At 70.7% G+C, this 57,385-nt stretch carries 52 protein-coding genes and 3 pseudogenes (1 of these 55 cut by a window edge); 30 read left to right on the top strand and 25 right to left on the bottom strand.

Translation table 11 applies throughout. The annotated features are described in order from the left end of the window. Positions 1–184, bottom strand: a 184-nt coding sequence (locus ACX28W_RS35620; RefSeq protein WP_459004143.1) for a hypothetical protein, incomplete at its 3' end; no start/stop codon positions are given. A gap of 525 nt (positions 185–709) precedes the next feature. Here ACX28W_RS35620 and ACX28W_RS35625 point away from each other — a divergent pair. Then, a pseudogene (locus ACX28W_RS35625) lies at positions 710–901 on the top strand (transposase family protein); the annotation flags it as partial. 282 nt (positions 902–1,183) lie between these two features. Beyond that, positions 1,184–1,864, top strand: a complete 681-nt coding sequence (locus ACX28W_RS35630; RefSeq protein ID WP_459004187.1) for a hypothetical protein — start codon at positions 1,184–1,186, stop codon at positions 1,862–1,864. Here the strand turns inward: ACX28W_RS35630 and ACX28W_RS35635 are convergent. Further along, positions 1,832–2,134, bottom strand: a pseudogene (locus ACX28W_RS35635) (IS5/IS1182 family transposase); the annotation flags it as partial. The gene ACX28W_RS35630 and the pseudogene ACX28W_RS35635 overlap by 33 nt on opposite strands. A gap of 174 nt (positions 2,135–2,308) precedes the next feature. On the opposite strand from ACX28W_RS35635, the gene ACX28W_RS35640 reads away from it, so the two are divergent. The 4 genes from ACX28W_RS35640 (at position 2,309) to ACX28W_RS35655 (ending at position 5,600) form a co-directional block, all read left to right on the top strand. Next, a complete protein-coding gene (locus tag ACX28W_RS35640) occupies positions 2,309–2,704 on the top strand; it encodes a VOC family protein (protein WP_351152949.1) in 396 nt (131 codons plus the stop codon). A 771-nt stretch (positions 2,705–3,475) separates the two neighbouring features. Then, the gene (dhaK, locus tag ACX28W_RS35645; protein WP_459004144.1) at positions 3,476–4,468 is read left to right on the top strand and encodes a dihydroxyacetone kinase subunit DhaK; all 993 of its coding nucleotides are present in this window, start codon (positions 3,476–3,478) and stop codon (positions 4,466–4,468) included. Between the two features lie 99 nt (positions 4,469–4,567). After that, positions 4,568–5,167, top strand: coding sequence for a dihydroxyacetone kinase subunit DhaL (gene dhaL / locus ACX28W_RS35650; RefSeq protein ID WP_459004145.1), 600 nt, complete (start codon positions 4,568–4,570; stop codon positions 5,165–5,167). 1 nt (position 5,168) lies between these two features. Continuing rightward, the gene (locus tag ACX28W_RS35655; protein WP_459004188.1) at positions 5,169–5,600 is read left to right on the top strand and encodes a PTS-dependent dihydroxyacetone kinase phosphotransferase subunit DhaM; all 432 of its coding nucleotides are present in this window, start codon (positions 5,169–5,171) and stop codon (positions 5,598–5,600) included. Positions 5,601–5,652: 52 nt separating this feature from the next. Here the strand turns inward: ACX28W_RS35655 and ACX28W_RS35660 are convergent, their stop codons facing one another. Beyond that, on the bottom strand, positions 5,653–6,318 hold the full coding sequence (locus tag ACX28W_RS35660; RefSeq protein ID WP_459004146.1) for a TetR/AcrR family transcriptional regulator: 666 nt from the start codon (positions 6,316–6,318) through the stop codon (positions 5,653–5,655). Between the two features lie 159 nt (positions 6,319–6,477). On the opposite strand from ACX28W_RS35660, the gene ACX28W_RS35665 reads away from it, so the two are divergent. Continuing rightward, positions 6,478–7,242 (top strand): SDR family NAD(P)-dependent oxidoreductase, encoded by a 765-nt coding sequence (locus tag ACX28W_RS35665; protein WP_459004147.1) that lies wholly within the window; start codon positions 6,478–6,480, stop codon positions 7,240–7,242. An 84-nt stretch (positions 7,243–7,326) separates the two neighbouring features. On the opposite strand, the gene ACX28W_RS35670 is transcribed toward ACX28W_RS35665, so the two are convergent. After that, complete coding sequence (locus ACX28W_RS35670) at positions 7,327–8,085, bottom strand: glycoside hydrolase family 75 protein (RefSeq protein ID WP_459004189.1); 759 nt, start codon at positions 8,083–8,085, stop codon at positions 7,327–7,329. A gap of 391 nt (positions 8,086–8,476) precedes the next feature. On the opposite strand from ACX28W_RS35670, the gene ACX28W_RS35675 reads away from it, so the two are divergent. From ACX28W_RS35675 to ACX28W_RS35685, 3 genes are all read left to right on the top strand, one after another. Beyond that, positions 8,477–9,430 (top strand): fibronectin type III domain-containing protein, encoded by a 954-nt coding sequence (locus ACX28W_RS35675; protein ID WP_459004190.1) that lies wholly within the window; start codon positions 8,477–8,479, stop codon positions 9,428–9,430. A 21-nt stretch (positions 9,431–9,451) separates the two neighbouring features. Then, the gene (locus tag ACX28W_RS35680; protein ID WP_459004148.1) at positions 9,452–10,381 is read left to right on the top strand and encodes a LysR family transcriptional regulator; all 930 of its coding nucleotides are present in this window, start codon (positions 9,452–9,454) and stop codon (positions 10,379–10,381) included. Positions 10,382–10,558: 177 nt separating this feature from the next. After that, complete coding sequence (locus ACX28W_RS35685; RefSeq protein ID WP_459004149.1) at positions 10,559–11,098, top strand: hypothetical protein; 540 nt, start codon at positions 10,559–10,561, stop codon at positions 11,096–11,098. A 65-nt stretch (positions 11,099–11,163) separates the two neighbouring features. On the opposite strand, the gene ACX28W_RS35690 is transcribed toward ACX28W_RS35685, so the two are convergent. The 3 genes from ACX28W_RS35690 to ACX28W_RS35700 all read right to left on the bottom strand — a co-directional run bounded on the left by ACX28W_RS35690 (position 11,164) and on the right by ACX28W_RS35700 (position 15,079). Next, a complete protein-coding gene (locus ACX28W_RS35690) occupies positions 11,164–11,715 on the bottom strand; it encodes a PadR family transcriptional regulator (protein ID WP_459004150.1) in 552 nt (183 codons plus the stop codon). A gap of 355 nt (positions 11,716–12,070) precedes the next feature. Beyond that, on the bottom strand, positions 12,071–14,086 hold the full coding sequence (locus ACX28W_RS35695; protein ID WP_459004151.1) for an NADPH-dependent 2,4-dienoyl-CoA reductase: 2,016 nt from the start codon (positions 14,084–14,086) through the stop codon (positions 12,071–12,073). 213 nt (positions 14,087–14,299) lie between these two features. Then, positions 14,300–15,079 carry a putative protein N(5)-glutamine methyltransferase gene (locus ACX28W_RS35700; protein ID WP_459004152.1) on the bottom strand — a complete coding sequence of 260 codons (780 nt, stop codon included), beginning with the start codon at positions 15,077–15,079 and terminating at the stop codon, positions 14,300–14,302. A gap of 273 nt (positions 15,080–15,352) precedes the next feature. Between ACX28W_RS35700 and ACX28W_RS35705 the strand changes: the two genes are divergently transcribed. Then, entirely contained in the window at positions 15,353–15,820 is a 468-nt protein-coding gene (locus ACX28W_RS35705; RefSeq protein WP_459004191.1) for a MarR family winged helix-turn-helix transcriptional regulator, read from the top strand. 12 nt (positions 15,821–15,832) lie between these two features. On the opposite strand, the gene ACX28W_RS35710 is transcribed toward ACX28W_RS35705, so the two are convergent. Then, positions 15,833–16,594 carry a GNAT family N-acetyltransferase gene (locus tag ACX28W_RS35710; RefSeq protein WP_459004153.1) on the bottom strand — a complete coding sequence of 254 codons (762 nt, stop codon included), beginning with the start codon at positions 16,592–16,594 and terminating at the stop codon, positions 15,833–15,835. Then, on the bottom strand, positions 16,591–17,511 hold the full coding sequence (locus ACX28W_RS35715; RefSeq protein ID WP_459004154.1) for an NADP-dependent oxidoreductase: 921 nt from the start codon (positions 17,509–17,511) through the stop codon (positions 16,591–16,593). The genes ACX28W_RS35710 and ACX28W_RS35715 overlap by 4 nt, the downstream gene beginning before the upstream one ends. Positions 17,512–17,703: 192 nt before the next feature. Here ACX28W_RS35715 and ACX28W_RS35720 point away from each other — a divergent pair, with 192 nt between their 5' ends. From ACX28W_RS35720 to ACX28W_RS35745, 6 genes are all read left to right on the top strand, one after another. Next, on the top strand, positions 17,704–18,309 hold the full coding sequence (locus tag ACX28W_RS35720) for a sulfite oxidase-like oxidoreductase (protein ID WP_459004155.1): 606 nt from the start codon (positions 17,704–17,706) through the stop codon (positions 18,307–18,309). After that, a complete protein-coding gene (locus ACX28W_RS35725) occupies positions 18,302–19,081 on the top strand; it encodes a ferredoxin reductase (protein WP_459004156.1) in 780 nt (259 codons plus the stop codon). The genes ACX28W_RS35720 and ACX28W_RS35725 overlap by 8 nt, the downstream gene beginning before the upstream one ends. A 285-nt stretch (positions 19,082–19,366) precedes the next feature. Further along, entirely contained in the window at positions 19,367–19,945 is a 579-nt protein-coding gene (locus ACX28W_RS35730; protein WP_459004157.1) for an Rv1733c family protein, read from the top strand. 145 nt (positions 19,946–20,090) lie between these two features. Next, a complete protein-coding gene (locus ACX28W_RS35735; RefSeq protein ID WP_459004158.1) occupies positions 20,091–21,962 on the top strand; it encodes a helix-turn-helix domain-containing protein in 1,872 nt (623 codons plus the stop codon). 356 nt (positions 21,963–22,318) lie between these two features. Next, positions 22,319–23,284, top strand: a complete 966-nt coding sequence (locus ACX28W_RS35740) for an acetylxylan esterase (protein WP_459004159.1) — start codon at positions 22,319–22,321, stop codon at positions 23,282–23,284. A gap of 118 nt (positions 23,285–23,402) precedes the next feature. Continuing rightward, a complete protein-coding gene (locus ACX28W_RS35745) occupies positions 23,403–24,569 on the top strand; it encodes a serine hydrolase domain-containing protein (protein ID WP_459004160.1) in 1,167 nt (388 codons plus the stop codon). A gap of 148 nt (positions 24,570–24,717) precedes the next feature. Here ACX28W_RS35745 and ACX28W_RS35750 read toward each other — a convergent pair whose 3' ends face one another. Both ACX28W_RS35750 and ACX28W_RS35755 read right to left on the bottom strand, forming a co-directional pair. Next, the gene (locus ACX28W_RS35750) at positions 24,718–25,779 is read right to left on the bottom strand and encodes a hypothetical protein (protein ID WP_459004161.1); all 1,062 of its coding nucleotides are present in this window, start codon (positions 25,777–25,779) and stop codon (positions 24,718–24,720) included. Beyond that, positions 25,776–26,546: a class I SAM-dependent methyltransferase gene (locus tag ACX28W_RS35755; protein WP_459004162.1), complete on the bottom strand. Its 771-nt coding sequence runs from the start codon at positions 26,544–26,546 to the stop codon at positions 25,776–25,778. The genes ACX28W_RS35750 and ACX28W_RS35755 overlap by 4 nt, the downstream gene beginning before the upstream one ends. 948 nt (positions 26,547–27,494) lie before the next feature. Here ACX28W_RS35755 and ACX28W_RS35760 point away from each other — a divergent pair. From ACX28W_RS35760 to ACX28W_RS35770, 3 genes are all read left to right on the top strand, one after another. Continuing rightward, the gene (locus ACX28W_RS35760; RefSeq protein ID WP_459004163.1) at positions 27,495–28,379 is read left to right on the top strand and encodes an AbfB domain-containing protein; all 885 of its coding nucleotides are present in this window, start codon (positions 27,495–27,497) and stop codon (positions 28,377–28,379) included. Positions 28,380–28,501: 122 nt separating this feature from the next. Beyond that, positions 28,502–29,683, top strand: a complete 1,182-nt coding sequence (locus tag ACX28W_RS35765) for a M4 family metallopeptidase (RefSeq protein WP_459004164.1) — start codon at positions 28,502–28,504, stop codon at positions 29,681–29,683. A gap of 3 nt (positions 29,684–29,686) precedes the next feature. Then, positions 29,687–30,721, top strand: coding sequence for a hypothetical protein (locus tag ACX28W_RS35770; RefSeq protein WP_459004165.1), 1,035 nt, complete (start codon positions 29,687–29,689; stop codon positions 30,719–30,721). A 398-nt stretch (positions 30,722–31,119) separates the two neighbouring features. Here ACX28W_RS35770 and ACX28W_RS35775 read toward each other — a convergent pair whose 3' ends face one another. Continuing rightward, on the bottom strand, positions 31,120–31,512 hold the full coding sequence (locus ACX28W_RS35775; protein WP_459004166.1) for a hypothetical protein: 393 nt from the start codon (positions 31,510–31,512) through the stop codon (positions 31,120–31,122). Positions 31,513–31,591: 79 nt separating this feature from the next. Here ACX28W_RS35775 and ACX28W_RS35780 point away from each other — a divergent pair, with 79 nt between their 5' ends. Together ACX28W_RS35780 and ACX28W_RS35785 are read left to right on the top strand one after the other, a co-directional pair. Then, complete coding sequence (locus ACX28W_RS35780; protein ID WP_459004167.1) at positions 31,592–32,812, top strand: AAA family ATPase; 1,221 nt, start codon at positions 31,592–31,594, stop codon at positions 32,810–32,812. Continuing rightward, the gene (locus tag ACX28W_RS35785; protein WP_459004168.1) at positions 32,809–36,432 is read left to right on the top strand and encodes a hypothetical protein; all 3,624 of its coding nucleotides are present in this window, start codon (positions 32,809–32,811) and stop codon (positions 36,430–36,432) included. Before ACX28W_RS35780 ends, ACX28W_RS35785 begins: the two co-directional genes overlap by 4 nt. Before the next feature lie 57 nt (positions 36,433–36,489). Here ACX28W_RS35785 and ACX28W_RS35790 read toward each other — a convergent pair whose 3' ends face one another. The 6 genes from ACX28W_RS35790 to ACX28W_RS35815 all read right to left on the bottom strand — a co-directional run bounded on the left by ACX28W_RS35790 (position 36,490) and on the right by ACX28W_RS35815 (position 41,887). After that, on the bottom strand, positions 36,490–37,062 hold the full coding sequence (locus ACX28W_RS35790) for a hypothetical protein (protein ID WP_459004169.1): 573 nt from the start codon (positions 37,060–37,062) through the stop codon (positions 36,490–36,492). A gap of 161 nt (positions 37,063–37,223) precedes the next feature. Continuing rightward, the gene (locus ACX28W_RS35795; RefSeq protein WP_459004170.1) at positions 37,224–37,580 is read right to left on the bottom strand and encodes a hypothetical protein; all 357 of its coding nucleotides are present in this window, start codon (positions 37,578–37,580) and stop codon (positions 37,224–37,226) included. Between the two features lie 310 nt (positions 37,581–37,890). Beyond that, positions 37,891–38,661: an SDR family NAD(P)-dependent oxidoreductase gene (locus ACX28W_RS35800; protein ID WP_459004171.1), complete on the bottom strand. Its 771-nt coding sequence runs from the start codon at positions 38,659–38,661 to the stop codon at positions 37,891–37,893. Beyond that, positions 38,658–39,959 carry a histidinol dehydrogenase gene (gene hisD / locus ACX28W_RS35805; RefSeq protein ID WP_459004172.1) on the bottom strand — a complete coding sequence of 434 codons (1,302 nt, stop codon included), beginning with the start codon at positions 39,957–39,959 and terminating at the stop codon, positions 38,658–38,660. The genes ACX28W_RS35800 and hisD overlap by 4 nt, the downstream gene beginning before the upstream one ends. Before the next feature lie 30 nt (positions 39,960–39,989). Next, complete coding sequence (locus ACX28W_RS35810) at positions 39,990–40,928, bottom strand: VOC family protein (RefSeq protein WP_459004173.1); 939 nt, start codon at positions 40,926–40,928, stop codon at positions 39,990–39,992. Further along, positions 40,925–41,887, bottom strand: coding sequence for a fumarylacetoacetate hydrolase family protein (locus tag ACX28W_RS35815; protein WP_459004174.1), 963 nt, complete (start codon positions 41,885–41,887; stop codon positions 40,925–40,927). The genes ACX28W_RS35810 and ACX28W_RS35815 overlap by 4 nt, the downstream gene beginning before the upstream one ends. A gap of 229 nt (positions 41,888–42,116) precedes the next feature. On the opposite strand from ACX28W_RS35815, the gene ACX28W_RS35820 reads away from it, so the two are divergent. The 8 genes from ACX28W_RS35820 (at position 42,117) to ACX28W_RS35855 (ending at position 49,896) form a co-directional block, all read left to right on the top strand. Continuing rightward, the gene (locus ACX28W_RS35820; RefSeq protein ID WP_459004175.1) at positions 42,117–42,422 is read left to right on the top strand and encodes an antibiotic biosynthesis monooxygenase family protein; all 306 of its coding nucleotides are present in this window, start codon (positions 42,117–42,119) and stop codon (positions 42,420–42,422) included. A 50-nt stretch (positions 42,423–42,472) separates the two neighbouring features. After that, complete coding sequence (locus ACX28W_RS35825) at positions 42,473–43,597, top strand: FAD-dependent monooxygenase (protein WP_459004176.1); 1,125 nt, start codon at positions 42,473–42,475, stop codon at positions 43,595–43,597. Then, positions 43,594–44,607 (top strand): amidohydrolase family protein, encoded by a 1,014-nt coding sequence (locus ACX28W_RS35830; protein ID WP_459004177.1) that lies wholly within the window; start codon positions 43,594–43,596, stop codon positions 44,605–44,607. The genes ACX28W_RS35825 and ACX28W_RS35830 overlap by 4 nt, the downstream gene beginning before the upstream one ends. Then, complete coding sequence (locus ACX28W_RS35835) at positions 44,604–45,572, top strand: cyclase family protein (RefSeq protein WP_459004192.1); 969 nt, start codon at positions 44,604–44,606, stop codon at positions 45,570–45,572. Before ACX28W_RS35830 ends, ACX28W_RS35835 begins: the two co-directional genes overlap by 4 nt. A gap of 11 nt (positions 45,573–45,583) precedes the next feature. Further along, positions 45,584–46,954, top strand: coding sequence for an FAD-binding oxidoreductase (locus ACX28W_RS35840; RefSeq protein WP_459004178.1), 1,371 nt, complete (start codon positions 45,584–45,586; stop codon positions 46,952–46,954). Between the two features lie 3 nt (positions 46,955–46,957). Beyond that, positions 46,958–47,914 carry a fumarylacetoacetate hydrolase family protein gene (locus tag ACX28W_RS35845; RefSeq protein ID WP_459004179.1) on the top strand — a complete coding sequence of 319 codons (957 nt, stop codon included), beginning with the start codon at positions 46,958–46,960 and terminating at the stop codon, positions 47,912–47,914. 191 nt (positions 47,915–48,105) lie between these two features. Further along, positions 48,106–49,089, top strand: a complete 984-nt coding sequence (locus ACX28W_RS35850; RefSeq protein WP_459004180.1) for a LysR family transcriptional regulator — start codon at positions 48,106–48,108, stop codon at positions 49,087–49,089. Between the two features lie 36 nt (positions 49,090–49,125). Further along, entirely contained in the window at positions 49,126–49,896 is a 771-nt protein-coding gene (locus ACX28W_RS35855; protein ID WP_459004181.1) for an SDR family oxidoreductase, read from the top strand. A gap of 15 nt (positions 49,897–49,911) precedes the next feature. Here the strand turns inward: ACX28W_RS35855 and ACX28W_RS35860 are convergent, their stop codons facing one another. From ACX28W_RS35860 to katG, 7 genes and pseudogenes are all read right to left on the bottom strand, one after another. After that, the gene (locus ACX28W_RS35860; protein ID WP_459004182.1) at positions 49,912–52,716 is read right to left on the bottom strand and encodes a SpoIIE family protein phosphatase; all 2,805 of its coding nucleotides are present in this window, start codon (positions 52,714–52,716) and stop codon (positions 49,912–49,914) included. 138 nt (positions 52,717–52,854) lie between these two features. Next, complete coding sequence (locus ACX28W_RS35865) at positions 52,855–53,232, bottom strand: YciI family protein (protein WP_459004183.1); 378 nt, start codon at positions 53,230–53,232, stop codon at positions 52,855–52,857. Between the two features lie 83 nt (positions 53,233–53,315). Next, positions 53,316–54,860, bottom strand: a complete 1,545-nt coding sequence (locus ACX28W_RS35870) for an MFS transporter (RefSeq protein WP_459004184.1) — start codon at positions 54,858–54,860, stop codon at positions 53,316–53,318. 11 nt (positions 54,861–54,871) lie between these two features. Further along, positions 54,872–55,285: a VOC family protein gene (locus tag ACX28W_RS35875; protein WP_459004185.1), complete on the bottom strand. Its 414-nt coding sequence runs from the start codon at positions 55,283–55,285 to the stop codon at positions 54,872–54,874. Positions 55,286–55,291: 6 nt separating this feature from the next. After that, positions 55,292–56,062, bottom strand: a complete 771-nt coding sequence (locus ACX28W_RS35880) for an SDR family NAD(P)-dependent oxidoreductase (protein WP_362078104.1) — start codon at positions 56,060–56,062, stop codon at positions 55,292–55,294. A 127-nt stretch (positions 56,063–56,189) separates the two neighbouring features. Continuing rightward, positions 56,190–56,495: pseudogene (locus tag ACX28W_RS35885) on the bottom strand (cytochrome P450); the annotation flags it as partial. A 293-nt stretch (positions 56,496–56,788) separates the two neighbouring features. Beyond that, positions 56,789–57,385 carry the final stretch of a catalase/peroxidase HPI gene (gene katG, locus ACX28W_RS35890; protein WP_459004186.1) on the bottom strand. Its footprint extends 1,617 nt past the window's final position, so 597 of the gene's 2,214 nt are visible here — the last part of the coding sequence; the start codon falls outside the window, past its right edge; the stop codon is at positions 56,789–56,791.

The following is a 57,385-nucleotide window of genomic DNA, read 5'->3' on the forward strand; positions in this document are numbered from 1 at the left end:
CACGAAGTTCCGCATCGGCGGTACGCCCAACCGCCAAGAGTTGAGCCATCAGATCCGCGCCCACCTGGACACTTCCCCGGCCCGACTCGGTACCGACCATGTGGAGCTGTACTACCTGCACCGCGTACCCGACTCGGTCCCCGTCGAGGATGTCGCCGCCGTCATGGGACCTTGCCGCGTCCATGATCCGTCTGCTGGCCGCCTGCCACCATGCCCGGCGCCTCCACGTCGTCGCGGACGCCGCCTACCACGGCAGGGCGCTCCGCAGCCTGCCCGCGACCTGTGCGATCACAACCCGGCCGGCCTGTCTCGGCGGTGCTGTACGACCTCGCCCAGCCGCCCACCGGGCGCCGCGGCCGACTCGCCCTGAAGGGCGAGCGGCTGGGCACGGCGAAGGACCTGGCAGCCGGGCTCGTCTTCACATCGTTCGAGGTCACGCGCTACCGGCGCACCGACACCGTCCACCTGGCCGAGGTCACCTGCCTGTGGTACGGCTCGTTCCACACCCGTACCGTCCGCGTGATCCTCCTGCACGATGAGGACACCGTCAGCGGCTACGACCTGGCCCTGGTCACCACCGATCTGGACACGCCGCTTGCGGAGTTGGTCACCCGGTACGCGTGGCGCTGGTCGATCGAGGTCACCTTCGCCGAGGCCCGCGACCTGCTCGGGGCCGGCCAGGCTCAAAGCCACACCCGCCACGCGGTGGAGCCAGATCGCAGCGGGCTTCGGTATCTCGGTGGGCACCGCCCACTCCTACACCACCGCGGTGATCAGCCTGCTCGCAGAGCGTGCACCGGGCCTGCTCAGGGTGCTGCGCGAGACCGATCCCGGCTACGTCCTGCTCGACGGCACTCTCGCGGAGTGCGACCAGGTCGGCGACAGCCGGGCCGGCTACTCCCACGCTACGAGGCACTCCCCGGCCTCGCCCCCGCCCCATCATCCATGCCCACGTCCACCCGGGGTTCCCGCTACCCGACCAAAGCCATCTAGAACGCACGCGTGTGACGGAGAGTCGTTGTTTGCGAGTGATCGCACAGAAGGCGCAGGTCCAGGGTCTGGCGGTGCGCGTCTCTGAGCCAGGACACGGTAGTTGGAACCTGGCCACGCATGTGGGAACTGGGTGGCTCACGACGCCCCTGGCGGGGCCCTGGGTGTCGGTGGCGTCGGGTTGGATGAGCATGTGACTGTCTATGACGTAGCCCGCCAGCTTCCCGCCATTGCCGACCTGCGGGACCTGTGCCGTTCACTGGCGATGCTCGATGCGATCCTGAGCCCGGACCGGGAAGGTCGGTACTACTCCTTCAACGCCGGTTGGGCCGACGGCGAGGAGATGGCCTCGATGCGCAACGGGTCGGGAGACGAGTACTCGATCGTGTTCTCGGCGGCCGGGGCCTATGTGCGGGGCTTCGACCACGAATCGCCGATGAGCCCCTTTGGCAACGATGGCGAGCCCTGGCCAGGAGTAGTCGACGAGGTCCCCGAGCTCTTCAGGTCCTTCGTCGAGGAGCCGGCGTTCACCGATCAGGAGGGCGTGCCCGTCGTGACGGCCTGCTTGTGGCGGGGACCGACGGACGAGCGGTGGCACCACGGGACGATCGATTTCCCCGAGGGCGCTGTCGATCCTGACGGGGCGACGAGCCTGTTCGGCCTTCTGGTCGACCGTTCTCCGGAAGCGTTCCAGCGTTTCGCCGAGGACTACTACGAGGTCTCGATCGACCTGGGGGCGGTGAGCCAGGTTCATGCCTTGCGGCCGCTGAACCAGGAACTCGTATCGTTGCTGAACCCTGAGGTCAGCTTGGTGGACCTGGCCCAGGACATCTCCGAGATCGGCTATCCGCAGCCGGACCAGGAGTCGGTCTGAACGCTGTCGATCTTCGGCGAGCACGGTCAGCCCTTCATGGAGGTAGCGGTAGGCCGTCGGGACGGAGATCCGGTTGTCGCGGGCGAGTTGAGTCAGCCGGGCACCGTCCAGGAACCAGCGCAGGATCAACACGCTCTGTTTGAACGGCCCCAGGGCGCGGGTGCCCTTGCGGGTCCCGAGACGCTCGCGGTGTTCGAGCAGCAGCTTCGCGAGGGCCTCAGCAGTGGCCCGGCTGACATCGAGCACGCCGGTGTAGGTGATACTGGTCAACGCGTGAAGCCTCTCGGTACCCGGAACCAGTTCTTCGCAGACCTGTTCCTACCAGGGGCTTCTCGCGTATCTGATGCCGGGTCAAGCCCGTCTGATGTCACCTAATCAGGAAGATCTCGGATCCGTCGGACGGGCGGCATACCCTGAGCCCCGTCCACACTATCTGGGAGAGTCATGACAAGTAGGTTCACCGAGTTGGCCGTTGACTGCCACGATCCGGAGAGGCTCGCGGCCTTCTGGTGCGAGGTCCTGGACTTCAAGGTGATCGACCGGAGCGAGGGCAAGGTCGAGATCGGCTCCTGGGTGCCGACCGTCGAGGATGTTCGGGCCCGCCAGATGCCGCCCACCCTGCTGTTCATCCAGGTGCCCGAGGGCAAGACCGTGAAGAACCGGCTTCACCTCGACGTCAGCCCGATCGACGGCAGCACCGAGGACGAGGTGACCAGATTGCTTGGCCTCGGCGCCACCAAGACGGATGTGGGCCAGGGCTCAGACCGAAACTGGGTGGTCATGGCAGACCCCGAGGGCAACGAGTTCTGTGTCCTGCGCACCCTGGCACCGCAGAACTAGGGGGTGTCGTTTGGATCACCTCGGATCAGGCCGCGGCGCCTGGTGCGGCGCATCGCAAGGCGGAGCATTACCCGCGTACTGGGCGTACTCGGGTGATGCGACAACGCGGCGAGGTGCCGTGCCAGGCGTCGCGGACCCGGGGTGATCCAAACGACACCCCCTAGGCCGCGAGCGGGCACCCGCACCCCGTCACACTCCGCAACTATCACGTTGCCGAGAAGACCTCACTGAATGCAACCCCGCCAAGGCTGCGGCGTCCTGCCCTCCGAACCCCTTAACGACATCTGGCAACCAGCCAGAATTTCAGGGATGCTCGGTTCAGCGGGCCGCAACAGTTCTCCACCACCAGGCCTGCAGGGATGGGAAACACGCCCGAGTTTGGGATCGAGACACGAAGTGCTTACTACGCTCACACCGGAGCCCTCCGCGCCTTCGATGAACCCTCGGTCAGACAGATTCTCTACAGTCCGCCCTGAGGCCAGGCTTCGCCCTGCAGCCGGACAGTCGCAGACGTTCCTGTTCGCATCCGCACAGATGATCACCGCATCCCCGGCGTCGGCACCTCCCGGAGCGGGCTTCTCGGGCCGATCCGTATGCACGCCAGCCATATCTGACAACCTGTCACCAAAGTCAGCAACGGGTCAGCATCGGTACCACCAGAACCCGCTTCCGACCGGCACGAACCGCCAAGATCATTTGCTGGCCCAACATGGTCTGACCTGCAAAGATAGAGGTCAGAGGCTCATCTGCTAGTCTCATCAGGAGGTACCCATGAAGATGCTCATCAACGTGGCGGAGACGGTGGTCGCGGACGCGCTGAGGGGTATGGCGGCCGCGCATCCGGACCTCACGGTGGATGTGGAGAACCGGGTGATCGTGCGGCGGGACGCCCCGGTGGCCGGAAAGGTGGGCCTCGTCTCCGGCGGCGGGTCCGGGCACGAGCCGCTGCACGGCGGGTTCGTGGGTCCCGGGATGCTGTCGGCGGCCTGTCCCGGCGAGGTCTTCACGTCTCCGGTACCGGACCAGATGGTGCGGGCCGCGGCCGCCGTGGACAGCGGCGCGGGCGTGCTGTTCATCGTGAAGAACTACACGGGTGACGTGCTGAACTTCGACATGGCGGCGGAGCTCGCCGAGGACGAGGGCATCCGGATCGCGAAGGTCATCGTCAATGACGACGTCGCCGTCACCGACAGTCTCTACACGGCAGGGCGGCGCGGCACGGGCGCGACGCTCTTCGTGGAGAAGATCGCGGGCGCCGCCGCCGAGGAGGGTGCTCCGCTGGAGCGGGTCGAGTCGCTGGCCCGCCAGGTCAACGAGAGCTCCCGCAGTTTCGGTGTCGCCCTGAGTGCCTGCACCACTCCGGCCAAGGGCAGCCCGACCTTCGACCTGCCGCCCGGGGAGCTGGAGCTGGGCGTCGGTATCCACGGCGAGCCGGGCCGGGAGCGGCGCGCGATGATGACCTCGCGCGAGATCGCCGACTTCTCGGTGCACGCGATCCTGGAGGATCTCCATCCGCGCGATCCCGTCCTTGTCCTGGTGAACGGCATGGGCGCGACGCCACTCCTGGAGCTGTACGGGTTCAACGCGGAGGTGCAGCGGGTGCTCGGCGAGCGCGGGGTCCCGGTGGCCCGCACGCTGGTCGGGAACTACGTCACCTCGCTGGACATGGCCGGTGCCTCGGTGACGCTGTGCCGGGTGGACGAGGAGCTGCTGCGACTGTGGGACGCGCCGGTGAAGACGCCAGGGCTGCGCTGGGGTGTGTGAACCCGGTCAGCACTTGGTCGCCGCCCGGTCGTCAGCCACCGATCGACAGCCACCGATCGTCGACCACCGGTCAACGTCCGTACCACGCAAGGAGATTCTGTGCTCGACACCGGCTTCTTCCGCCGTTGGATGACGGCGACCGCCGCGTCCGTGGACCGCGAGGCGCAGCGGCTCACCGACCTTGACTCGCCCATCGGCGACGCCGACCACGGCACCAATATGCAGCGCGGCTTCACCGCCGTGGTGGCCACGCTGGAGAAGGAGGCGCCGGACACCCCCGGCGCCGTCCTCACGCTCGCCGGGCGCCGGCTGATCTCCACGGTCGGCGGCGCGTCGGGACCGTTGTACGGCACCTTGCTGCGCCGTACGGGCAAGGCGCTCGGGGACGCCGCCGAGGTCACCGAGGAACAGCTCGCGGACGCGCTGCACACGGGCGTCGACGCGGTGATGACGCTGGGCGGTGCCGCACCCGGCGACAAGACCATGATCGACGCGTTGGTTCCCGCGGTGGCCGCGCTCTCCGACTCCTTCGCCGCGGCGAAGGCGGCCGCCGAGGAGGGCGCCGTCGCGACAACGCCGTTGCAGGCCCGCAAGGGCCGGGCGAGCTATCTGGGCGAGCGCAGCATCGGGCACCAGGATCCCGGCGCCACGTCGTCGTCGCTGCTGATCGGGGCGCTCGTGGAGGCGTCCGGTGAGTGACATCGGGAACAACGCGCCCAGCGACGCCAAGGACGAACTCGTCGGCATCGTGCTCGTCTCGCACAGTGCCGCCGTCGCCGCCTCGGTGGCCGAGTTGGCGACAGGACTCGCGGGCGGCGGCACGACCGCTCCTGTCGCCCCGGCCGGCGGCACGGTGGACGGAGGCCTTGGCACCAGCGCGGAACTGATCTCCGCCGCGGCCGCCTCCGTGGACCGCGGCGCGGGGGTCGCCGTCCTCACCGACCTGGGCAGCGCGGTCCTCACCGTGAAGGCCCTCCTCGCGGAGGGCGACGAACTCCCCGACAACACCCGGCTGGTGGACGCGCCCTTCGTCGAGGGCGCGGTGGCCGCGGTCGTCACGGCCTCGGCGGGAGCCGACCTCGCGGCGGTCGAGGCGGCGGCCGTGGAGGCGTACACCTACCGGAAGGTGTGACACCAGAGCCGGCACCCCCGGGACCCAGTAGCCCAGCGGCCGCTGCGTCTCCTCAGGCGAGTCCTTCCGCCGCGACGACGAGGGCCGAGCGCATGGTCGCCATCAGTTCGGCCTGCGCCGTCGCGGCGTCCCCCGCCGCCTCGGGAGCACGCCAGGCATCGTGCTCGACCGCCGTACGCAGGGCCGCGTTGAGCATGGCGGCCTGGATCTCCGACCGCAGGTCGACGGCGGGAAGGCCGGCGCGGTCGGCGAGGGCGCGGGCGAAGACGGGCTCGGCCTCGTCGTGCGCCTGGAGCCAGACCGCGCGCAGACCCGGCTCGGTACGGGTCAGCCTCAACAGCGCCCGCACCTGGGGGAGCTGCGATCGCGCCATCGGCCGTTCGCCGGTCATGACCGCCCGTCCCAGGGCCTCGTCCAGAGGCCGGCCGGGGCGCCACGCGCGCAGAGCGGCGGCGATCGCGTCGATCCCGGCCGCGAACAGCGGGCTCACGCAGCTTTCCTTGCTCGGGAAGTAGCGCCACACGGTGCGCGCGGAGACCCCGACGGCCTGTCCGATCTGCTCTCCGGTGGTCGCAGCCACCCCTTGGGCGACGAACAGCTCCACGGCGGCACGGGCGATCTCGAGGCGGATCTCGGCCTTGCGCTCCTCGGTCAGCGGCGGCCGCCCCGTACGGCCGCTGCCCCGACCCGGGGGTTGGGCGATCGCGCCGTCCGGCACTGGTGCCTCCTCGATTCGGCGGGCGGCTGCCGCCCGGGACTGGCGTGAGTCTAACGATCTCGAAAAGGGTGCGAGACTTTATGTCATTCAGAGACATTAAGTCGTACCGTCTGCAGCGCAGCAGCTCGTTGCACCTCAAACGCATCTTTGGAGCACGTCATGACCACCACTGGACTGGCCGGCCGCAGCGTCATCGTCACCGGCGCGAGCTCGGGCATCGGGCGTGCCACCGCCCTCGCCTTCGCAGCGGAGGGGGCGCGGGTCGTCGTGGCCGACCTCAACGCCGAGGGCGCCCGCGCGGTCGTCAAGGAGATCGAGGCGGACGGTGGCACGGCCGTCGCCGTCACCGGCGACCTGAGCGAGCAGGCCGTCGTCGACCGCGTGGCCGCGACCGCGGTGGAGCGGTTCGGCGGAGTGGACGTGCTGGTGAACAACGCCGGGATCATGGACCGCATGTCGGCGGTGGCGGAGGTCGACGACGCGGAGTGGGAGCGGGTCATCCGGGTCAACCTCACCGCCCCCTTCCTGCTCACCCGGGCGGTGCTGCCGCACATGCTGGAAGCCGGAAAGGGAGCCATAGTGAACACCGCCTCCGAGGCGAGCCTGCGTGGTAGCGCCGCGGGGGCCGCGTACACCGCCTCGAAGCACGGCATCGCGGGCCTCACGAAGTCTCTCGCCGTGACCTACCGCCACCAGGGCATCCGCGCCAATGCCATCGCGCCGGGCGGCACGAAGACCGGCATCACCGTGGATGTCAAGGACGGCGCCCACGGGCCCGCGGTGCTCGCCTCGTACATGGGGAACGTCGGCCACCCGGCCGAGGCCGAGGAGCAGGCCGCCGCCATCGTGTTCCTCGCCTCGGACGCGGCGAGCAACATCAACGGCGTGATCCTGCCCGTCGACAACGGCTGGGCCGCTGTCTAGGGCCTGTCCGGCGGATCAGATCGGCGTGCCGGACCCCGCGTCTCCGGCATGATCCGCCGGACAGGCCCTAACCTCCGGACGGCATCAACGGCCCGATCCAGGCCGCTGGTTCCCCGACCCCGCGGCCGTTCGGCCGCCGCGAACGAACTGCCGGGCCAGTCGCTCGCCGAGCTTCACGGCGGCCGCGCGCTTCTCGATGGGCGACACCCGGGAGTTCTTGAAGGCGATGTAGGTGACCCCGGAAGGTGCCCCACCGCCGCGCGGGTCGGGGCGGATACCGAGCGCTTTGGCGGTGGCGTACGAGGCCTCGCCGATGATGTCGTACGGCCCGGCGTCTCCGACGACCGCGTACTGGACCCGGTTCCGGTGGATCACGGCGACCACCGAACCGCCGCGGATGCCGTGGTCACGGTGGTTCCAGATGCGGCTGGGGGTGGGCACGACGACGTACGGGAGGGTCTCGGCGCTCAGATACCGCCCGTCGGACTGCGTGTAGGCGGTGCTGTCGGAGAAGAAGGGGTCCGTCCGCCCGTTGCACAGGCGGCCCGGGCGGCCGTCGCAGTCGATGTCCATGTCGGCCTTCCAGTACACGGCGCCCCGCACCCCGCAGACGGGGACCTTGGCGCGGGTTCCGCCGTCGGTGCGGTAGCGCCCGTTCGAGACGGGAACGCAGTCGCGCACCTTCGCGAGGAGGTCGGCGGCGCGGACGTTTCTCTCAGCGGCGTGGGCGCTTCCCCCATACGCCGCCATCGCGGGACGACTTGGGTGGGCGGCAACGGGAGGCACGACGGAAGCGAGCAGGGTGGCGCCGGCCGCGGCCAGCGTCAGCAACTGGACACGCACGATGAGAGACCCCCGCCTGGGGTCATTGACGGTCATCCGCCCAAATTTGGCGGGTATCTGACGGTTCGTCCAATACCATGGGGCCGGACGGCGTACGGCGGCGTCGGCGGGCTCCGTGCAGCCGAGGGCCCGAGCCGCAGTCGGCCCGGGCCACTCGACCGCCTTCACCGGCGCGGGATCAGCGACGACAGCGGTCCGCGCCCGCGGGTGTGAAGTCCCCTGGGAAAAGGGCGAGTTCACACCGCGCCGGAGTTCAGCATACGTGCAGCCCCAGGACAGTCCGGCGAACGGTCACCGCCCCCTTGATGCGGTCGCGTCAACGATGTCTTATAGGTACAGACCAATCCTGTCGAGGGAAGGCAGACCCGTGCGACGCGTCTCCCTTGCGTTGATGTGCGGCTCGCTACTCGTCCTGACGTCCTGCGGAGGGGGCGCGCGCAACGACGACGGGGGCGGGCGGCTGCCCCCGGCCCCGCTGGGTGTCACCGCCGCGGCGGGCAGCGCGACCAGCGTGCACGTCATGTGGAACCGGACATCGGGGGATCCGGAGGTCGCCAGGTACGAGGTGTACCGCGGCGCCACCAGGGTCGAGAAGGTTCCCGGGGCGGAGCACATGGCCGACATCACCAGGCTGGCCCCGTCCACGACGTACGTCTTCACGGTCCGCGCCGTGGACGCCGACGGGAACCCCGGACCGTCCAGCAAGGAGGTGCGCGCCACCACACCGGCCGCGGTCGCCGCGGACCGCACGTCCCCGACCCGCCCAGGTCGGCCGCACGGCAGAGCGGCCGGGAGCCGGGCGGCCCAGTTGGAGTGGTCACCGTCGTCGGACGACCGAGGGGTGTCCTCGTACGAGATCTACCAGGGCGCCTCGAAGATCCACAGCGTGGGCGGCGGGCAGACGGCGACCGTGGTCACCGGGCTGCGCCCCGGCACGGACTACTCCTTCACCGTCAGGGCGCGGGACGCGGCGGACAACGTCTCCCCCGCGAGCGACGCGGTCCGGCTCGCCACCGCACCGGGTGCGGACGACGACCGGGGCACGGCGCCGACCGCCTTCCGCGCGAGCACCCACCGCGAGGACGGCGCGTACTTCCTCGACCTCTCCTGGCTCCCGCCGCGGACGGACGGAGTGATCACGGAGTACCGGATCCATCTGGACGGACACCCGGCGACCTCGCTCGTCTGGGGCGGCACACCGCCCCGCGGCCGTGCCACGTACAGCTTCTACGTCGGGCGGGAGGCCGGGGTCGCGCACCGCGTGCGGATCAGGGCCAAGCTGCCGGACGGCACGTGGGGCGGGTTGTCGGCGGAGCGGACGGCGACGACGGGCGCTCCGCGATAGCGGAAACATAGTCTTACCCGTATGGCCCATAGCGAATCCAATACCGCTGCTCCCCTCGATCTCTCCTTGCTGCGCACCTTCCTCGCCGTACATCGCGCGGGGTCGTTCACGGCGGCCGCGCGGCTGCTCGGCCTGTCCCAGCCGACGGTGACGACGCAGATGCGGTCGCTGGAGGAACAGTTGGGGCGTGAATTGTTCGAGCGGCAGCCGCGGGGGGTGGTGCCCACGTCAGTGGCGGACGACCTGGCCGCGCAGGTCTCGGCTCCGCTGGACGCGCTCGCGGTGATCGCGGACCGCGGCGGGTTCGGCGCCGACCAGGCGCCGGACCCGGTCCATGTGGCGGGCCCGGCCGAGCTGCTGTGCACGCGCGTGCTGCCCGCGCTGGCGCCGCTGGCCGCGCGGGGCGTACGCCTGAGGGTCAGCACCGGTCTGACCGACGAACTCCTGGACGGGCTGCGCGGCGCCCGCTTCGACCTGGTGATCGCCACGACCCGGCCGCGCGGTCGCACCCTGACGTCCGTGCCGTTGATGGACGAGGAGTTCGTGCTCGTCGCCTCGCCCCAATGGGCCGAGCGCATCGGACCCGACCGGGTGGCCGCCGAGGGACCCGCCGCGCTGCACGGGGCGCCCCTGGTGACGTACGCCGAGGATCTGCCCATCGCCCGGCGCTACTGGCGCCATGTGTTCGGGGTGCGGCTGACCGGGCAGGCCGCGATCACGGTGCCCGATCTGCGCGGCGTCCTCGCGGCGGTCGTCGCCGGCGCCGGGATCACCGTGCTCCCTCGCTATCTGTGCCTCGCCGAACTGGCCTCCGGAGCCCTGGTCCCCCTGTTGGTCCCCGAGGATCCGCCGATCAACACCGGGTATCTCACCCAGCGGCCCGGGGCCTCGGACAATCCGCATGTGGCGCTCGTCCGGGAGCGGCTGCTGCAAGCGGGCCGCACCTGGTGACGTACTCCTTCGCTGCTCCTTCGTCCGCCGGACGAAGGAATACGTCACCTGCCCGGTCCCCGTCCGCATGCGGGCCGGACCTGATGCACGTTGGCTCTCCCTGAGGCAGCACGGGCCTTTCCAATCCTCGGCGGCGCATGGGATGTACCGCCAACCGTGCCGCTGGAGGCCAGTCCTATGCGTACTACTCAGATCCTTCTCCGCTCCGGCCTGACCGTGGCCGCCGCCGCTGCGCTGCCGCTCACCCTGGCCGCCCCCTCAGCCGTCGCGCTGGGTTCGGGAATCTCCGTAAGCACCAGCGGGTCCACGGTTTCGGTCACCACCAGCGCCTGTCCGAGCAACGGCAGCAGTTTCGGTAACGCCTCGCTGCTCTCCAGCGGGCAGGTGAACTTCGCCCAGGGTCGCCAAGTGTCGTTGACCGGGACGAGCACCAGTCAGTCGGCGGCCTGGTCGGACGTCGGCGTCGGCACCTATACCGTCATCGTGGTCTGTCAGGACGGGACGACAGCGGGTACCCAGGCCATCATCGTGTCCGCCCCCTCGACCCCCAAAATCTCCGCGACGGCCTCGCCGACGCTCGGGGTGCTGGGCGGTCTCGGCGGCACCACCAGGGACTATGGCACCCTCACCCTCGTGGGCGGCGGAGCGTTGGTCGCCACGGGCGTCACGGCGGCGGGCTGGTTCCTGCGCCGCCGGGCCAAGTCCAACCGGCTCTGATCCGGGGTCCGTCGCACGGCGGCTGTCCGCCCGACTCCGGTCGTGGGGCGGCCGCGGGCGGGCACTTACCGGCGCTCGGGCTCGGGCACCTGCTCGAACTCCTCCAGCGCGTGCGTCAGCCACTGCGTCCAGAAGGTCTCCAGGTCGATTCCGGCGCGCAGTACGAGGTGCCGTAGGCGGTCCTGGGGAGTGTCCTTGCCGGGCGGGAAATCGCGCTGCTGGATTTCCTCGTACTCGGCGAGCTGTCGCTGGTGCAGGGTGAGATGGTGACGCAGATCCGCCTCGATGCCCGCGGTGCCGACGACCGCCGCGGCGCGCAGCCGCAGCAGCATCGTGTCGCGCAGCGGCTTCGGGGCCTGGGACGCGGCCGTCCAGCGGGCCAGTTCGTCACGGCCCGCGGGCAGCACCTCGTAGCTCTTCTTCTGCCCCCGGGCCGGCTGCTCGGACGGCAAGGCGCGGATGTATCCCTCGGCCTCGAGTTTTCCCAGCTCGCGATAGATCTGCTGATGCGTGGCCGACCAGAAGTAGCCGATCGACTTGTCGAACCGCCGGGTCAGCTCGAGGCCCGACGACGGCCTCTCGAGCAGGGCGGTGAGGATCGCGTGCGGGAGTGACATGGAGTCATCCTAGGGACGGCCGCACGGCGAACGGGCCGTGCGGTGGACGGACCCGTGCGGTGGACAGAGCCGTGCGGTGGTCCTACGGCGGACCGGCCGTCCGGCGCCTAGGACCTGTCCGGTCGATCACGGTGGAGGAAAGCAGCGGCGCCTGTCCGATGCCGGTGAGCGGGGTGTGGTGCGTGCAGCTGCAAGGCGGAGGAGGGCGGCGACGCGATGGGGGTCCCCCTGTTCGAGCGAAGCCGAGAACTTGGGGGAGTCGGCAACCGACGACAACGCCGCAGATGTGCGCCCGCCGCGGAGCGGCTGGTGTCACTGCCACCCCGCGTCTCCGCCGTGATCGACTGGACAGGTCCTAGAGGGCCGCCGCCAGCTCCGTGCCCTGCTTGATGGCGCGCTTGGCGTCCAGTTCGGCGGCCACGTCGGCACCGCCGATGAGGTGCACGCTGTGACCCGCGGCGGACAGCTCCTCGAACAGGTCGCGGCGCGGATCCTGCCCGGTGCAGAGGACGACGGTGTCGACCTCCAGGACCTGGCTGTGCCCGTCGACGGTGACATGGAGTCCGGCATCGTCGATCAGGTCGTACTGGACGCCCGGGACCATGGTGACGCCCCGGTGCTTGAGCTCGGCGCGGTGGATCCAGCCGGTGGTCTTGCCCAGGCCGGCGCCGACCTTGGAGGTCTTGCGCTGGAGGAGGTGGACGGTGCGCGGCGGGGCGGGCCGCTCGGGCGCGGCGAGGCCGCCGGGCGCCCGGTAGTCCATGTCGACGCCCCAGTGCCGGAAGTACGTCGCCGGGTCCTCGCTCGCCTTGTCGCCGCCGTCGGTCAGGTACTCGGCGACGTCGAAGCCGATGCCGCCGGCGCCGAGGATCGCGACCCGGTCGCCGACGAAGGCGCCGTCGCGCAGCACGTCGAGGTAACCAACGACGCTCGGGTGGTCGACCCCGGGGATCTCGGGGGTGCGCGGGCGGACGCCCGTGGCGACCACGACCTCGTCGTACCCGCGGACGTCCTCGGCGGCGACGCGGGTGTTCAACCGCACGTCCACGCCGTGCAGTTCGAGCTGCGTACGGAAGTAGCGGATCGTCTCGTCGAACTCCTGCTTGCCGGGAACCCTGCGGGCCACGTTGAGCTGCCCGCCGATCTCGCTCGCGGCGTCGTAGAGCGTGACGTCGTGGCCGCGCTCGGCCGCGGAGACCGCGCAGGCGAGTCCGGCGGGGCCCGCGCCCACCACGGCGACCCGCTTGCGCAGCCGGGTCGGGGAGAGGACGAGTTCCGTCTCGTGGCAGGCGCGCGGGTTGACCAGGCAGGAGGTGATCTTGCCGCTGAAGGTGTGGTCGAGACAGGCCTGGTTGCAGCCGATGCAGGTGTTGATGGCCTCGGGGCGCCCGGCCGCCGCCTTGGCGACGAAGTCGGGATCGGCGAGCATCGGGCGGGCCAGCGACACCATGTCGGCGTGGCCTTCCGCCAGCAACTGCTCCGCGATTTCGGGGGTGTTGATGCGGTTGGTGGTCACGAGGGGGATCGAGACGGCGCCCATGACCTTCTTGGTCACCCAGGCGTACGCGCCGCGCGGCACGGAGGTCGCGATGGTGGGGATACGGGCCTCGTGCCAGCCGATGCCGGTGTTGATGATCGTCGCTCCAGCCGCCTCGACGGCCTGGGCGAGCGTGACGACCTCCTCCAAGGAGGAGCCGCCCGGCACCAGGTCCAGCATGGAGAGGCGGTAGATGATGATGAAGTCCTCACCGACGGCCTCACGGACACGCCGGACGATCTCGAGGGGGAAGCGCGTGCGGTTCTCGTACGAGCCGCCCCAGCGGTCCTCGCGTGTGTTGGTCTCGGCGGCGATGAACTCGTTGATCAGATAGCCCTCGGAGCCCATGATCTCGACGCCGTCGTACCCGGCCTGCCGTGCCAGCCGGGCGGCACGCGCGTAGTCGTCGATGGTCCGCTCGATCTCGGCGTCGGTGAGCGCGTGCGGCGGGAAGGGGCTGATCGGCGCCTGCAGGGCGCTCGGGGCGACCAGGTCCCGGTGGTAGGCGTACCGCCCGAAGTGCAGGATCTGCATCGCGATCCGGCCGCCCTCACGATGCACCGCGGCCGTGATCTCCGCGTGCTGCTCGGCCTCCGCCTCCGTGGTGAGTTTCGCGCCGCCCTCGTACGGCCGCCCCGCCTCGTTGGGCGCGATCCCGCCGGTGACGATGAGACCGACGCCGCCGCGGGCCCGGGTCGCGTAGAACTCCGCCATCCGCTCGAAGCCGCGCTCGGCCTCCTCCAGGCCCACGTGCATGGAGCCCATCAGCACGCGGTTGGGCAGGGTGGTAAAGCCCAGGTCGAGCGGGTTCAGCAGGTGCGGGTAACGGCTCATCGGGCCCTCCGTACGCGGTGTCGTGTGTCTGTTGTAGACGACGGACCCCGCTTTGTGCAACTAGTTGCACAAAGCGGGGTCGTCCGGTCCAGGGCGGGGTCGGTGTCGCGTACGGCCCGGCTCGCAGCCGTCGGCCCCGTCCGGTCGCGGGCCGGGGCGGCGTGACGAGAGGGGGCCGGGGTCGTGGCATGCCGGACGAGTGGACCCGAGCGCTCAGGCACTGGTGCCGATCACGACGTTGGCGTACAGCTCGTCGCAGACGGCCAGCCTGGCGGTCAGGCCGCTGCGGGCGAAGGCCTCGACTGCCAGGGGTGCCTGACGCTCGCTCGTCTCCACCAGGAGGCAGCCGCCCGGGGCCAGCCAGCGGGGCGCCTCGGCAGTGACCCGGCGCAGGATGTCGAGGCCGTCCGCGCCGCCGTCGAGCGCGACGAGCGGTTCGTGGTCGCGGGCTTCCGCGGGCAGCAGGTCGACCTCGTCCGTGGGGACGTACGGCACATTGGCGGCGAGCACGTCGACGCGGCCGCGCAGCGTCTCCGGCAGGGCCGCGAACAGGTCGCCCTCGTGTACGTGGCCACCGAAGGGCGCGACATTGCGGCGGGCGCAGCGCACCGCGGCCGGGTCGATGTCGGCGGCGTGCAGTTCGGGCCCGCCGAGGGAGGCGGCCAGCGCGGCGCCCACCGCGCCGGAACCGCAGCACAGGTCCACGACGAGGGATGCGCGCGGTGCTTGGGCCACGGCCAGGTCGACGAGGAACTCGGTGCGGCGGCGGGGCACGAAGACACCTTGCTCCACGGCGACGCGCAGACCGTGGAACCCGGCCCAGCCGAGGACGTGTTCGAGGGGCAGTCCCGAGACGCGCCGCTCCAGCATGGCGGTGACCTCGTCCGGGGTGCGGGCGGTGGAGAGGATCAACTCCGCCTCGTCCTCGGCGAAGACACAGCCCGCGGAGCGGAGCGCGGCGACAAGAAAATCAGCGGAAGAAAAAGGGGGCATGGAAGCCGAGAGCCTTTCGATGAGCCGAAGGGCGCTCTCGCGGTCACCTACAGGCGGTGAGCCGCATCGCCTCGAGGTGAGAGCACCCGACTTGACCTAGCGGTAATGGGTCCCACCTCCTCGGCAACTCCTCGGCTGGGGCGGTCCACAGCCGGGACGGCCACCTTACAGGAACGGCCGGACGCCGACCGGTACCTTCAGGTCAAGTTGTACTATGCAACCAGGGGATCGAAGGGAGGTCTCGTGACAGCAGCCGAAGGTTCCGATACGACCATGGTCACCACCGGAACATCAGCCGCAGAGGCGGCCGTCGAGACCATTCATCGCGAGATGACGGCGTTCGCCCGCCGGGCCAGGGCCTCGGCGGGGCGCATGCATCCGGAGCTGTCCCTGGTCTCGTACACCCTGCTGGGTCATCTGGAGGAGCGCGACGGCTGTCGTGCCACCGATCTGGCCTCGCACTACGCGCTGGACAAGTCCACGGTGAGCCGGCAGGTGGCGGCGCTGGAGCGGGCCGGGCTGATCGAGCGCCGACTCGCCCCCGAGGACCACCGGGTGCAAGTGCTGCATCTGACGGAGGCGGGCACCCGGATCCTCGCCCAGGTCACCGAGAGCCGCCGGATCGCGTTCCGCGAGCGGCTCACGGACTGGCCGGAGGAGGACCTGGAGCGGTTCGCCGGGTATCTGGTGCGGTACAACAGGGCATCCGAAGCACCCGTCGGGAAGACCTCCGCGCGCTGAGGAGATCCTCCGTCACCGGGCCCCGGCCGGCTGCCCGTTCGCGAGGTGTTCGGGCACCCGTGCCGCCAGGAAGCGGGTGGTGCGGCGCAGCTTGAAGCCGAGGGACTCGTAGAGCCGGATGGCGTTGGTGTTGTCCGCGGCGGTGTGAAGGAACGGGGTCTCGCCGCGCTCGCGTATGCCGTGCGCGACGGCCAGGATCAGCCGGGACGCGAGGCCCTGGCCACGGAAGTCCGGGTCGGTGCAGACCGCGCTGATCTCGGTCCAGCCCGGCGGGTGCAGTCGCTCCCCCGCCATGGCGATCAGCGCGCCGCCCCGGCGGATCCCGAGATAGGTGCCGAGCTCGACGGTGCGCGGCAGGAAGGGGCCGGGCCTGGTGCGCTCGACCAGGTCCAGCATCTCCGGTACGTCGGCCGGACCGAGCGGCACCGCCTCGGCGTCCGGTGCCGCGGCGAGCCCGTCGTCGACGAGCTGTACGCCCTCGAGGCTGAAGGTCACCTCCCAGCCGTCCGGTGTCCGACCGCCGAACCCGGCCAGCGCGGCCTCGCCGCCGGGGCCCACGAGGGCCGCGAGGTCCGCCCAGTCGTCGGCGTCCGGATCGTCGGGCAGGGCCAGCCACGGCGATACGTCGACGGGATAGCGCAGGACGCGGCCGCGCCGCTCGGCGAAGTGGGCGTGCGGGCCGGTCAGCGCGCCGAAGGCAGGGCTGTCCAGCGGGTGGGACGCGCTCGCCTCGCTCAGGCTCACCTCGCTCGTGCTCATGTGGACCTCGCTCATGCGGCGACCTCGATCACGATCTTGCCGCGCGCGTGGCCGTTCTCGACCGTGGCCAGCGCCTCGCCTGCCCGGTCGAGCGGGAAGGTCTGTGTGACGAAGGGCCGGAGGCTGCCGTCGGCCACGAGCCGCGCCACCTCGTCGAGGACGGCCGCGGTACGGGCCCGCTCGACCGGTACGCCGCCGAGTCGCGCGACCGTCTCCCGGTCCGCGCCGGTGATCAGCTTCGTACGGTCGGCCACCAGCGTCGCCGCGGCTTCCAGCACCTCGCCCCCGACGAGGTCGAAGACCGCGTCGACTCCGTCCGGCGCCGCCGCCCGCGTCCGCTCCGCGAGGTCGGGGCCCGACGGCACGTGCACGGCCCCGAGCGACTCGACGAAGTCCTTCTTGCCCTCGCTCGCGATCCCGACGACACGCAGCCCGAAGGCGCGCGCGATCTGCGTGGCCGCGACGCCCACGCCGCCGCCCGCACCGGTGATCAGTACCGTCGCTCCGGCGGGCAGACCGAGCTGGCGGATCCCGTCGTACGCGGTCGCCGCCGCCACGGGCAGCGCCGCCGCGTCCGTGAAGGAGAGCTCGGCGGGCTTGCGCGCCGTCACCGTCGTGGGCAGCAGGGCGTACTCGCTGTATCCGCCGGCCACCGGATTGCCGAAGACCTCGTCCCCCACGGTGAACCCGGTCACATCGGGGCCGACCTCCTCGACGACTCCCGCGACCTCGCTGCCGAAGACGGCCGGCAGCTCGCGCGCCTCGGCACCGGGACGGCGAAAGCCCGTCCGCAGCTTCCAGTCGACCGGGTTCACGCCCGCCGCGCGCACCGCGACGAGCACCTGGCCGGGCCCCGGACGCGGCCGGTCCCGCTCCACCAGGGCCTCGGTCTCCGGGCCGCCGTACCGCGTGAAGACGTACGCCTTGGGCATCTGTCCGCTCCCTCTCTCCTTCGGCGTCACCGCCAGTCGCCACCAGAGGCAAGGAAGATCGCGACACGGCTATTCCCGGGCCGCCGGAGAGTTCATACGTCCGCAATGATCAGCGCCCCACGCGGGGACGGAGCATCGTCGACCGCCACGTACGGTTGAATGCGTAAGCACCGTCTGGAGGCACCACCCGTCATGAACGTCACCCGAGGCTTCACCGGGCGCCCGCGCATCGACAACGCCGGACTGCCACCCGGCCAGTACGACGCGGGCGACGACTGGCCCGTCCTGTCCGCCGAGGTCACCCCCGACCTGGCGCCCGCCGACTGGACCTTCCGGATCGACGGTCTGGTGGCCGAGCCCCGCACCTGGGACTGGGAGCAGGCGCACGCGCTGCCCGCTTCGGCGTACGAGGGCGACATCCACTGTGTGACGAGCTGGTCGAAGTTCGGTGTGCGGTTCGGCGGCGTGTCCCTGGACGCGTTCCTCGATGTGGTGCACCCCGACGGGTCCGCCACCCACGCGGTCGCCTACTCGCACACCGGGTACACCACGAACCTCCCGCTCGCCGACCTCACCGGCGGTCGTGCCTGGATCGTCTGGGAGTACGACGGGAAGCCGCTCCCCGCGGAACACGGTGGCCCGGCACGGCTGATCGTGCCGCACCTGTACTTCTGGAAGAGCGCCAAGTGGATCGCGGGACTGCGCCTCCTCGACCACGACGAGCCGGGCTTCTGGGAGCAGAACGGCTACCACGCACGCGGCAACCCCTGGGAAGAGCAGCGCTACTCCGGTGACTGAGACGACGACCGAGACGACGACCAAGGCTTTCCTGCCGCCGACGCGCTTCGCCGTGCCGGGGCGGATCGCCGTGAGCAACCGGGCCGCCGCCACGTGGCAGACCGCCACACTCACCGAGATCCGCCGGGAGACGCCGCACGCCGCCACCTTCCGGTTCGCGGTGCCGGAGTGGACGGGTCACCTGCCCGGCCAGCACCTGATGCTGCGGCTGACCGCCGGAGACGGGTATGTGGCGCAACGTCACTACTCCATCGCGTCGCCGCCCGACGACGCCGGACACATCGAGCTGACCCTGGACCATGTCGAGGGCGGCGAGGTCTCCGGCTGGTTCCACACCGTGGCCCAGCCGGGTGACTCGGTCGAGGTGCGGGGGCCACTCAGCGGCTTCTTCGCCTGGCCCGGCGACCGGCCGGCGCTCCTCATCGGCGCCGGCTCCGGCGTCGTACCGCTGATGTCGATGCTGCGCCACCACCGCGCCCGCGGACTGGACGTACCCCTGCGCCTGCTCGTCTCCGCGCGCGGTCCCGAAGAACTCATCTACGCACGGGAGTACGGCGAGGAGACCACGCCCGTCTTCACGCGCAGCGCGCCGGAGGGTGTGGCCGTGGGCCGTATGACGGCCGCGCAGGTGGCGCCGCTCCTGGCCGAGGAGCCTTCCGGTGGGTGGGAGGCCTATGTGTGCGGCTCCAACGGGTTCGCGGAGCACGCGTCGCGGCTGCTGGTCGAGGCCGGGCAGCCGGTGGACCGGATCCGCATCGAGCGCTTCGGCTGACGCTGACGCCGACGCCGACGCCGTTGAGAGCGTCAACGCCGTTCGGGTGTACGACAGTTGAATGACGGCACGAGCCGTCGATACTCACGGTGATCGTGCGGGCAACCGGTCTCGCGGCGGGAATCGGTGGCGCGTCAGTATGCGTCGAGTGCCGCTGGGCGGGCATCGGTCAGGGTGGGCTCCTGTTCGCTGCAGGGAGTGGTTCACCGGTTCTGGCGGGGACTCGGGGGTTCCCGATGGACGCTCGCAGCCGCGGGCGGGGACTTCGGTGGCGAGGAGGTGGAGATGCGCACCCGGTTACCGGGCTGGCGCCGGCGCCGCAACGCGCTGCGCCGCCGCTCGGACGTCATCGAGGCGTGGACGGTGATGACGGTCGCCTTCCTGTTGTTCGTCGGTGCGCCCCTCGCCGGGGTGACCGTGGGATGGCGGGTGTACGACGGCGCGCAGACGCGGGCCGCGGCGCAGCGAGCCGAGCGGCATCAGGTGCGCGCCGTGATCGTCGCCGCGCCCGCGGCGGTACCACTGCAGGGCGGCCCACAGCCCCCGTACCGGGTGAAGGTGCGCTGGACCGAGCCTGGCAAGGGGGCCCGGATCGGAGAGGCCCGGGTTCCCGCGGGCAAGCGACGCGGCGAGCGCGCCGACATCTGGCTGGACTCCCACGGTCGGAGCGTCGGTCCACCGGTGAACCACACCGCGATCTGGCAACACACACTGACGACCGGTGTGTTCACCGTCGGCGGCTCCGCGGCCGCCGTCCTCGGCGCTCACTTCGCGGTACGGCGCGTCACCGCACGTCGGCGTCTGGCCGAATGGGAGCGGGACTGGGCGCGTACGGGACCGCAGTGGACGCGGCACACGGCATGACGGTCGGGTGGCGGACGAACCGCCGCGACCGGCCGCCGCACCCCGTCCTGGACCAAGCAGCCGCTGGCCTGCTCGCCGCCCACCACCGAACACCCTCTACGGTGTCAATATCGGCCGGCTGAGCAATCGACACGGAGAGGACGCCATGCCCACGCTGAACAGCCTGTGCGAGGAGCCCGACTTCTGCCTTCGCCTCGCCCTTGGGGGCACGACGGCCGACCGAGTGGTGGATTCCGTACGAGCCCTCTCCATGACCGCGTCCACGGGCAACCCGCCGGAAGACGTCAGGGACGCGCTGGTGGTGATCGGTGACTTCTGGGACTCCGGGCGGAAGTCAGTCCGTGAGGAGGTCGAGCCGTTGTTGCGCCAGCTGTCGCGACAGCGGGCCGCCGGCCTCGCCGTGGTGGTCCCGCGGCACGGGGCGGAGGCCGTTCCGGTGACCATTCGCAGCTCGGCCGCTCGTCTCGACGTACCGCTGCTGACCACGACGAAGACGCTGCGTGACTGGCATGAACTGATCCCGCGGCTGCGCGAGTTCCGCTTTCGGCAAGCCGAGTGGCACGCCGATCAGCTCACGGCCCTGCTGAACCGGCTTCCGGACCGTCTCTGGGAAGCGGACGCGGGCGCGATGCAGCGGATCGCGGACTGGCTGGCGTCGGCCGTGGACGCGGACGTACTGGTCAGTGATCCCTCGCGCGGTGTCCTGGCCGCGGCGCCGGGCACCCTCGCTCCGCCGCTCGTGCGGCAGGTCGCCCAACTCGTCCATCCGCACCGGGAGTCGGTCCCGCTGAGCGCGACCGGTTCGGCCGCGGTGCTGTCCGTGACCAGCCGCCGTCCGCTCGACGACGTGCGCACCGATCTCCTGCGGCACGCGGCCAAGGCACTGGGCCTGATCGACCAGGCCCAGTTGCAAGACCAAGTGGTGGAGTCCCGGCGTGAAGTGCAGTTGAGCGTACTGCAACTGCTGATGGTGGGTGAGGAGGTGGCCGCGCAGCGCGTCATGGCGGGGTTGGCCCCGGGGCTGTTGGCGACCGAGTCGGTGCATGTGTATGTGATCGACTGCGGGCGGGAGGACCGTGAAGTGGCGGCCCTGCAGGCCGAGAACGCACTGGCCGGACGCGCGCTGCTGGCACGGTGCCCGGCCTTCAACCACTTGATCGTGGTCGATCCGCTGCCGGCGGTCGCGGACGCTCCCGGAAGCGTCCGCGACGCGCTGGGAAAGATCGTGGCCGAAATCCCCCGGCATCACATGGGCGGCAGCCGGGTGCACGCGCTCAGCAGTGTGGCGGATGCCTACACGCAGGCGGCCAACGCCTTGGTGACGGCACGCCGGGCGCCCGGCAGGGTCGCGCTCGCCGAGGAGCGGACCGACTTTGTGGACGTGCTCCCGCCGGACACGGCACGACGCTGGGCGGGCACGCTGCTGCGCCCCGTGCTCACGCTGCCGGCCGGTCAGCGTGAACAGCTGGTACGGACACTGGAGTTGGGGCTGTGGGCGCAGCACACGGCCGTCAGCCGCCTCCTCGGCGTCCACCGCAACACGGTGACGCACCGCGTCAACAAGGGCTTCGATCTGCTCGGCCTCGACCGCGGCCAGGTCCTCAACCGGGTGGTCGTCTCGACGGCACTCCAGGTCGTCGTCAAGTACGGGCACGACGCGCGCTCGGCCGACCCGGCGGCCGACTTCACCGCGATGGTGTCCGCTCCGGAGGTCCGTGCCTGGGCCGACTCGTTCCTCCAGCCGCTGCGGACCGACCGCCGCGATCTGCTGCGCACGCTCCGCGTCTGGCTGGAGAACGACACCCACACCCAGCGCACGGCCGCCGCGCTGGACCTGGCGCCGGTGACGGTCCGCAGCCATCTCCGGGCCGCCACTCCCCTGATCCAGCGCGATCTGCTGGTGGGCCCGGACGAGACGGGCGTGCCCGGCGAACACGAGCAGGTGCTCAGCGGTGTACGCCCCTTGGCCTTCGCCCTGCACGCCAGCACCGGCCGCCCCTCCCTGCCGGTCGCCTGACGTCGGACTGTGCACCGGCGACACGGAACTCCGTCCCCCTTGTGCACCGGGAGCGGCCCACTCCGCGTCGCCGGCCCACCGGACCGGGAGACTGTGCACGTGTGACATGGCACGGACGAACAACGCTCCCTAGCGTGATGCCGGTCCACCCGACACCTACTCACGGGAGCGGAACGTGTTGAGCAGCAGAAGGGCGCACCACACCATGCACCACACCACCGCGGCGCCCGCACCGGGTCTGCGACTGGCCAACGTCGGCCGGTGGGCGGGACTGTCCGAGGACTGAACCTGGCGGCCGTCCGGCCGTACACGTACGGTGTGATCATCCGCACCCATGACGTCAAAGGTGGTCCTTCATGGCCCTGTTCGACCTCCCCCTCGACGAGCTCCGCGAGTATCGCAGTGCCTCCGCCGAACCCGAGGACTTCGACGCCTTCTGGGCCAAAACCCTCCAGGAGACCCGCGAGCACGACCTCGACGCCCGCTTCGAGCCCGTCGAGACGCAGCTCAAGACGGTCAAGGTGTACGACGTCACGTTCACGGGGTTCGGCGGGCACCCGGTCAAGGGCTGGCTCACCCTGCCGGCCTGGGCGAACGCGCCACTGCCCGCGGTCGTCGAGTTCGTCGGGTACGGCGGCGGGCGCGGCCTTCCGCACACGCATCTGCTGTGGGCCTCCGCGGGCTTCGCGCACTTCGTGATGGACACGCGCGGCCAGGGCAGCGCCTGGGGCGGTGGCGAGACGCCGGACCCGGTGGGCAGCGCGCCCGCGTTCCCCGGTTACATGACCCGTGGCATCGACGCGCCCGAGAACTACTACTACCGCCGTGTGTTCACGGACGGTGTGCGCGCCGTGGAGGCGGCCCGCTCGCATCCGCTGGTCGACCCGGCGCGCACCGCGGCCGTCGGCGGGAGCCAGGGCGGCGGCATCACCATCGCGGTGGGCGGCCTGGTCCCCGACCTGGCCGCGATCGCACCCGACGTGCCGTTCCTGTGCGACTTCCCGCGCGCGACGACGCTGACGGACCGCCACCCGTACCGGGAGATCGGCAGCTACCTGAAGACCCACCGCGGTCGCACGGCGGACGTCCTGCGCACGCTGTCCTACTTCGACGGGGTGCACTTCGCGGCGCGCGGCAGCGCACCGGCCCTCTTCTCGGTCGCCCTGGAGGACCAGACCTGCCCGCCCTCCACGATCTTCGCGGCCTTCAACGCGTGGGACCACGAGGACAAGAAGATAGAGGTCTACGACTTCAACGACCACGAGGGCGGCGGCCCCTACCAGGAGGCGGCCAAGCTGAACTGGCTGCCCGCACACCTCTGACAAAACCCAGGGCCTGTCCGATGGCCACGACTTCCTTCCAGCCCGACCAGTCGGTACGGTCGGGGCGTCCGGCGTCCGGGCGGGCGGCGACTGACAGCTGACGCATGATGGAGGTCCCATGCCTCACTCCGAGCCACACGTGCAGGGCCACTGCGACGCACGCTTCACGGCGGTGCGCGCCGCGTTCGAGGAGAACTTCCACGACCGGGGTGAGCTGGGCGCTGCCGTGGCGGTCACGCTCGACGGCGAGACCGTGGTGGATCTGTGGGGCGGCTGGGCCGACGCGGCGCGCACCCGCCGCTGGGAGCGCGAGACGCTGGTCAACGTGTGGTCGACGTCGAAGGGCCCGACATCGCTGTGCGCGCACATGCTGGCCGATCGCGGGCTGCTCGACTTCGACGCCCCGGTGGCCGTGTACTGGCCGGAGTTCGCGGCGGCCGGCAAGGAGTCCGTCCGCGTACGTCATCTGCTGTCGCACCGCGCGGGGCTGGCCGGGCTGCGCGAGCCGCACACGCTCGCCCAGCTCTTCGACTGGGAGTTGACGGTCGCGCGACTCGCGGCGCAGGAGCCCTGGTGGGAGCCGGGGACGCGGTCCGGCTATCACGCGCTCACGTTCGGCCATCTGGTCGGTGAGGTGGTGCGGCGCGTCTCGGGGCTGTTGCCGGGTGCGTTCCTGGAGCGGGAGGTGACCGGGCCGCTGGGAATCGACTTCACCATCGGGCTGCCGGAGAAGGAGGCCGACCGGGCGGCCGAGCTGGTGCGCTCGTCGGCCGCTCCGAGCAGTGAACAGGCGGCGGCCTTCGCCCGGTTGGCGCCCGCCGCCGTCGCCGCCCTCGCCAATCCGCCCGTCGGCGCCGCCGAGGCCAACTCGCCGGTGTGGCGGGCCGCCGAGATCCCTGCCGCCAACGGTCACGGCACCGCCCGCGCGGTCGCCGCGCTGTACGGGATCTTCGCCGGGCGCGGATCGTTCGGCTCCCGGCGGGTGCTGTCGCCGGAGGCGGCCGAGCGGGTGCGCGAGGGGCAGGGCGCCTGCCGCGATGTGGTGCTGGGGGCCGGGTTCGAGCACGAGACGGAGATCGGGCTCGGGCTGTGGCTGAGCGGCCCGGGTGGCTCGTACGGTCCCAACCCGAGGGCTGTCGGCCACGACGGCTTCGGCGGCTCCTGCGGTCTCGCCGACCCGGAGGCGGGCCTCGCCCTGGGATACGTCATGAACCGCATGGGGCCGCACATCGCCGACGACCCGCGGAAGATGGCCCTGGTGGACGCCCTGTACAGCGCTCTCTGACCTGTCCGGGCCGGGAATGCAGTCATGTGACAGATTCCAGGAACGCCGCACGCGTCCAGCTTCGAGATCCAGTCCTTCAACGCCGATCTCCTCGACTTCATCCGCGGCTGACCGCACGCGTCCGCGCGGTGCTCCTGATGAAGGCACGTCACAGACGGGAGTACGGGCGGTCCTTGACGCGATCGTGGATCCCGCGCAGCCACGGCTGACGGACATCCGGCAGCCGTGCCAGCGTGTGGAGGAACACTCTCAAGTCGGGCTGGAACAGCCCCCATGGACGCGGCGGCAGCGGATCGTCGCGGAAGACACCGTCGGGCATTCCGCCGGCCACGGGAACCGGCAGCCGTTCGCGGTGAAAGGCCAGATGCATCCACACATCGACGGCCAACGGCACGGCAACCGCGGTGCCCGACGGCTGCCATGCCTTCCCCGTCTGCGGATGCCGCGGAACCAGGGCGATGTCAGGGGCGGGGCCGGGCGCTGACAGGCCCGGTCCGGCCAGCGCCATCTTCTTGACCGGCGGCCCCGGCGGGAGCAGCGCGTCGAGCGCGCGGCCGAACGTGTCCGCGACGAGGCCGTCGGGGACGGCCACGGGTGCGTCCGCCGAGGCCGCCAGCAGGTGGGCCAGCGCCGCGCCGGCCGCCGCCTCCCACCGTGGGCTCCACGCCCCGGACGGCTCGACCGGCGGCGTTCCCTGCCCCTCCTGCGCCGACGTCTCCCAGTCGGCCGTCCGGCGAGCGGGGCCGTCGGCGAGGAGGCGGCGTACGGCGTGCGGGGCGAGCCACACGGCCTGCCAGAGGGAGCAGTCGTCGATACGGGTCGCCACCGCCTGCCCGCACTGCGCGCAGGCCAGGTTCGGGCCTTCGCTCCCGTCCAGCCCCATGCAGTAGCCGCCGCAGTGCTCGGGGATCAGGACGGTGCCGCGGGTGTCACCCGGCGCGACGACGATCGCTCCCGGTGCCCCGAAGGAGAGCGAGCGGACCGGCGCGAACACACCGCGGGCTTCCGCTCCGTCCACGCCGATCTCGCTCCACGGCCGCCATGGCGGCCCGAAAGGCTCCGGGTCGACGGCGTACGTCCCCGGTTCCATCAGCGCGGGGAGCAGTTGGTGTCCGTACTTGTGGTGGGCATGGTCGGGGAGCGCGGTCTGCGACACAGGGGCGGTCAGCACGGCGCCGCACCCCGCACACGCGAACACGGCATTGCTCACGCGGGCGCCGTCCCCCTCCCCCGCGTGGCCACGACCATCCGGCACCGCGGGCTGCCGTCCGGCCTGCGCCCGAACTCGGGCAGCGTGTGGAGCTCCACCTCGAACCCGGCCAGGGTCAGCTCCCGCTGTACGTCGCCGAGCCGGAACGCCCGGTAGTACATGACGAACGGCGGACGCCAGACGGCGTTGCGCACCCGCATCACCGCGTCGAATCCCAGCAGGGCCCAGTACCACGGCGAGGTGGGCCGCGGCGGGGCCATGACGGGGAACGCGAAGCGCCCGCCCGGCCGCAGCGCGGAGTGGACCTCGGCGAACAGACGCGGCAGCTCGCGCGGCAGGAAGTGTCCGAACGCGCCGAAGCTCACCACGAGGTCGAAGGCGGGCCGGAAGGGCAGGGCGCGGGCATCACCACGCACCCGTGCGACGCGCGGCGCGCCGGTGCGCGGTGCGGTGAGGTGCCCCTCCGCGAGCCCCGTCCGCTCCCGCCCCACAGCGAGCATCCCGGCGCTGATGTCGATCCCGGTGACGCTCTCCCGGCAGAGCTTCACCAGGACGTCCATGCCCGCCCCGGTGCCGCAGCACAGGTCGAGCCCGTGGTCGAACGGGCCCAGCGGTCCAAGTGCCCGGCCGACCGCGTCAAGAATCGAGTCCGGTGTCCGGAACGGTGTGTGGTCGAACTTCGGCGCCAGCAGGTCGTAGCCGTGCTCGACGGACGACAGAGCCTGAACGGCCAGTTCGCGGAGGGTGGGACCGTGCGGGGTGAACATCACGTTCAGTTTAGGGCAGCGCGTACCGCAGGCGCTGGCCCAAGGTCCTTTTCATGACTTCGTTGCCTGCCGCCCCCGCCTGGTTGGCCGACGCTGCCGAACTTCTTCGCCTTCCAGCCCGCTCTCGACTTCGGTTACGCGCGCGAGAATCCGGCCGAGCCCTGACACGGGCCGGTCGACTCCGAGGGCCCGCGCGCCGACCGGGCGGCCTTGCGTGCGATCAGGGGCCTCGCCCGTCTCCACGATCGCCAGCTTGCGGATGGCCCGGTAGTCGACCCCGTAGTAGCGCTTTTGCAGCGTGCCGCCGAGCAGTTCGGCGGCGATACGAGACCCGGGGGCCGGTGCTCTCCTGCTGACCCACACGCCAAAGCGCGCAGGTTCGCAGATTCTCGGACGGGATCTCGGGCGAACCCGTGCGTCACTCTGCCCATTGTGGTCGGCTGAGTTGCGGGTTCACGGTTTGTATGGCTGGCCGCTGGACTCACCGACCGGTTGGCAGTCACCGGGGAGGCCGGTGGTGGTGGCGTCGCACAAGTCCAGCAGTGTCTCGCACTGGGACGGCAGGTGCGTCGACTTGACACGCATGCCGACGGCCGTTTACCACCGTTGCGGTAAACGGTCCCGACGCGGAAGAGCAGGCCGAGGCCAACGGAGGAGCTGCTGATGAGGGAGATCTGCCCGGCGACTGCACTGCCGCCCGCACGGTGTACACCCAGGGTCTCTCTGCGCTCCGCTGCTCCGGCACGGTCCACGACTGACAGTGAAGGCATCGGCCGCGCTCTCGACGCGGCAGGCCAGTGTCTGTCATCGTCCCGTCCGGGACATATCGATGTCAGGGGGACGTATGCCTGTCCGTACCGCCCGTGTGATCATTCACAACAAGACCAGCTACTACAAGATGGTCAAGACGTTCGATCACCTGTGTCATGGTGAGTGGACGCCCGGCGGATGGCTGCCACCCAACACGATCGAGCCCAGCCGCTCCGGCGGTTTGCAGTCAGAGAGCGCTGGCATGGCGACCGGACCGAGGGCTACGTCAAGTACGACGTCTTCTTTGGAGTGCGTCGTCTCGGCATGGTGTACGTGTACTGGGACAACCCCTTCGTTGGCGTGACCCACCCGAGGTTCGCCACCCACCGGTCGGACGTGCTCCCCGACTGCGACTACGAGGGAGGTGGCGCAGACAGCAGCACGTTCAACGTCGACGGCGAACTCGATTTCTCCCTGGCCCCCGTCCGTTACGGGCACACCAACTCCGGCGGCGACGTGGCGACGCCCGGCTCCCTGGCTGCTGCGTTCACAGCTGGCCCCGTCGGCGGGATCGCCCTGATGTTTGGCCTGACGGGCATCGTCGCCGACCCGCTGTGGGAGTACGAGCTACGCGACGGCCGGTACGGGAAGTTGTCCGCGTCGCTGGCCGGGGCGCCATCGAAGTTCAGGTCGCACAATTTTCCCGATCACTACATCCGCCACCGCCATTCCCTCGGAGAGATAAGCCCGGCAGGGCAACCGACCGATGACTTCAAGTGCACCCTCGTCCACCGCGGACCCGACTTGGTCGCTCTGAAGTCGGTCAACTTCCCCGACCGGTACCTGCGCCACCAGAACTCCGAGATCAAGCTCCACGCATCCGGCGGGCCCGACGACACGCTGTGGCGGCAGGACAGCACCTTCCAGATGATCGCCGGTCTGGCCGACCCGGCCGGCATCTCCTTCCGCTCGACCAACTATCCCGACCGGTTCATCCGGCATCGCAACTTCAAGCTGTACATCGAGCCGGCTGACAGCTCGTTGGCACAATCAGACGCCACCTTCTACCGGCTGAACGTCTGACGCATCCCCACCCGCCGCCTCGCGCAAGCGGCGGGCGATCACCAGTGCGGACACGGCATTCGCTTCCCGGCAACGCCCTTGGAACGCTACGGTCTGTCGCATGACCGAGGGGGTGTGAGGGCATGGAAGCGGACCGGACCTTCTGTGGCTTCATCCCGCCCCACATCCTCAGACGCCTGGCCCTGCACGCGGAGCCGGCGCTCGCGTACCCGGCGCGCAGGACCCTGGAGCGCGACGCCTACGAGCGCACGCATCGTGATCTGACCAGCCTCCTCGGCGCCCCGGCCGTCCCCCCGCCTGCCGGGGCCGAGGCCGACCGGCCGTACCGGACCGTCTACGACGCTCGGCGCGGAATCCACCTGCCCGGCACCAAGGTCCGCGCGGAGAGCAGCGAGGACTTCGGCCAGGACGCGGCGGTGAACCGCGCCTATTCAGGGCTCGGTGCCGCCTTCGATCTCTTCTTCGAGGCTTACGGCCGCCGCTCCCTCGACGGCGACGGTCTCCCGCTCACGGCCACCGTCCATTACGACGAGGGGTACTGCAACGCCTTCTGGAACGGCGAGCAGATGGTGTTCGGCGACGGAGACGGGGAGTTCTTCCTCGACCTCACCAACTCCATCGACGCCATCGGCCACGAACTCACCCATGGCGTAACGCAGTACACCGCGCAGCTCGACTACTACGGCCAGGCTGGCGCCCTCAACGAGTCGATGTCGGACGTGTTCGGCTCGCTCGTCAAGCAGTACGCGCTCGGCCAGACGGCCGCCGAGGCCGACTGGCTCATGGGCGCGGGCATCCTCTCCCCGCGCGTGAACGGTGTGGCCCTGCGCTCGCTCAAGGCACCGGGCACGGCCTACGACGACGACGTCCTCGGCAAGGACCCGCAGCCCGCGACGATGGACGACTACGTCCGCACCGCGTACGACAACGGCGGCGTGCACATCAACTCCGGCATTCCCAACCACGCCTTCTACCTCTTCGCCACGGCCCTCGGCGGCCACGCCTGGGAGCGGGCCGGGCAGATCTGGTACGACGTCCTCACCGGCGGCGAGCTGCCGGGGATGGCCGGCTTCGGCGGCTTCGCCGCCCTCACTGTCCGGGCTGCGAGGGAGCGCTACGGTCAGGGCGAGGAGCTCCAGGTCCTGCTGAAGGCCTGGGACGACGTAGGCGTGTCCACAGAGGGCGGCGGGGGGAACTCGCGGCCGTCGGTGGGCAGACTCGCAGCTGCCCTTCCGCCCCCGCCACCACCCCAGTTGCATACCTCCCCCGGCCCCGACATCGGTGGCGACGACGACGAGTGGTGATCCGTGGGCGACATTGCCAAAGGCGTGCTCGCAGGAGCCTGGACGCTGCTGGTGGGATGGATTCTGCCGGCCGCCGTCAACTTGGCCGTCTTGTTCTTCGCGGTGGCCCCGAGCCTCCGGCACACCGCGCTGTTCGCGAGGCTCTGGCCCACGACCGGCGTCAACGCGACCCTGCTCCTGCTCGCCGGAGCCGTGCTGCTCGGGCTGATGCTCAACGCCCTGCAGAACCCCCTTTACCGGATTCTGGAGGGCTACCTGCTTTGGCCAGCCCGGGCCTACGACAACGCCTGCGGCCAGCGCCGCCAGGAGAAGTGGGACCTCCAGGACCGGCTGACCCTGCTGCGGTTGCAACGCCGGGCGCAGACCGGCGACTTGCTCCCGGCGGACCTTCGAGCCGACCTCGTACGCCTCTCCCAGCACCCTCGGATCGCCAAGGCCGCCCGCGCAGACCTCAGCCGCACGGCCGCCCAACGAGCCCTGCTGCGCGAGAAGCTGGCCCGCTACCCCGTCGACGACGCGCAGATCGCGCCCACCCGGCTCGGAAACGCCATCCGCCGGTTCGAGGAGTACGGCTACGACCGCTTCCGGCTCGACACCCAGATCCTGTGGAACGAGCTCACCGGCACCGCCCCGGAGCAACTGCGCCGCCAGGTCGATCTCGCCCGCGCGAGCGTCGACTTCTTCATCGCGCTCCTGGCCGGCCATGCGGCGGTGGCCGGTGCGGCGGTGGCCGCCCTCGTCTCGGCCGATGCCCGGCCCGCCACGCTCACCGCCACCGCTGTCGTGCTCGGCTGCCTAACCCCCGTGTGGTACCGCTGCGCCGTGTCCGCCACCGACGAATGGGCCGCGGCGGTCCGCGCCCTGGTCAACACGGGGCGCAAGCCCCTCGCCGAGAACCTCGGGCTGGTCCTGCCCGCGGATATCGCGGACGAGCGCAGGATGTGGACCCTCGTCGGCAAGCTGTCCCGCCTCCCGTACGACGACAAGGCCGCGGCTCTCAATCCGTACCGGAGTGCGCCGCAGTCCGGAAACCCGTAGTTCGCTGACACACGGTCCGGGGCCGTGCCGCGCCGGGCACTACCGTGGCCCGGGTGAGTGAATCGAGCGACGACGCCATCGTGTTCCGGGACGGACGCCGGCGGGACGGCGTGCTCTACAGCGTGTTGCGGGACGAGTTCCCCGGCTTTTGAGCCGTCGAGGGTGCTCTCGGTGGCGGGCGGCTTCCGGCCCGCGTCCTGGGATGTTCACCCACCGCGCGACTCCGATCGACTGACAGTCGGTGCAAGCGACCGGCGGAGCGCCACGACTTCCGAGACAGTGGGATGACCGACGGCCTGGAGTATCTGTCGGCAGCACTCGCGGAGGGCCTTACGAGCGAGACGAAGAGCACCACCCCACAGCATCCCGCTGGAAGGTGGCTGGCCAAAGGTGCAGGGTCAGGTGAAGTGCTGGGTGATCTGGTTCTTGTCGCCGATGGTGACGCCTCGGCTGTCGTTGACGGTGACCTGGTACTTGCCCGTCTTGGAGCCTTCCGGGTCGGTCAGTTCCAGGACGGCGGTCGCGGCCCGCAGAATTTCCGGATCATCGACGCTCTGGAGCAGTTCGCGCAGGCGGTCGGGCTCTTGCCGGGAATTCAGGGCGGCAGTGGCGTCGGGATCGTCGCGGAACCGCCGCAGCAGCAAGTTCTTCAGGCCGATGTAGGCATCGGTGACGGCTGCGGTGACACCGCCTGCGGCTCCTGCGGCGAGCGCGTTGAGGATCAGGGTGACCGGTTCGATGAGGGGCCTCCGCCAGAGTCGGCCGTGTCGTCGCGTCCATTGTCGCAGCACGATCCGCCTGAAAGCGTTCCTTTCTGAAAGTGGACAAAAGTCGGGGCATCATGGGGAGTTGGTCTGGATAATCGGGATCGTGAACCGGATCACTGACTCCCGTGGCGTGACGATCGGTGACAACAACACGATCTACCAGCACTTCCACGGCGAGGCCTACGCGCCGCTCGCGCACAAGCTGATCAGCTTCACCGACCTGATCTTCGACAAGACCACCGGCTTCGTCGGCCGTCGGTTCGCGCTCGACGCCGTCGACCGGTTCATGGCCGCACGACCGTCGGGCTACTTCGTCATCGAGGGCGAGCCGGGGGTCGGCAAGACCTCGTTGCTCGCGCACTTGGTCGCCGAGCGCGGATACCCGCACCACTTCGTGGTCGCGGCCCTCGGTGTGAACCGCGCCGAACAGTTCCTGGAAAACGTCAGCGCCCAACTCATCGCGGCGTTCCGTCTGAACCGGCCGTCGTTCCTGCCGGCGGAGGCGTCCCGGGACGGTGTGTTCCTCGCCGGCCTGCTGGCGGACGCCGCGCGCACCGGGCAGCGCCCAGTCGTGGTGACGGTGGACGCCCTGGACGAGGTGTCGGACATCGGGGACCCGCGGCAGAACCTGCTCTACCTGCCGCCCCGCCTGCCCGACGGCGTATTCGTCGTGGTGTCGACCCGGCCCCGCGACCACGCCGACCTGCGGTTGCACGTCGAGTCCCGGGAGTTCTTCCTCCTGGACGCCCGGTCGGCGGCCAACCTGGCGGACGTCACCGAGTATCTGGAGATCTTCGCGGCCCGTCCTGCGATGCGTGCCCTGCTCGCCGCGCAGGGGCTTCCTGCCGCGGCGTTCGTGGAGACCCTGCTCGGCAAGGCCGAGGGCAACTTCATGTATCTGCACCATGTCCTGCCCGCCATCGAGGACGGGCGGCTCGGCGCGAACGGTCTCGGTGACCTGCCTCAGGGACTGCAGGCCTACTACGAGAGTCATTGGCGTCTCATGCGCGGTGCGGACTCCGAGCTCTGGTTCGCCTACCGGCAGCCGGTGATCGTGCACCTGGCCGCGGCGCGCGAGCCGGTGAGCACCGCGCTGCTGGCGTCCTGGACGGGGCTGTCCACCGGTCGGGTCCTGGACGCGCTGCGCGTCTGGCGGGAGTTCGTGCACGTGGAGGCCGGCCGCTACCGCATCTACCACGCGAGCTTCCGTGACTTCCTCCAAGCGAAGGACGAGATCGGTGAGATCGACCTGGCGGACACCAACCGTCGCATCGCCGATGTCCTGATGCGCGGCCTGCTGTTCCCCGGGGATGGTACGCCGTGACAGATCAGGCCCATTCCGAGCAGGTCCATTACCTGCTGGAGCATCTCGCCGAGCACCTCTCCGCGGGCGGTGACGTCGCCCGCCTGCGGAAGCTGATCGCGCCGGACTGGCTGGACCGCAAGCGCGAGCATCTCGGCCTGGACGCCTACCAGTCGCTGGCCCGCGATGTCACGCTCGCTTTGACGCACTGGCCTGAGGACGTCGCGGACCTTCCAGCGTTCCTGCGCCTGTCCGTGCTGGCCGCCACGTTGAACGCGACAGTCACTGAGCTGCCGCCGGAGTCCCTGACGGCGCTCGCGCGGGACGGGCGGATGAGCCCGGCACTGGCGTCCGTCGCGATGATCACCACCCCGTACGAGCAGGCCCGGGCGTTGCAGGCGATCGCCCGGGGCCGGGTGGCCGCGGCGCCCGGGGAGGCCGCCGAGCTGTGGCGGCAGTCCGAGTCGCTGGCCGCGGCGCTCACCGATCACGCCCGGGCCGGGCGGCTGCTCGCGGCAGCCGCCCGCGGTCTCACCGAGTTGGGCACCACGGCCGACGACCTCGTGGGACAGGCCGGAACACGGCTGGCGGCCACCGCGACCGAGGGAGCGTCGTCCTGGCTGCTGGTCACCGAGGCGCACACCGACCTGGCTGCGGCTGATCCTGATCCGCGCTGGCACCTGACCGCGGCCCTGACGGCTCTTCACCACGTCGACCACGAACTCGACGACGACAACAACCCGCTGATCGAACCCCTGCGTGCGCTGGTTCGGTCGATGGCCGCCGCCGGGGACCGCTCCGGGCTCGACCGGATGATCGACCAGATCGCAAGTCGCCTGCCGGTCCTTTCCGGAGAGCGGGAGCACCGCCCGCGGTTCGCCAGATACGGACGTGCGCTGATCGCGCTGGCCGTGGTGGCGGTCGGCGCGGCCGAGGGCGGCGAACCAGAGCGGGCCCGCGCCGCCCTCGACAGGGCATCGGGGCTGGGCAGTGGACACCGCGGCATGGACCGGGTCCTGGACACCATGCTGCGCGATCAGGACTTCGACGATCCGACCACCTGGAACTCGGACCAGTTCTCCGTCGTCACCCGGGCCAAGGGCAGGATGTCGGGACCCCGGCTGCAAGCGGAGGAAGCCGCGATTCTCGCCTGGGCCAGCGCGCTCGTCCTGCCCGAGGACGGCGACCGCGCCGGGCGGCTCGTCGCCGCGGCGGACTGGCAGTTGTACTGGCTTTCCACCGAGGAACAGCGGCAACTCGCCCGCACGCGATTCGGCCCGACCCGGTTGGACGCACTGAACCAGGAGGAGCCGCTCGATCCGTCGATCATGCAGGACGAGCAGGAGCGCAACCTTCTCACCCAGTGCTACGCCGCCGCCCGGCTCGCGACCGCGCTCCACCACGTGGGAGACACCGATGCCGTGAACCGGCGGTTCACGGCCGCGATCACGCAGACCGCCCGGCTGGTCAAAGGCCACGGCGGGGTCGTCGAGGTGCTGCTGGACCTGGCCCTGGAGATGCGAGCCGGTCCGGAGGACACCTCACAGATGATCACCACACTCGTCGACACGGCACGGCTCGACTTTGCGCGGGCACTGGACACCGCCCTGGACGGCACGCTCGACTTCTCCGACCTCGTCCGCCGGGTCGCACCCGCCCGCGCGTCCGCCGGGGACAGCACCGGGCTGCGTCTGATCGCCGCCCGGGCCCCCGCTGGCCGCCAGTACGACTCTGCCAAGGCTCTGTTGGCCTACCAGTTGGCCAGGACCGGGGACACCGCGGCAGCCCAGGATCTTGCCGGGACCATCGGCCGCGACCGCGTCCGTGCTGTGGACGCCGTCTTCCGCGCCGCGGGCGGTGCCGCTCGGTACTGGACCGCGCTCGCCAACACCCGCGACCTGCGCCGCACGATGGGCTCGCCACGGGCCAGACGTCGCGCGCTACGCGAGGCACAGAAGTACCCCGAAAGGCTCCAGGGCTCCTTCAACGCCGCAGGGGCCGTCCAGACATGGACCGCACTCGCCGACACCCACCGCGTGACGGGCTCGCCACGGGCCGGGCGGCGCGCGCTGCGCCGCGCCCTGAAGACCACCGGAAGGCTCGACGGCTACCTCAACCCGCCCAAGCAGGTCATGCCGCTGTACGCGGCGATGATCCGGCCGACCGTGGGACTGGGACAAATGACGGTCCTGGACCGGATATTGCGCGCCATGTCAGCCCTCGGCGACCCCGAGCTGATGATCCTCGCGCTTGCGGACGCCGTCGGCGATCTGGCCGACCTCGAAGGCGCACCGCCCCTCGACCGTCGTCCGCTGAGCCTGCCGGACGAGGCGCGCATCCTGCTGTCCCGAGCGGCGCTCACCGCGCTCGACGCGTCCGAGGACAGGATCCACCACCTGTTCGTTGTGACGGGGATTCTGGAAGATCTCGGTGATGTCGCCGCCACCCTCCATGCGGCCGAGCTGCTGGAACGCGAGGAGAGCCCGGCGGCCCGGTTCCGCGGGTGCACCGCGTTGATCCGCATCGGCCCTCCGAGGGCTGTGGACACCGCGCTCGCACTGATCCGGTCACCGGATCTGGCGACTGAGACCTCCGAAGCCCTGAACGAGCTGCTGGCCGCCTGCGCCTGGGCCGCCCCCGGCCTCAGCCCCCTGCACGTCCAGGCACTTCGGGAGCTGGTCGAAGAGCGGCGACCGAACGCGGACAGCGTCGCTGTGCTGATCGAGCTCGGGCTGGCGCTGCCGCCCAGCGCCGTTGCCCAGGACGTCCTGGGGGATGCCGCCCGGCACGCCCACCGGCTGCGCGGGGAACGGCCGGAGCTGCTGGCGAGCCTCGCACGATCCGGCAACGACCCGGTCAGCCTGATCGCCCAGGGCGCTGTCGCCGCCGTAGGAGAAGGGGGTATCGCCCCATCGGACCGAGGCCCCAGCCCGATGACGTCCTACCTGATGGCCGCAGCCCCGGCGGCACGCGAACTCGACCCGGCTCTGCCCGAACACATCTGGGCACAGATCCACGACCTGCGCACGTTCAGGAGAGACCCCCAGCCCACCCCCGCCCGTCCACCCACCAGCGACATCGCTGACATCGCCGGGTACGTGGTGCACCGAATCCTGATCGCGGCGCTCTACTACCCAGTGAGCCTGGCATTGACCTGGCTCGCCGTCGGTCTGATGGCCCACCTCGGTGGCGGGGAGCGCGGCCCCGTCTGGACGACCGCGGGCGTTGCCCTCATCGCGACGGCCGCCCGACTGCGCCCGGACCGCAGCGCGCCAATGCCCCTTAACGCGCTTCCCTTTCTCGGGCGCCTCGGGATCTGGATCACCACGGGCGTCACCCTCATTCAGATCGAGACGGCCGCCCTGCTGCGCCCGGCCCGTTCATTCCGCGGCGCGCCGCCGCCCCGCAGAGCGGTCCCCCTCCTCGGGGCCCTCGTGTTCGGGTCGCTGGTGCTGGGAGGCTGGTGCCTGGCCAATGGCTTCGTCCGTTACTGGTTTCCCCACCTGTTCCACGGAAGCAGCCTCGCCGTCGCCATCCTCTTCGGGCTCATGACGGCAGCCGCGACCCTGAATGTCGCCTGGTTCGCCCGGCGCCTGTGGACCGGCGGCGATCTTCCGTACAAGCCGAACCAGTCACAGTGACGCCGAGCAGTCACGGCGTGTGCCGCCGACGAGGCTCTGTGGCACAGTTCGCCGAGCTCAGCGGGGAAGGTGCGCGGTCCGCTCCGGGTGGGCCGCCTTGATGTAGCGCATCGCGGTCGTGTCGTTGATACCGAACAGCCGGATCAGGCGAATGGGGTCTTCCGTCTCGAAGGCCTCGTGGAGGATGCGGTCCTGCCGCAGAGTCTGCATCGACAGTCCGGTTCCCTTGAAGACCTTGCCGATCGTGTCCCAGCTGACGGTTGGCCGGGCGTCAGCCGCGGTCCATCGGTTGATCAACAGGTGCGGGTTGCGTGTGGCTGGCCACCGTCGGTGTCGCTCCTTGGCCCATTCCGAAGCGAACTGATAGGTGAGCTCATCCAGGTAGATGACGTGCCGCCGGCCTGGCCGTCGCACCACGAGTCTTTCCCGGGGCAGGTCCAGGTCCGCAAGGAGAAGTCCGCGCAAGTCGGTGCCGTTGAGTGCGTGCACGCAGACCAGGACGATCACGAACCGTTCGAAGACGTTCCGCGCGTGCCCGAGCAGGCCGACCAGCTGGTCCGAGGGGATCGAGGGCGGCACGGTCTCGATGCCGGAGACGACCAGTCCTCGGGTGGGGTCGCGGAAGATCACGCGTTCCTGCCGGAGCGCCTTGAACTGCTGACTTGCGGCTTCACCCTCGAACGACGTCTGCCACGAACCCGTGCGTCCTCCACTAGCGATCTCCGTACAACCCGATGCCCAGGACGCCCGGTCGGGGCCGCCACGCGAACGCGTGGCGGCCGATCCGCGGCTCAGCCGATCGTCAGGACGATCGCGCCGGAGTACGTGCCGCCCGCCTCGATGGCCGTCGCCGTGCCGTCGACCGTCATGGTCACGGACTTGCCGCTCGGTGCCTTCACGGCCGCGTCGGCGGCGACGGTCAGCCTGGTCAGGTGCGAGGTGCCGGTCACCGTCCAGGCCGAGCCGCTGTTCAGCTGGACGATCACGCCGTTGTTCACCGCGGCCTGGACGGTGTTGGTGACCTGGCCCAGCTCGTAGAAGTTGGAGGAGTCGATCGTGCTGACGCCGTGCTGGGCCTTCGAGGCCGAGAGGACGCCCCGCACGGTCGACTCCTCGAAGGTGAGGACCATGTTCTTGCCGTTGCGCATGCCGTTGTGGAAGTCGCCCTTGAGTGCCTTCCCAGGGAAAAGTGCGCGGTCGCGCAGCGTGACCGACCAACCGTCGACACCATGGGGGAGACGGCTCGATCGGAGGCACCGGAGGTGCGCACGAGGGAGTGAATCAGCCCCGTACACAGGGCAATAGGCACCGCGCATACGCATACCGGAGCCCGATGGCTCGGATCACGCAGCCCGCTCCACAGTGGTCACACAGAGTGGCCACAGCTGGTGGTCGGGGCATGCGGAACGGCGGGGTGGACAGCCCGAGCCGCCCGTCCCCGCCGCTCGCGTCGGCGTGTCACGCCGGTGCGATCATCCCCGCCGACAGGTCGATGTCCGCCCCGCACAGGCCCGGCATCGCGAGCATCGCCACCAGAGTTTTGGCGACCTCGTCCTCCTCCACGAGCCGGCCCAGGGCGGCGCGCGAGGCGAAGTCCCGTTCGGCGGCCTCGACACTCGTGCCGGTGAGCTCGGCGGTCAGCCGGAAGTTGCGGTCCATGCGCGGGCCCCGGACCGGGCCGGGGGAAAGGGAGTTGACCGCGACGCCGTGCGGGCCGACCTCGCCCGCCAGGGTCCGGGTCAGACCGAGGAGCGCCATCTTGGATGCGGTGTACGGGGTCCGGTTCAGCAGCGGCCGTTTCCCGCTGACGGAGGCGATGTTGACGATGTCACCGCGCCGGGCCGCGATCATCGGCGGCAGGAAGGCCCGGCACATCAGGTACACCCCGCGGACGTTGGCGGCGAACACGTCGTCCCACTCGTCGGGCTCGATGTCCGTGAGAGGCCGTACCGGGCCGGCGACTCCGGCGTTGTTGACGAGCAACGACACGTCCTCGTCGGCGAGTTCGGCGGCCAGGGCGCGCACCGCCTCCGGGTCGGATACATCGCACACCGCCGTACGGGCCGCACCGCCCTCCTTCGTCACCCGCGCCGCGGCGTCCGCGAGGGCTCCGTGGTTCCGGCCGACGAGGATCACCCGGGCCCCGGCTTCCGCCAGGGCGAGCGCGAAGGCCCGCCCCAGGGGTCCGCCGCCGCCGGTGATCAGCGCCATGCGCCCGTGCAGGGTCATACGCCGTTCCACGGCAGCTCGTCGCCCGCGGCCTTCGCCGCCCGTACGTCACCGGAGCGGGCGTGCCCCTCGAACAGCTCGACGCGGGAGGCCCGCCCGCACAGCCGACCGAGCAGTGCCTGCGACGCGGTGTCGGTGACCTCCTGGTACGTGACCGTCTTGAGGTACTTCCCCACCCACAGGCCGCCCGTGTAGCGCGCGGCACCACGGGTGGGCAGCACGTGGTTGGTGCCGATGACCTTGTCGCCGAACGACACACAGGTGCCCTCGCCGAGGAACAGGGCTCCGTACTGGGTCATCTTCTCGAGCGCCCGCCGCGGCTCGGCGGTCAGCACCTCCACGTGTTCGAAGGCGAACTCGTCAGCGAGTGCGTACATCTCGTCGAGCGAGTCCACGACATGCACCTGGCCGTGGTCGCGCCAGGCGGGCCCGGCGAAGTCGCGGGTGGGCAGGCCCGGCAGGATGCGCTCGACCTCGGCGATCGTCTTCTCGGCGACCTCGCGTGAGGTGGTGATGAGGACGGCCGGGGAGTCGGGTCCGTGCTCGGCCTGGGAGAGCAGGTCGACGGCGCAGACGAAGGGGTCGGCGGCGGCGTCCGCGAGGACCAGGATCTCGGTGGGGCCCGCGAACAGGTCGATGCCGATCTCGCCGAACAGCTGCCGCTTGGCCTCGGCGACATACGCGTTGCCGGGCCCGGCGATCAGGTTCACGGGCCGCATGGTGTCGGTGCCGACGGCCATCGCGGCGACGGCCTGCACCCCGCCGAGCAGCCAGATCTCGTCCGCGCCCGCGAGGTGCGCGGCGGCGACGGTGGCCGCCGGTATCTCGCCGTGGATGGGCGGCGTACAGGCGACGACGCGCGGCACTCCCGCGACCTTCGCGGTGACGATGGTCATGTGCGCGGAGGCGGTCAGCGGATAGCGGCCGCCGGGGATGTACGCGCCGGCCGCCTGCACCGGGATGTGCTTCTGGCCGAGCCGCACGCCCGGCAGGGTCTCCACCTCGAACTCGCCCATGGAGTCGAGTTGGTGGCGGGCGAAGGAGCGCACCTGGTCCTGGACGAAGCGGATGTCGTCGATGACCTGCCGCGGAACCGAGGCGACGATCTTGTCGATCTCCTCCTCGGACAGCCGGAAGGAGTCGGGGCTCCACTTGTCGAACTTCTCGGAGTACGCCCGTACGGCGTCGTCGCCGCGCTCGCGGATGTCCGCGATGACACCCGTCACGGTTTCGCGCACCTGGTCGAGCGAGGCGGTGACCTCTGCCCGGGGAACGGCGTTCTTCAGGATCCTTGCCACAACTGCGGCCTTTCTGCGGGTGATCGGGGACTACACGGGGGGTGCGACGAACAGCACGTCCGGGTCGTTGAACTGCTCCTTGGCGACCGACTCGCTCATCGGGTCGGCGGTTCCCCACTGGTCCTGGGTGACCGGGTCGTCCACGTCGTGGCGGCCCGGGTGCCACACGTCCTCTTCCAGGACGGCGAGTTCGGTCGTGTACTCGACGGTGTTGCCGTGCGGGTCGTGGAAGTACGAGAAGGTGTTGTCGCCCGCGAGATGCCGGCCCGGCCCCCAGGTGAGCCGGGTCCCGGCACGCAGCGCCCGCCCGGTGCCGCGCATGTACTCCTCGACTCCGCGCATCTCGAACGAGGCGTGGTGCAGGGAGACATGGGGGCCGCGGGCGATGGCGAAGGAGTGGTGGAGCGGGCTGCACCGCAGGAAGTACATGAGGTCACCCATGTGCGTCGAGTACAGCGTGTCCGTGAGCCGGAAGCCGAGATGCTCGATGTAGAAGTCCCTGAGACCCTCCGGGTCCTGGGAGTTGACCACACAGTGCGAGAGCCGGACCGGGATCGCCTCGCGCTCCTCGATCCTGCGATGGGTGCGGGTCTCGACGTCCGCGGACACCTCCACTACACGGCCGTCCGGGTCGAAGAAGCGCAGGCCGTAGCCGCCCCCCGGGGTGTCCAACACCTTGGGCTCACCGATGAGTCGGATCCCGGCCCGGCCGAGTCGTACGGCCAACTCGTCCACGGCGGCCGGGGAGAGTGCGCCGAAGGCGACCAGGTCCATCCGCTTCCGCTCGTCCTTGCGGATACGGACGACGTACTGCTCGGGGCTGCCCTCGGCGGCGAAGAACGCGATGCCGCTGTCGTTCGCGACCTCGGTCAAACCCCAGGTGGTGCCGTAGAAGGCGCGCTGCGTCGCGAAGTCCGGTACCGCCAGGTCGACATGGCGCAGATGGGTGATGGGCTGGAAGGTGGTCACTGTCCGCTCCTGACGGTGTTGCGCTGGTGGCCGAGGCCGGTGATCTCCGACTCCATGACGTCCCCGGGCTGGAGGAAGACCCCCCAGTGCGCGCCGTTGCCCGCCGGGGAGCCGGTGAGCAGCAGGTCGCCGGGGCGCAGCGTGGTGGTGGAGGAGACGTAGGCGATGAGCCGGGGAATGTCGAAGATCATGTCCTTGGTGGACTCGTCCTGGCGTACGACTCCGTTGTGCCGCAGGGTGATCCGGACGTCCGAGGGATCGCCGACGAAGGCTGCCGGTACGAGGAAGGGCCCGGTCGGCAGGAAGGTGTCGGCGTTCTTGGCGGTGAACCAGTCGGTGCCGATCGCCTTCAGGTCGGGACGGTAGAGCCGGTCGCGGGTGGTGAGGTCGTTGCAGATGGTGTACGCGGCGACGTACTCCATCGCGTCCGCCTCGGGGATGTTCCTGCCCGGCCTGCCGATGACGAGGGCGAGTTCGAGCTCCCAGTCGTGCTGCTCGCCGTGCGCGGGCAGCACGATGTCGTCGTACGGGCCGCAGATCGCGCGCGGCGAGCCGAGGAAGACGTACGAGACCCCGCTGCGGATCCGCTCGTCCATCATCTTCTCGGCGTCCGTCCGCGCCTCCTCGGGTGTCGCGCCGTGCACGCTCTCCTTCTCCGCGGCCACCAGATCCACCACGTGCTTGCGGTAGTTGGCGCCGCTCTGCAGGATCTGGCCGGGCTCGATGGGGGCGAGGACGCGCAGGTCGGCGAGGGCGTGCCAGGCCGAGGACGCTTCCTGGGACAGGTCCAGCAGGCGCGGGAAGAGGGCGTCCCAGTCCTCGACCAGGGCACGCACGGACGGCGCCAGGTCGGACAGGTCGCGCACCCGCGGCCCGACGACCAGGCCCGGGAAGACGCCCTCGGACTCGAAGGTGCCCAGGGCGAACGGTCCGGAATGGAGGGGAAGTCGGTCGGGCACGGATGCTCTCCTCGTGAGGACGGGTGGCTTGCCATCGACGCTAGGCAGCCCCGGGGCGCGGCGGAAATGGCCATCCGCGATGCCTGCCATCACAGGGCCGGAAGCCCGGTGATCAGCGGCCCATCGTCGTACGGGATGGATGACGTGCCCGTTGCCGATGCCTCGATCCGTTGACCCTGCATCCACCGCCCGAGCAGGCTCGGAGCATCCACCACGCCGAGGAGCAGATGTGATCGTCGAGCATGCCGAGCTGACCGTCGAGACCGGTCGTGAGGGCGACTTCGAAGCCGCCTTCGAGAAGGCGCGCGAGGTGCTCGCCGAGGCCGACGGCTTCCGCTGGACCGAACTGCTGCGCTGCGAGGAACGGCCGGGAACGTTTCTGCTGCTGGTCGGCTGGGAGTCGGTCGAGGCCCACACGGTGGGGTTCCGCGAGTCGGAGCGCTTCCAGCGCTGGCGGGCCCTGGTCGGCCCGTTCTTCGCGCGGCCGCCGGCGGTCGAGCACTACCACGAACTCGGCGACCGCTTCCCCGGCTGACCGCACCACTCTTCTTTCTTCGTACGCTTCTACGTTCGCAAGGATCGCCCATGCCCGTACAAAAGGTGCTCGTCGTCGGTGGCGGCATCACCGGAAGCGTGCTGTCCCTCGCGCTCGCCCAGCGGGGCGCCGAGGTCGAGCTCGCCGAGATATCACCCCAGTGGTTCGGTGTGGGCCACGGCATCACCATCCAGGGCAACGCCCTGAAGGCGCTGCGCTCCGTGGGCGTGCTGGACCGGGTGCTCGCCCGGGCCGTCCCCTTCGACCTGATGCGGCTGCGCCGGGCCGACGGAGAGCTGATCGCCGAGCTGCCCACGCCGCACACCGGCGGCGCCGACCTGCCGTCGACGGCGGGCGCACTGCGCGCGGACCTCCAGGACGCGCTGTGCGACGCGGTGTACGCGCACGGAGTCCGCGTCCGTCTCGGACTGAGCGTCGAGAAGCTCGACGAGTCCTGCGACCACGTGGACGTCACGTTCACCGACGGTTCCACGGGGCGCTACGACCTGGTCGTGGGCGCGGACGGCATCCATTCCAAGGTGCGCTCGATGATCGGCATCAGCACGGTGCCCCGCCCGGTCGGTATGTCGATCTTCCGGGTGGTCGCGCCGCGCCCCGCCGAGATGGACTGCGCCGAGGTGTACTACGGCGGCCCCCGCTACAAGGCCGGGTACAGCCCTATCTCGCCCGATCAGTGCTACGCGTACCTCCTCGACGAGAACCTGGACGCCTCCCTGATCGGCCCGCGCGTTCCGCTGTCACTGCTGCGCGAGCGCGGCGCCGGATACGGCGGCACCTGGGGCGGGATCCTCGCCTCGTTGCCCGACGACACCGTGGTCGACTACCGGTGGATCGAGGCGATCCTGGTCGACGAGCCCTGGCACCGCGGTCGTACGGTGATCATCGGTGACGCGGCGCACGCCTGCCCCCCGCTGATCGCGCAGGGCGCGGCGATGTGCGCGGAGGACGCGGTGGTGCTCGCCGAGCTGGTCACCGGCGCGGAGCCGCTCGACCGGGCGCTCGACACGTTCATGGCGCGCCGGCTGCCCCGGGTGCGGATCGTGCTGGAGAACTCGCTGCGCCTCGCCGAGTGGGAGATCCACCCGGGAGCGCCCGGCGCCGACCCCGGCCGGATCATGTCGGAGACGCTCGACTACCTGACGGCGGCAGCGTGAACACGCCTGTCGTCGACTTCCACGGTCACCTCGCCGTCCCCGCCGCCGACGCCCTGTGCGCCCGGGCGCCCGGTCTCGCCGCCGAACTGGCCGCCGAACAGCGGGCCCACTCCCCCGTGTCACTGGCGGTCAACCGCGCCCAGTTGCTGAGACTGGCGCCCAAGTTGACGGAGGTCACGGCCCGGCTCGCGGACCTCGACGCGATGGGCGTCGACATCCAGGTGGTCGGCCCGATGCCGATGCACCACTACTGGGCCGACGCGGACCTCGCCGTACGCCTGGCCCGCACCGTCAACGAGGCCGTGGCCGCGCACTGCGCCATGGCGCCCGAGCGACTGTACGGACTGGGTACGGTTCCGCTCCAGCATCCCGACCTGGCGGTCGCGCTGCTGGACAGGGCGGTCACCGAGTACGGCCTGTACGGTGTCAGTGTGTCCACCACCGTGGACGGCCGGGAGTTGGCCGACCCCGCGCACGAGCCGGTGTGGCAGAAGGCCGAGGAGCTGGGCGCGGTCGTTTTCGTGCACCCGTGGGGCTGTTCCCTCGGGGAGCGGCTGGCCACCCACTATCTCGGCAACACGGTCGGCCAGCCCGTCGAGACGACGGTCGCGCTCTCGCATCTCGTCTTCACCGGCGTCCTGGACCGCTTCCCGCGCCTCAAGCTGGTCGCCGCGCACGGGGGCGGCTATCTGCCGACGTACATCGGCCGCTCCGACCACGCCTGGCGCACGCGCGAGGACGCGCGCGGCTGCGCCGAGCCGCCGAGCGCGTATCTGCGCCGGATGTGGTTCGACGCGCTCGTCTACACTCCGCGCGCCCTGCGCCATCTGGTCGAGGAGGTCGGCGCGGACCGGGTCGTCCTCGGCACCGACTTCCCCTTCGACATGGGCGTCGCCGATCCGGTGGCCCGCCTGGACGCCGCCGGGCTCACCCCGGCCGGCCGTGCCGCCGTCGCCGGGGGCAACGCCCTCGACCTGCTGCTGAAAGGACGCCTCCGATGCCCCCGATGAATCTCGGCCCCATCGAGGAAGAGCTCGCCAAGGCCCGTTCCGCCTACCGCAACTGGGGCCGCTGGGGCGAGGACGACGTGCTGGGCACGCTCAACCACATCGACGACGCCATCCGGGCGCACGCGGTGGGCCTCGTCCGCCGTGGCCGGTCCTTCTCCCTGGCCCAGGAGTTCAACGAGAACGGCCCGCAGCGCGGCTTCCGCGGCCGGATCAACCCCGTCCACTACATGAAGGACACCGGCTCGGACGCGGCCGCCGGGACGCAGGGTTTCCCGCACGGCTTCGGCGGCGCCGACGACCATGTCGTGATGCCGCTCCAGGCCTCCACGCAATGGGACGGCCTCGGCCACATCTACGACAACAAGCAGGCGTGGAACGGCCGTCCGTGCACCATCGTCAACGGCGACGGCGACTCGGTCACCGGTATCGAGCACATGAAGGACGCGTTCACCGGACGCGGTGTCCTGCTCGACGTGGGCCGGGCGGTCGGCGACGAACACGGCGAACTCCCGGACGGATTCCCGATCCTGGAGGAACACCTGCGCGCCACGATCGACGCGCAGGGCGCCACCTCGTCCGTACGGCGCGGCGACCTGGTGCTCGTCCGTACCGGACAGCTCGGCCGGGTGCGCCGGCTCGGCGCGTGGGGCGGTTACGCCGCCGGGGACGCGCCCGGGCTGTCCTTCACCACGCTCGGCTGGCTGCACCGGACGGAGATCGCCGCCATCGCCTCCGATACCTGGGGACTTGAGGTACGCCCGTACGAGTTCGCCGAGCCCGCCATGTCCCCGTTGCACCAGATCGCGATCCCCAACATGGGTCTTCCGCTGGGTGAGATGTGGGACCTGGAGGAGCTGGCAGAGGACTGCGCGGCGGACGGCGTCCACGAGTTCCTGCTGGTCGCGGCGCCCTTGCCGGTGACCGGCGCGGTGGGCGCCCCCGTCAACCCGATCGCGATCAAGTGAGTGAGCAGCGCATGCACGACAACCGGTTCTCCGGCACCCTCCACCTCCCCGGCGACGACGACTTCGAGGAGGCCTGCTTCGGGCGGGTCTTCAACGCCCGCCGTCCCTCGGACCGTTCACCCGTGGCGGTCCTGAAGGCGGTCTGTGAGCAGGACGTCGTCGAAGGGGTGCGGCTCGCGATCGAGCGCGGCTGGCAGGTCGCCGTGCGCTCCGGAGGGCACAGCTGGGCCGCCTGGTCGGTGCGCAACGAGGCGCTGCTGATCGACCTCGGGGGGTTCCACGAGCTGTCGTACGACGAGACGACCGGGATCGTGACGGCCACCACCAGTGTGCGGGGCGGCGACGAACTCAACCCGTATCTGGGCAAGTTCGGGCGGTTCTTCAACGGCGGGCACTGCCCCTCCGTGGGCATCGGCGGTTTCCTGCTCCAGGGCGGGCAGGGCTGGAACGCGCGCGGCTGGGGCTGGGCGGCCGAGAACATCGTCGCGATCGATGTCGTCACCGCCGAGGGCGAGCTGGTGCGCGCCGACGAGACGCACCACCGCGACCTGTTCTGGGCGGCACGGGGCGCCGGTCCGGGCTTCTTCGGGGTCGTCACCCGTTTCCACCTGCGCACCCGCCCGCTGCCGAAGCATCTGGCGCACACCGTGCACGCGTATCCGCTCGACCTCTTCGACGAGGTCATGACCTGGCTGCACGGCATGCACCACACGGTCTGCGACCTGGTGGAGATCGTCGCCCTGACACAGACCCCACCCGACCTCGACGGACCGGTGCTGCTGGTCACGGGCGTGTCGATGACCGACACGCCCGAGCAGGCCGCCGCGGCGCTGGCTCCGCTGCACGCCAACCCGTACGCGGACCGGGCGCTGTTCCGGGTGGAGGCGCAGCCGACGACACTGGCCGAGCAGATCCAGGGCCAGCGGGTCGCCAACCCCGAAGGCCACCGCTACCTGGTCGACAACGCCTGGCTGACCGGGCCCGCCCACGAGGTCGTCCCCGCGATCCGCAAGGCATTCACCGAACAGCCCACCCGGCAGACCTTCACGATCTGGTTCTCGATGGCGCCGCTGCGCGAACTCCCCGACATGGCCTTCTCGTTGCAGTCCGAGATCTACTGCGCGACGTATGTCATCCACGACGAGCCCGAGCGGGACGCCGAGCTGCGCGGCTGGCTCGACGAGGCGATGGCGGCGATGGAGCCGGTCACCGCGGGCCAGTACCTCGGGGACTCCGACTTCACGGTGCGACAGCTGAAGTTCATGGGCGACGCGCAGTGGAAGCGGCTCCAGGGGATTCGTGCCATGCGTGACCCCAAGGGCCTGTTCGCGGGCCATCTGAGCGCCGGCACCGTCACCAACACCAACCACTGGGAGCAGTGAGGCATGCGGTTCACGACATACGCGTACGAGGGCGTGGAGCGCGCCGGCGTCGTCCGGGACGGAATCATCCATCCGCTGCGGCCGGGCACCACCGTCCTCTCCCTCATCGAGCAGCAGTCACTGCACGACGCCGGCGCCGAAGCGCTCACCGCCGACAGCGACTTGACGGTTGATCAGGTGCGGCTGCTGCCCCCGCTGAAGCCCCCGTCAATCCGGGACTTCGTCGGCTTCGAGGCACACATCGAGGGCGTCGCCAAGTCCCTGGACGGTCTGGAGCAGGTGCCCGAGGAGTGGTACCGGGCGCCGAACTTCTACTTCACCAATCCGCACGCGGCGTACGGCGCGCACGACGACGTGCCCATTCCGGCGGGCTGCTCGGTCCTCGACTTCGAGCTGGAGGTGGGCGCGGTCATCGGCCGTTCGGGCCGGGACCTCACACCCGAGCAGGCCCGTGAGCACATCGTCGGCTACCTCGTCTTCAACGACTGGTCCGCACGTGATCTGCAGAAACCGGAGAAGAACCTCGGCCTCGGCTTCGCCAAGGGCAAGGACTTCGCCAACACCCTCGGCCCCTACCTGGTCACCGCGGACGAGGTGGCGGACCGGCGCGATCCGGACGGCTTCCTCGACCTGGAGATGACCGTCACCCTCAACGGCGAGCTGATCGGACGCGACACCCTCGCCAACGTCTCCTGGACCTTCGAGGAGATGACCGCGTACGCCGCCCGCGACGCCTGGGTGCGCCCCGGCGACATCCTCGGCTCGGGCACCTGCGGCTGGGGCGCGCTCGCCGAGTTCTGGGGCCGCGTCGGCGCACGCACGCCCCCGCCGCTCAAGCCCGGCGACGAGGTGACACTCACCGTGGAGCGCCTCGGCAGCCTCACCAACCGCGTCGTGCCCGGGCGCACCGACGTCTACCTGCCCCGTGCCCGCAAACGGGGGCGGACACCGCGCCCGTAGCACGTCCGGCTGTGCGGGGCCCGTGCGGGAGCTGTGGCCGCGCGGGCCCTTCGGCATGCCTATATTCGCTGGTCCGATGGCTGCCATCGGTTCTTCCTGAGAGTTTCCTTACGGGGCTTCCTCGACGGAGAACACGTCGTTACGCTCCCGTTTCACCGATGCTTCAACGACGTGGCCGGAAGGGGACACCCATGGGTCTCGGAGCGATCGATCTCAATCTTCTGGTGGCGCTGGAAGCACTTCTGGAGGAGAAGAACGTCACGCACGCCGGTGTCCGGCTCTCCACCAGCCAGTCCGCGATGAGCGGCTCACTGGCCCGGCTGCGGCGGCACTTCAACGACGAGCTGCTGGTGCGGGTGGGCCGCGAGTACGAGCTCACCCCGCTCGCGGAACGGCTGCTGCCGGTCGTTCAGGCCTCGCTGTACAAGGCCGAGGAGGCGATGTCGCTGACGCGGAGCTTCGACCCGCGGCGCAGCCGGCAACGCTTCTCCGTCGTGATGTCGGACTACGTGATGACCGTCTTCGTGGAGCCGCTGCTGCGGATCATCGCGCGCGAGGCGCCCGGCGTCCGCATCGACTTCCATCCGCTCGTGCACGGGCAGCCCGAGAGCGAGACACATCTGCGCTGCCACGACCTGATGGTGGTGCCGCTCGGCTACCGGCTGCCCGGGATCAGCGAGGCCGTGATGCACGACCGGTTCGTGTGCATCGCCGACCCCGACAATCCGCGTCTGGTCGACGGCCGGCTCACGCTGCGCGACCTGGCCGAACTCCCGCACGCCGCCTCGGCCTTCGGCAAGAGCCTCACACCGGCCGACCGCCAGCTGGAAACCCTCGGCATCGCGCCGAAGGTACAGGTCAGCGCGCCCGGCTTCAGTGTGCTGCCGTTCCTGGTGGGCGGCACCGACCTGGTGGCGCTGGTGCCGGAGCGGCTCGCCCGGCGGTACGAGGGCTTCGCCCGCTGTGTGACCGTGCCGGCGCCGTTCCCCGACGTACCCCTGGTGGAGGCCATGTACTGGCACCACAACCGGCACGCCGACCCGGCGCACCGATGGCTGCGCGAGACCGTGCGGAAGGTGGGCGCGTCGCTGGACGAACCCGCGCCCCTGGAGATCACCGGCGTGGATGCCACCCATGAGGAACGCGCGTTTCCGGAGCTGGCCCCGGCTTCCTAGCGTGGGGAGCGAACCCACGCCCCCATGGAGGAAGCCGTGAGCCGCACCCGCCTGACCGGTCGCACCGTCGTCATCACCGGAGCCGCGCAGGGCCAGGGGGCCGCCGAGGCGGCGGCCGCGGCCCGCGAGGGCGCCGCCGTCGTCGCGACGGACGTCCTCGACGAGCCGGGCGAGAAGCTGGCCGCGTCCCTGCGCGCCAACGGCCTGGACGTGCGCTTCCAGCACCTGGACGTGTCGTCCCCGGAGGGCTGGGCGAAGCTGGCGTCGTCGCTCTCCGAAGTGCACGGGCTCGTGAACAACGCCGGAATCCCCGTGCGCGCCCGCCTCGGCTCGGTCGAACTCTCCGACTGGAACCGGGCGTTCGCCGTGAACACCACCGGCCCGATGCTGGGTATCCAGGCCCTCTCCCCGCTCATGTCCTCCGGGGCCTCGATCGTGAACGTCGGCTCGGTCGCCGGCCTCACCGCCCACCACGCCGTCGCCTACACGGCGAGCAAGTGGGCGTTGCGGGGCCTGTCGAAGGTGGCCTCCCTGGAGCTGGCGCCCCGAGGCATCCGTACGAACGTCATCCACCCCGGCTACATCGAGACCCCCCTGATGGCCACCGCCGCCCCGGTGTTCGTCGAGGCACATCTGGCGATGACCCCGCAGGGCCGCGCGGGCACGGTCGACGAGGTGGCGCCGCTGGTCGTCTACCTCCTCTCCGACGAGGCGTCGTACGTCAACGGCGCGGAGATCACGGTCGACGGCGGTTACGCGGCGCACGGCGGGGTGAAGGCGATCACGAACGCGCTCGACGCGCCGTGACGACCCGCGCGGCGGTCACGGGAGTGGCTGCTCGGTCCAGATGATCTTGCCGTCGGGTGTGTAGCGGGTCCCCCAGCGCTCGGTGAGCTGGGCGACGAGGAAGAGGCCGCGGCCGCCCTCGTCCTCGCTCCTGGCGCGGCGCAGCCGGGGCGAGGTGCTGCTGCCGTCGGACACCTCGCAGATCAGCGCACGGTCGCGGAGCAGCCGCAGCTGGAGCGGGCCGGTCGCGTGCCGGATGGCGTTGGTGACCAGCTCGCTGGCGATCAGCTCGGTGGTGAAGGCGAGTTCGTCCAGGCCCCAGGCGGCCAGCTGACCGATGACCGCCGCTCGGGACCGGGAGACGACCGCCGGGTCACTGGGCAGGTCCCACTGCGCGACCCGTTCGGGTCCCAGCGTGTGCGTACGGGCCACGAGCAGGGCCACGTCGTCGCTCGGCCGGGTCGGCAGCAGTGCGTCGAGAACCGCCTCGCAGGTGTCCTCCGGTTCCCGGTCGGCGCAGGCCAGGACGGTGCGGAGCTTGTCCAGGCCGGAGTCGATGTCCCGGTGCCGGTCCTCGATCAGTCCGTCGGTGTAGAGGACCAGTTGGCTGCCCTCGGCCAGCTCCAGTTCGACGGTCTCGAAGGGCATCCCACCGAGGCCGAGCGGCGGCCCCGAGGGCAGATCGACGAAGTCCACCGTTCCGTCGGGTGCGACGACCGCGGGCAGGGGGTGCCCGGCCCGGGTGAGGGTGCAGTGTCGGGACACCGGGTCGTAGACGGCGTACAGGCAGGTGGCTCCGACGATTCCGGAGTCCGTCTGGGTGTTCTCCACCGCCCAGCCCTCGCCTCGGTCGAGCCGTCCGACCAGGTCGTCGAGGTGGGTCAGGAGGTCTTCGGGCGGCAGGTCCAGGGAGCAGAAGTTGTGCACGGCGGTGCGCAGTCGGCCCATGGTGGCGGCGGCGTGCAGACCGTGGCCCACCACGTCGCCGACGACCAGCGCCACCCGGGCGCCGGACAGCGGGATGACGTCGAACCAGTCGCCGCCCACGCCGGCCTGCGCGGGCAGATAGCGGTAGGCCACCTCGACGGCGTTCTGCTCGGACCGGCCCCGCGGCAGCAGGCTGCGCTGCAGGGCGAGGGCGGTGTCGTGCTCACGCGTGTAGCGCCGGGCGTTGTCGACGCAGATCGCCGCGCGCCCGGCCAGCTCCTGGGCCAGCGACAGGTCGTCGTCCTCGAAGGGGGCGGGCTTGCGGGAGCGGTAGAAGCTCACCACGCCGAGGGTCGTGCCTCGGGCCCGCAGGGGCACCGTGATCAGGGAATGGATACCGGCGGCGAGCACCCGTTCGAGCCGTGCCGGTTCCTGAGCGAGCCAGCCGCCGGCCTCGATCAGCACGGGTTCGAGCACGGACCGCGTGCTCTCCAGGCTGCGGGCCTGCGGCGTGGACGGCACGTACTGGACCAGATCGCCGACGCCGTACAGGTAGGAGCCCTCATGAACGGTGCCCAGCGCGACCCTGCGCAGCGGGGAGCCCGCGCCGAGCGGGCCCGGCTCGTCGCCGTGCAGCACCGGATCGGGCAGGTCGACGGCGGTGAAGTCGGCGAACCGGGGGACGCTCACCTCCGCCAGTTCCTCGGCGGTGCGGGTGACGTCCAGGGTGGTGCCGATCCGGACGCCGGCGTCGTGCAGCAGCTCCAGGCGCCTGCGGGCCAGCACGGCCAGTCGGCCGACACCGGGCTCGCCCACGAGCAGCAGCCAGTCGCGGGCGCCGGCCTCGCCGTCGCCCCCGTCGGTTCCGGCCGGCGCCGCCGGCTGCGGCCCGGTCGCGGTGGACGGTGGTACCGGCCTGGGCGGCATGGTCACGGCCGGTACGGCGACCGGCGCCGCTGCCACGGCCGGTACGACATGGTGCAGCCGGGGGCCGCCGAAGACACGGGCCTCGATGGCCACGCCGGTCTCGCCCGCCGCGCCGATGACCGGGCGACTCAACAGGGTGGCGATCCGACCGCCGGAAAGGAGAACTTCGTCGAACGTACGCCGCGGCGAGGCGAGAAGCTCCTCGGCCTTCTCCCGCAGCACGGCCAGGTCGATCCGGCCCAGGTCGCCGCCACTGTGGGCGTTCCCGCGGCCCGGCGCCGCGGACTCGGGCTGCCACGGCCATCCGCCCGTGTCGCGGTCGGCCCGCCGGTACGCGGCGAGCAGGGCCCGTTCCCGTTCCGTGGACTGCTCCAGCAACCGCGCCTCCACGGCATGGGCGGCCTCGCGGACCAACCGCAGCATCGCGGGGTCGCCGTCGTCGCGCAGGCAGGTCAGGTCGAGGACGGCTTCGATCCGGCCGCTGAGGGGGTGGCGGACGGGTGCACCGGCACAGGCGAACGGCTGCATGCAGTCGGCGAAGTGCTCACGGCCGACGATGTAGATCGGCCTGCGCTCGGCCAGGGCGGTACCGACGCCATTGGTGCCGGCGACGGGTTCGGAGGCGTCGAATCCGGGGGCGAACCGCACCTCGTCGAGGCGCTCGCGCAGCTGCCGGTCGCCGCCGAGCCGCCGGACCATGCGGCCCTGGGCGTCGCAGAGCGCGATCGTCATACCCACGTCGGCGAGTGAGGCGGTCAGGTCCTTCAGCACCGGGTCGGCCGCGAGCAGGAATTGGTCGTCCAGTGCCAGGTCCGGCGCATGCGGGATCAGCAGCCGGTGCGGCTCCAGCCCGGCGTACCGGCATCGCTTCCAGGAGTCGAGCACCGAGTCCCGGACATCGGCGTCGACCAGCGCACCGGAGAGGAAGCGCTCATGTGCATCGACGAGCCCGCCGATGTCGTCCCAGGCGACGGACAACGGGATCACTTCCCTCACCCGGAGACCGGCCCGGTCGCGCGCCGCCGGTCGGCTCGCCGACCGGCGGAGTCCTCCAGACGACTTCACCCTAGACCTTCCGTGACACACGTCACAACATCGGGCCCTCCGGGGCCAGGCGGCCGTCCGTCAGCCAGGCGAAGGCCCCCGGGCCAGATGTCCGGGGCGCCGGGCCGTTCGCGGGACGAACAGCCCGGCGCCCGGCGCGTAGCAGGCGAGCGCCCGCTCGACGTCCTGCTCCCGGGCCGCCTCGATCGCCTCCTCCAGGCTGTCGCACTCCAGGATGTCGAGGCCGGCGACGTACTCCTTCGTCTCCGCGAACGACCCGTCGGTCCGCAGCACCTCGCCGCTGCGCACCCGCACGGTGACAGCCTCGGCGGGGCGGTCGAGGCGGTGGCCGTGCAGACGGGTGCCCCGGTCTCCGAATACCTCGGCCCAGGGTTCGACGGGGGCCATGCCGGAGGCATCAGCGGTGTCGTCGCGGCAGACGAGCAGCATGTACTTCATCGGGTCTCTCCCGCCGCGTACGACATCCGGTACGCGAAAAGGCCGGGGTTTTTGGCCCCGGCCTCTCCGTCGCGAGGTACGCGCTACGCGGTCGCGGTCTGCGCGGCCGCCTCGTCCGTCGCGCAGACCGCCGACCGGGCGGTGTTCTTCCGTACCAGCAGCAGGGTGACCACCGCGCCGAGCAGCGAGGCGCAGCCGCAGATCACCACACCCAGGGCCATGCCGTGGCCGAGGGCGGTCTGGGCCGCCGCCCTGGCGCTGTCGCTGCCCGCGTTCACGACGGCGAGGGGACCGGCCGCGGCCTCCATGCCCGCGTCCGCTCCGCTGAGCTTGCCCACCAGCGCCGAGGACGCGGCGCTCATCGCGATGGTGCTGATCACGGCCGGGCCGAGACCCTGGCCGAACTCACGGACCAGGCTGGTGGCGCCGCTGGCCATACCCGTCATGTGGATCGGTACGGCGTTCACGGCCGCCGAGGTCAGCGAGGACACGACGCAGATGAAGCCGATGCCGAGCAGCAGCACCGGGCCGATGAAGGCGGCGAGGGAGGTCGTGGTGATGGGGAGCGCGGCGATCCAGAACTGTCCCGCGGCCATCGGCAGCAGACCGCCCATCAGGAGCCAGCGGGCGTCGACGCGGGTGAGCATCTTGCTCAGCACCGGTGCCAGCAGCAGCGGGATCAGCTGCAGGATCACAAAGGGCATACTCGCCCGCAGCGCACTCAGGTGCATCACGGCACCGAGGCGGATCGAGACGCAGTACGCGGTGCCGATGAAGCCGAACATGCCGGCCAGGGCAACGACGGCCGCCGCCGCGAACGACGGGATCTTCAGCAGGTCCAGGTTGAACATGGGCGAGGCGGAGCGGGTCTCCGCGACGATGAATCCGACGAGGGCCACCGCCGCCAGGGCCAGCGAGCCCACGATCGCCGCGCTGCTCCAGCCGCGTTCGCCACCCTCGATGATGCCCCAGAGCAGCGCGGTGAGGCCGACAGCGATGGTGATCTGGCCGGGCCAGTCCAGGCTGCGGCCCTCGGGAGCCTTGGAGTCGGTGACCAGCTTCCAGGACGTGACCGCGACCACCAGACCGAGGACGACCGGCGGCACGAACGCCCAGCGGAAGTCGGCGACCGTGGCGAGCACTCCGGAGGACAGCGGCCCCACGGCGGAGGCGAGGGAGATGCTGAGCGCCCAGATGGAGACCGCCTTGGCGCGGTCCTTCCCGTCGGGTGTGGCGGCCGCGATGACCGCGAGGGAGCTGGGGAAGAGCGCGGCGGCACCGATGCCCGCGAGGGCCTGGCCGGTCCACAACATGGTGATGTTCTGCGAGGTGGCGTTGAGGAGTTCACCGAGCGCCAGGACCAGTCCGCCGAGCACCAGCAGGCGCTTGCGGCCGAACAGGTCTCCCACCACACCGAAATTCAGCTCGAGAATCGCGGTGGGCAGAATGAAGGCGGAGGTCACCCAGGCCACCTGGGAACCCGATGCCCCGAAAGCGGCCTGAATTTCGCCGTTGATGGGCGAGGGGACGGTAATGCACAACTGCGCCGCGGCCACGGCGAGACAGCAGGCTATGAGTGTTCCGAGGTCCAGTCTTTTCAAGGATTTCGTAGAGATCGAATCCGTCATCGTGCGTGCCCTCACTCTGCGTTTTTCTCTATGAGTTCGATGAGATTTCCCTCGGGGTCGGTGACCCAGGCCATATGAACGCCGGGCTCGGGGGACGGCCCCGGCTTCATGGCCTCGCCCGCTCCGTGGGCCACCAGGGCCGCGTAGACGGGGTCGAGTTCGGGGGTGGTGACCGCGAAGTGCCCGTATCCCTCGGTGAGGGCGGCGGTCAGCGGGTCCGGCGCCCGCGGCCCGGGCTCGGACCCGGCCCGGGCGAGGAGTTCGATCCGCCAGCCGTGCGGATGCTCCAGGACCACGGCGCTCAGCCCGGGCCCGTCGAGGGTGAACGCGAAGACCTCCGTCAGCCCGAAGGCGTCCTTGTACCAGGCGGTGAGCGCGGGCAGATCGCGTACGTTGACGCCCACGTGGTCGAGTCGTGTGTTCACCGGCGCTCAGCCGGCCATCGCGCTGTCGCCGCCGTCGACCATGAGGTTGGCGCCGTTGACGAACGCGGCCTCGTCGGAGCACAGGAAGACCGCGGCGCGCGCGATGTCCTCGGGCTCGCCCACCCGGCCCACCGGGATACGTGCCTCCAACTGCGCCTTCGGCCCGTCGGGATCGTCGAGGAAGGGTGCGGTCGCGGACGTACGGGTCATGCCGGGGGCGATGGTGTTGACGCGGATGCGGTGCGGGGCGCCGGCCGCGCACAGGTGCTTGCTCATCGCCAGCACCCCGCCCTTGGCGGCGCCGTGCGGCACCATCGGCATGAAGGGTGCGCCCCGGACGGCGGCCACCGAGGCGACGTTGAGGACGGCTCCGCCGCCGCGGGCGATCAGATGCGGCCAGGCCGCCTGCGTACAGAAGTACGGGATGTCGAGCTCGTTCTTGATGGTGAAGTACCAGTCCTCGGCCGGCATGGTCTCGAACGGCCCGTTCCGCAGGGCGGAGGCGTTGTTGTAGAGGATGTCGAGCCCACCGAACGCCGCGATCCCCGCGTCGATCCACTCCCGGGCGCCCGCCTCGGTGGACAGGTCCACCGGAGCCAGGGACCGCATGACGCCGCCGGCCTTCTCGACGAGTTCGACCGTTTCGGCGGCGGCTTCGGAATCAATGTCGCTGCCGAATACGGTGGCGCCCTCCGCCGCGAATATCTGTGCCGCGGCCCGCCCTATTCCAGCACCCGTGCCGCTGATGAAAGCGATTTTCCCGGCCAGTCGACCCATGATTTCCGTACCCCTTGTCCCGTGCCGCCGGTGTGCGGTGGTGGAAGCGTAGGTACGGCGTTAGGCGAGAACAAGAAAAGGGTCAGCTCAGGGCCATCGCGGTGTCGTATGGCTGGTATGCGCCAAGTCAGCCGCGGGCGGCCCCCGGCCGTACCGGAAGCGCCCGCACGCTGTTGCCCACGAAGCTGGAGTGACGGGAGAGTTTCGCCTCGGGCACGGCGAGGTCGAGGTCGGGGAAGCGGGTGAACAGCCGCTCCAGGGCGATGGTCGACTCCATGCGCGCCAGCGGGGCGCCGAGGCAGTAATGGGCGCCGTGCCCGAGCGAGAGGTGTCGGGCGGCGTCGGGCCTGCCGGGCCGGGTGACGTCGAAGCGGTCGGCGTCCGGCCCGTGCACGGCCGGGTCGCGCCCTGCCGCCGAGTAACCGGCGAGCAGTCGCGGAGACGGTCGCCCTGTTGGATCAGCTCGCGAAGCGCCTGTCCCCCGAGATCCTCGGGGCGCCTGGGCTAGCGCCTCAGCAGGTCCTGGCAAGCCTTGGTTCGGTCAGCGGTGGGCCTTGCGCTTCATCTCTTCGCCGGCCTTGTCGTAGGTGATCCACTCGCCGGTCTTCTTGCCGAGGTTGTCTGTCCCCTCGTCCAGCAGGTTGGCCATGGGCACAGCATAGAAACGAGAGGACGTCCAGGTCGGCCCATGTGGCCGACCTGGACGTCCTGATCAGACCGTCAAGATCAGACGAGGTCGAACCGGTCCAGGTTCATGACCTTGTCCCACGCCGCGACGAAGTCCTTCACGAACTTCTCCTTCGCGTCATCGCTCGCGTAGACCTCCGCGAGCGCACGCAGCTCGGAGTTCGAGCCGAAGACCAGGTCGGCACGGGTGCCGGTCCACTTGACCTCGCCCGAGGCGCCGCGGCCCTCGAAGGTGGTCTGGTCCTCGGAGGTCGACTTCCACGTCGTGCCCAGGTCGAGCAGGTTGACGAAGAAGTCGTTGGTCAGCGTGCCCGGGGTGTCGGTGAAGACGCCGTGCGACGAGCCGCCCTGGTTGGCGCCCAGGACACGCAGGCCGCCGACGAGGACGGTCAGCTCGGGGGCGCTCAGGGTGAGCAGGTTGGCGCGGTCGAGCAGCAGGTACTCGGCCGGCAGGCGGTTGCCCTTGCCCAGGTAGTTGCGGAAGCCGTCCGAGGTCGGCTCCAGCGCGGCGAAGGACTCCGCGTCGGTGTGCTCCTCGGTCGCGTCCACCCGGCCCGACGTGAAGGGGACCTCCACGTCGAAGCCGGCGTCCTTGGCGGCCTTCTCGACCGCGGCGGCACCGCCCAGGACGATCAG

Source organism: Streptomyces sp. SD15, assembly GCF_054462255.1.

Bases quoted from the DNA above. Each gene is read 5' to 3' on its own strand.
- ACX28W_RS35640 (WP_351152949.1), top strand. From the start codon at position 2,309: ATGACAAGTAGGTTCACCGAGTTGGCCGTTGACTGCCACGATCCGGAG.
- dhaK (WP_459004144.1), top strand. From the start codon at position 3,476: ATGAAGATGCTCATCAACGTGGCGGAGACGGTGGTCGCGGACGCGCTG.
- ACX28W_RS35665 (WP_459004147.1), top strand. From the start codon at position 6,478: ATGACCACCACTGGACTGGCCGGCCGCAGCGTCATCGTCACCGGCGCG.
- ACX28W_RS35675 (WP_459004190.1), top strand. From the start codon at position 8,477: ATGTGCGGCTCGCTACTCGTCCTGACGTCCTGCGGAGGGGGCGCGCGC.
- ACX28W_RS35680 (WP_459004148.1), top strand. From the start codon at position 9,452: ATGGCCCATAGCGAATCCAATACCGCTGCTCCCCTCGATCTCTCCTTG.
- ACX28W_RS35685 (WP_459004149.1), top strand. From the start codon at position 10,559: ATGCGTACTACTCAGATCCTTCTCCGCTCCGGCCTGACCGTGGCCGCC.
- ACX28W_RS35690 (WP_459004150.1), bottom strand. From the start codon at position 11,715: ATGTCACTCCCGCACGCGATCCTCACCGCCCTGCTCGAGAGGCCGTCG.
- ACX28W_RS35695 (WP_459004151.1), bottom strand. From the start codon at position 14,086: ATGAGCCGTTACCCGCACCTGCTGAACCCGCTCGACCTGGGCTTTACC.
- ACX28W_RS35700 (WP_459004152.1), bottom strand. From the start codon at position 15,079: ATGCCCCCTTTTTCTTCCGCTGATTTTCTTGTCGCCGCGCTCCGCTCC.
- ACX28W_RS35705 (WP_459004191.1), top strand. From the start codon at position 15,353: ATGGTCACCACCGGAACATCAGCCGCAGAGGCGGCCGTCGAGACCATT.
- ACX28W_RS35710 (WP_459004153.1), bottom strand. From the start codon at position 16,594: ATGAGCGAGGTCCACATGAGCACGAGCGAGGTGAGCCTGAGCGAGGCG.
- ACX28W_RS35715 (WP_459004154.1), bottom strand. From the start codon at position 17,511: ATGCCCAAGGCGTACGTCTTCACGCGGTACGGCGGCCCGGAGACCGAG.
- ACX28W_RS35720 (WP_459004155.1), top strand. From the start codon at position 17,704: ATGAACGTCACCCGAGGCTTCACCGGGCGCCCGCGCATCGACAACGCC.
- ACX28W_RS35730 (WP_459004157.1), top strand. From the start codon at position 19,367: ATGCGCACCCGGTTACCGGGCTGGCGCCGGCGCCGCAACGCGCTGCGC.
- ACX28W_RS35735 (WP_459004158.1), top strand. From the start codon at position 20,091: ATGCCCACGCTGAACAGCCTGTGCGAGGAGCCCGACTTCTGCCTTCGC.
- ACX28W_RS35740 (WP_459004159.1), top strand. From the start codon at position 22,319: ATGGCCCTGTTCGACCTCCCCCTCGACGAGCTCCGCGAGTATCGCAGT.
- ACX28W_RS35745 (WP_459004160.1), top strand. From the start codon at position 23,403: ATGCCTCACTCCGAGCCACACGTGCAGGGCCACTGCGACGCACGCTTC.
- ACX28W_RS35755 (WP_459004162.1), bottom strand. From the start codon at position 26,546: ATGTTCACCCCGCACGGTCCCACCCTCCGCGAACTGGCCGTTCAGGCT.
- ACX28W_RS35760 (WP_459004163.1), top strand. From the start codon at position 27,495: ATGGCTGCCACCCAACACGATCGAGCCCAGCCGCTCCGGCGGTTTGCA.
- ACX28W_RS35765 (WP_459004164.1), top strand. From the start codon at position 28,502: ATGGAAGCGGACCGGACCTTCTGTGGCTTCATCCCGCCCCACATCCTC.
- ACX28W_RS35795 (WP_459004170.1), bottom strand. From the start codon at position 37,580: ATGCGCAACGGCAAGAACATGGTCCTCACCTTCGAGGAGTCGACCGTG.
- ACX28W_RS35800 (WP_459004171.1), bottom strand. From the start codon at position 38,661: ATGACCCTGCACGGGCGCATGGCGCTGATCACCGGCGGCGGCGGACCC.
- ACX28W_RS35825 (WP_459004176.1), top strand. From the start codon at position 42,473: ATGCCCGTACAAAAGGTGCTCGTCGTCGGTGGCGGCATCACCGGAAGC.
- ACX28W_RS35835 (WP_459004192.1), top strand. From the start codon at position 44,604: ATGAATCTCGGCCCCATCGAGGAAGAGCTCGCCAAGGCCCGTTCCGCC.
- ACX28W_RS35840 (WP_459004178.1), top strand. From the start codon at position 45,584: ATGCACGACAACCGGTTCTCCGGCACCCTCCACCTCCCCGGCGACGAC.
- ACX28W_RS35845 (WP_459004179.1), top strand. From the start codon at position 46,958: ATGCGGTTCACGACATACGCGTACGAGGGCGTGGAGCGCGCCGGCGTC.
- ACX28W_RS35850 (WP_459004180.1), top strand. From the start codon at position 48,106: ATGGGTCTCGGAGCGATCGATCTCAATCTTCTGGTGGCGCTGGAAGCA.
- ACX28W_RS35865 (WP_459004183.1), bottom strand. From the start codon at position 53,232: ATGAAGTACATGCTGCTCGTCTGCCGCGACGACACCGCTGATGCCTCC.
- ACX28W_RS35870 (WP_459004184.1), bottom strand. From the start codon at position 54,860: ATGACGGATTCGATCTCTACGAAATCCTTGAAAAGACTGGACCTCGGA.
- ACX28W_RS35880 (WP_362078104.1), bottom strand. From the start codon at position 56,062: ATGGGTCGACTGGCCGGGAAAATCGCTTTCATCAGCGGCACGGGTGCT.